At 71.0% G+C, this 55,045-nt stretch carries 55 protein-coding genes (2 of these 55 running past the window's edge); 34 read left to right on the forward strand and 21 right to left on the reverse strand.

Annotated features, from left to right (window positions below):
- A protein-coding gene (locus ACIRYZ_RS17625) for a TerD family protein (protein ID WP_402944936.1) crosses the window boundary here: on the forward strand, positions 1–265 show its 3' end. 314 nt of this gene lie to the left of the window's left edge; the window shows 265 of its 579 coding nt (coding positions 315–579); its start codon lies off the left edge, out of view; it ends in the stop codon at positions 263–265.
- A 189-nt stretch (positions 266–454) separates the two neighbouring features.
- Entirely contained in the window at positions 455–1,438 is a 984-nt protein-coding gene (locus ACIRYZ_RS17630) for a TerC family protein (RefSeq protein ID WP_402944939.1), read from the forward strand.
- An 83-nt stretch (positions 1,439–1,521) separates the two neighbouring features.
- Here ACIRYZ_RS17630 and ACIRYZ_RS17635 read toward each other — a convergent pair whose 3' ends face one another.
- Together ACIRYZ_RS17635 and ACIRYZ_RS17640 are read right to left on the reverse strand one after the other, a co-directional pair.
- A complete protein-coding gene (locus tag ACIRYZ_RS17635; protein ID WP_402944941.1) occupies positions 1,522–2,175 on the reverse strand; it encodes an MBL fold metallo-hydrolase in 654 nt (217 codons plus the stop codon).
- Between the two features lie 45 nt (positions 2,176–2,220).
- Positions 2,221–2,955: a maleylpyruvate isomerase family mycothiol-dependent enzyme gene (locus ACIRYZ_RS17640; RefSeq protein ID WP_402944944.1), complete on the reverse strand. Its 735-nt coding sequence runs from the start codon at positions 2,953–2,955 to the stop codon at positions 2,221–2,223.
- Positions 2,956–3,222: 267 nt separating this feature from the next.
- Between ACIRYZ_RS17640 and uvrA the strand changes: the two genes are divergently transcribed.
- The 11 genes from uvrA to ACIRYZ_RS17695 all read left to right on the forward strand — a co-directional run bounded on the left by uvrA (position 3,223) and on the right by ACIRYZ_RS17695 (position 16,191).
- On the forward strand, positions 3,223–6,132 hold the full coding sequence (gene uvrA, locus ACIRYZ_RS17645) for an excinuclease ABC subunit UvrA (protein ID WP_402944947.1): 2,910 nt from the start codon (positions 3,223–3,225) through the stop codon (positions 6,130–6,132).
- Positions 6,133–6,247: 115 nt separating this feature from the next.
- Positions 6,248–6,691 (forward strand): Rieske (2Fe-2S) protein, encoded by a 444-nt coding sequence (locus tag ACIRYZ_RS17650; RefSeq protein WP_402944949.1) that lies wholly within the window; start codon positions 6,248–6,250, stop codon positions 6,689–6,691.
- Between the two features lie 66 nt (positions 6,692–6,757).
- Entirely contained in the window at positions 6,758–8,797 is a 2,040-nt protein-coding gene (uvrC, locus tag ACIRYZ_RS17655; protein ID WP_402944952.1) for an excinuclease ABC subunit UvrC, read from the forward strand.
- Positions 8,798–8,915: 118 nt separating this feature from the next.
- Positions 8,916–9,800 (forward strand): RNase adapter RapZ, encoded by an 885-nt coding sequence (gene rapZ / locus ACIRYZ_RS17660; protein ID WP_396536306.1) that lies wholly within the window; start codon positions 8,916–8,918, stop codon positions 9,798–9,800.
- 64 nt (positions 9,801–9,864) lie between these two features.
- The gene (gene yvcK, locus ACIRYZ_RS17665; protein WP_393026337.1) at positions 9,865–10,950 is read left to right on the forward strand and encodes a uridine diphosphate-N-acetylglucosamine-binding protein YvcK; all 1,086 of its coding nucleotides are present in this window, start codon (positions 9,865–9,867) and stop codon (positions 10,948–10,950) included.
- Entirely contained in the window at positions 10,941–11,921 is a 981-nt protein-coding gene (gene whiA, locus ACIRYZ_RS17670; RefSeq protein ID WP_188308910.1) for a DNA-binding protein WhiA, read from the forward strand. Before yvcK ends, whiA begins: the two co-directional genes overlap by 10 nt.
- 299 nt (positions 11,922–12,220) lie before the next feature.
- Positions 12,221–13,228 carry a type I glyceraldehyde-3-phosphate dehydrogenase gene (gene gap / locus ACIRYZ_RS17675; RefSeq protein WP_393026142.1) on the forward strand — a complete coding sequence of 336 codons (1,008 nt, stop codon included), beginning with the start codon at positions 12,221–12,223 and terminating at the stop codon, positions 13,226–13,228.
- Positions 13,229–13,380: 152 nt separating this feature from the next.
- Positions 13,381–14,583 carry a phosphoglycerate kinase gene (locus ACIRYZ_RS17680; RefSeq protein ID WP_402944956.1) on the forward strand — a complete coding sequence of 401 codons (1,203 nt, stop codon included), beginning with the start codon at positions 13,381–13,383 and terminating at the stop codon, positions 14,581–14,583.
- 5 nt (positions 14,584–14,588) lie between these two features.
- The gene (gene tpiA, locus ACIRYZ_RS17685; protein WP_393026148.1) at positions 14,589–15,374 is read left to right on the forward strand and encodes a triose-phosphate isomerase; all 786 of its coding nucleotides are present in this window, start codon (positions 14,589–14,591) and stop codon (positions 15,372–15,374) included.
- An 87-nt stretch (positions 15,375–15,461) separates the two neighbouring features.
- Complete coding sequence (gene secG / locus ACIRYZ_RS17690; protein WP_393026151.1) at positions 15,462–15,698, forward strand: preprotein translocase subunit SecG; 237 nt, start codon at positions 15,462–15,464, stop codon at positions 15,696–15,698.
- 205 nt (positions 15,699–15,903) lie between these two features.
- The gene (locus tag ACIRYZ_RS17695) at positions 15,904–16,191 is read left to right on the forward strand and encodes an RNA polymerase-binding protein RbpA (RefSeq protein WP_030308030.1); all 288 of its coding nucleotides are present in this window, start codon (positions 15,904–15,906) and stop codon (positions 16,189–16,191) included.
- Between the two features lie 118 nt (positions 16,192–16,309).
- On the opposite strand, the gene pgl is transcribed toward ACIRYZ_RS17695, so the two are convergent.
- The 5 genes from pgl to tkt all read right to left on the reverse strand — a co-directional run bounded on the left by pgl (position 16,310) and on the right by tkt (position 23,195).
- Complete coding sequence (gene pgl, locus ACIRYZ_RS17700; protein ID WP_402944960.1) at positions 16,310–17,098, reverse strand: 6-phosphogluconolactonase; 789 nt, start codon at positions 17,096–17,098, stop codon at positions 16,310–16,312.
- Positions 17,095–18,171 carry a glucose-6-phosphate dehydrogenase assembly protein OpcA gene (gene opcA / locus ACIRYZ_RS17705; protein ID WP_402944962.1) on the reverse strand — a complete coding sequence of 359 codons (1,077 nt, stop codon included), beginning with the start codon at positions 18,169–18,171 and terminating at the stop codon, positions 17,095–17,097. The genes pgl and opcA overlap by 4 nt, the downstream gene beginning before the upstream one ends.
- Positions 18,168–19,724 (reverse strand): glucose-6-phosphate dehydrogenase, encoded by a 1,557-nt coding sequence (zwf, locus tag ACIRYZ_RS17710; RefSeq protein ID WP_402945244.1) that lies wholly within the window; start codon positions 19,722–19,724, stop codon positions 18,168–18,170. The genes opcA and zwf overlap by 4 nt, the downstream gene beginning before the upstream one ends.
- Before the next feature lie 63 nt (positions 19,725–19,787).
- Positions 19,788–20,930, reverse strand: coding sequence for a transaldolase (gene tal / locus ACIRYZ_RS17715; protein ID WP_402944964.1), 1,143 nt, complete (start codon positions 20,928–20,930; stop codon positions 19,788–19,790).
- A gap of 165 nt (positions 20,931–21,095) precedes the next feature.
- Positions 21,096–23,195, reverse strand: a complete 2,100-nt coding sequence (gene tkt, locus ACIRYZ_RS17720) for a transketolase (protein WP_402944967.1) — start codon at positions 23,193–23,195, stop codon at positions 21,096–21,098.
- Positions 23,196–23,659: 464 nt separating this feature from the next.
- Between tkt and ACIRYZ_RS17725 the strand changes: the two genes are divergently transcribed.
- Positions 23,660–24,610, forward strand: coding sequence for a heme o synthase (locus tag ACIRYZ_RS17725; RefSeq protein ID WP_387625165.1), 951 nt, complete (start codon positions 23,660–23,662; stop codon positions 24,608–24,610).
- A gap of 78 nt (positions 24,611–24,688) precedes the next feature.
- Here the strand turns inward: ACIRYZ_RS17725 and ACIRYZ_RS17730 are convergent, their stop codons facing one another.
- Positions 24,689–25,330 carry a DUF2461 domain-containing protein gene (locus tag ACIRYZ_RS17730; protein ID WP_402944970.1) on the reverse strand — a complete coding sequence of 214 codons (642 nt, stop codon included), beginning with the start codon at positions 25,328–25,330 and terminating at the stop codon, positions 24,689–24,691.
- A gap of 72 nt (positions 25,331–25,402) precedes the next feature.
- On the opposite strand from ACIRYZ_RS17730, the gene ACIRYZ_RS17735 reads away from it, so the two are divergent.
- The gene (locus tag ACIRYZ_RS17735) at positions 25,403–25,741 is read left to right on the forward strand and encodes a hypothetical protein (RefSeq protein ID WP_393026173.1); all 339 of its coding nucleotides are present in this window, start codon (positions 25,403–25,405) and stop codon (positions 25,739–25,741) included.
- A 74-nt stretch (positions 25,742–25,815) separates the two neighbouring features.
- Here the strand turns inward: ACIRYZ_RS17735 and tgmC are convergent, their stop codons facing one another.
- The 3 genes from tgmC to ACIRYZ_RS17750 form a co-directional block, all read right to left on the reverse strand.
- Positions 25,816–26,958 (reverse strand): ATP-grasp peptide maturase system methyltransferase, encoded by a 1,143-nt coding sequence (gene tgmC, locus ACIRYZ_RS17740; RefSeq protein ID WP_402944974.1) that lies wholly within the window; start codon positions 26,956–26,958, stop codon positions 25,816–25,818.
- A gap of 177 nt (positions 26,959–27,135) precedes the next feature.
- Positions 27,136–27,594 (reverse strand): NUDIX domain-containing protein, encoded by a 459-nt coding sequence (locus ACIRYZ_RS17745; protein WP_402944977.1) that lies wholly within the window; start codon positions 27,592–27,594, stop codon positions 27,136–27,138.
- A 6-nt stretch (positions 27,595–27,600) separates the two neighbouring features.
- On the reverse strand, positions 27,601–28,059 hold the full coding sequence (locus ACIRYZ_RS17750) for a hypothetical protein (RefSeq protein ID WP_402944980.1): 459 nt from the start codon (positions 28,057–28,059) through the stop codon (positions 27,601–27,603).
- Between the two features lie 133 nt (positions 28,060–28,192).
- On the opposite strand from ACIRYZ_RS17750, the gene ACIRYZ_RS17755 reads away from it, so the two are divergent.
- Both ACIRYZ_RS17755 and ACIRYZ_RS17760 read left to right on the forward strand, forming a co-directional pair.
- On the forward strand, positions 28,193–29,101 hold the full coding sequence (locus tag ACIRYZ_RS17755) for an XRE family transcriptional regulator (RefSeq protein ID WP_402944983.1): 909 nt from the start codon (positions 28,193–28,195) through the stop codon (positions 29,099–29,101).
- Positions 29,094–29,714, forward strand: coding sequence for a 2'-5' RNA ligase family protein (locus ACIRYZ_RS17760; protein WP_402944986.1), 621 nt, complete (start codon positions 29,094–29,096; stop codon positions 29,712–29,714). The genes ACIRYZ_RS17755 and ACIRYZ_RS17760 overlap by 8 nt, the downstream gene beginning before the upstream one ends.
- A gap of 112 nt (positions 29,715–29,826) precedes the next feature.
- Here the strand turns inward: ACIRYZ_RS17760 and ACIRYZ_RS17765 are convergent, their stop codons facing one another.
- A complete protein-coding gene (locus ACIRYZ_RS17765; RefSeq protein WP_402944988.1) occupies positions 29,827–30,801 on the reverse strand; it encodes a heme A synthase in 975 nt (324 codons plus the stop codon).
- A 442-nt stretch (positions 30,802–31,243) separates the two neighbouring features.
- Between ACIRYZ_RS17765 and ACIRYZ_RS17770 the strand changes: the two genes are divergently transcribed.
- Positions 31,244–31,936: an LAETG motif-containing sortase-dependent surface protein gene (locus ACIRYZ_RS17770; protein WP_402944991.1), complete on the forward strand. Its 693-nt coding sequence runs from the start codon at positions 31,244–31,246 to the stop codon at positions 31,934–31,936.
- Between the two features lie 75 nt (positions 31,937–32,011).
- Here the strand turns inward: ACIRYZ_RS17770 and ACIRYZ_RS17775 are convergent, their stop codons facing one another.
- Positions 32,012–32,731: an ABC transporter permease gene (locus tag ACIRYZ_RS17775; RefSeq protein ID WP_402945247.1), complete on the reverse strand. Its 720-nt coding sequence runs from the start codon at positions 32,729–32,731 to the stop codon at positions 32,012–32,014.
- Between the two features lie 47 nt (positions 32,732–32,778).
- A complete protein-coding gene (locus ACIRYZ_RS17780; RefSeq protein WP_402944992.1) occupies positions 32,779–33,705 on the reverse strand; it encodes an ABC transporter ATP-binding protein in 927 nt (308 codons plus the stop codon).
- Positions 33,706–33,860: 155 nt separating this feature from the next.
- On the opposite strand from ACIRYZ_RS17780, the gene ACIRYZ_RS17785 reads away from it, so the two are divergent.
- Genes ACIRYZ_RS17785 through ACIRYZ_RS17820 form a run of 8 tightly spaced genes read left to right on the forward strand, consistent with a single transcriptional unit; the run spans position 33,861 to position 40,656 of the window.
- Positions 33,861–34,712 carry a helix-turn-helix transcriptional regulator gene (locus ACIRYZ_RS17785; RefSeq protein WP_402944995.1) on the forward strand — a complete coding sequence of 284 codons (852 nt, stop codon included), beginning with the start codon at positions 33,861–33,863 and terminating at the stop codon, positions 34,710–34,712.
- A 9-nt stretch (positions 34,713–34,721) separates the two neighbouring features.
- The gene (gene sufB, locus ACIRYZ_RS17790; RefSeq protein ID WP_402944998.1) at positions 34,722–36,137 is read left to right on the forward strand and encodes a Fe-S cluster assembly protein SufB; all 1,416 of its coding nucleotides are present in this window, start codon (positions 34,722–34,724) and stop codon (positions 36,135–36,137) included.
- A 57-nt stretch (positions 36,138–36,194) separates the two neighbouring features.
- Complete coding sequence (gene sufD, locus ACIRYZ_RS17795) at positions 36,195–37,427, forward strand: Fe-S cluster assembly protein SufD (RefSeq protein ID WP_402945000.1); 1,233 nt, start codon at positions 36,195–36,197, stop codon at positions 37,425–37,427.
- A 5-nt stretch (positions 37,428–37,432) separates the two neighbouring features.
- On the forward strand, positions 37,433–37,750 hold the full coding sequence (locus tag ACIRYZ_RS17800; RefSeq protein WP_063349526.1) for a bifunctional 3-phenylpropionate/cinnamic acid dioxygenase ferredoxin subunit: 318 nt from the start codon (positions 37,433–37,435) through the stop codon (positions 37,748–37,750).
- A 6-nt stretch (positions 37,751–37,756) separates the two neighbouring features.
- A complete protein-coding gene (sufC, locus tag ACIRYZ_RS17805) occupies positions 37,757–38,521 on the forward strand; it encodes a Fe-S cluster assembly ATPase SufC (RefSeq protein WP_030290237.1) in 765 nt (254 codons plus the stop codon).
- On the forward strand, positions 38,518–39,777 hold the full coding sequence (locus tag ACIRYZ_RS17810) for a cysteine desulfurase (protein ID WP_402945004.1): 1,260 nt from the start codon (positions 38,518–38,520) through the stop codon (positions 39,775–39,777). Before sufC ends, ACIRYZ_RS17810 begins: the two co-directional genes overlap by 4 nt.
- 15 nt (positions 39,778–39,792) lie before the next feature.
- Positions 39,793–40,239, forward strand: a complete 447-nt coding sequence (gene sufU / locus ACIRYZ_RS17815) for a Fe-S cluster assembly sulfur transfer protein SufU (protein WP_380610990.1) — start codon at positions 39,793–39,795, stop codon at positions 40,237–40,239.
- 21 nt (positions 40,240–40,260) lie between these two features.
- Positions 40,261–40,656, forward strand: a complete 396-nt coding sequence (locus ACIRYZ_RS17820) for a metal-sulfur cluster assembly factor (protein WP_380610991.1) — start codon at positions 40,261–40,263, stop codon at positions 40,654–40,656.
- 141 nt (positions 40,657–40,797) lie between these two features.
- Here the strand turns inward: ACIRYZ_RS17820 and ACIRYZ_RS17825 are convergent, their stop codons facing one another.
- On the reverse strand, positions 40,798–41,301 hold the full coding sequence (locus ACIRYZ_RS17825; RefSeq protein WP_402945007.1) for a CAP domain-containing protein: 504 nt from the start codon (positions 41,299–41,301) through the stop codon (positions 40,798–40,800).
- 328 nt (positions 41,302–41,629) lie between these two features.
- Between ACIRYZ_RS17825 and ACIRYZ_RS17830 the strand changes: the two genes are divergently transcribed.
- Positions 41,630–42,370, forward strand: coding sequence for a BTAD domain-containing putative transcriptional regulator (locus tag ACIRYZ_RS17830; RefSeq protein WP_402945009.1), 741 nt, complete (start codon positions 41,630–41,632; stop codon positions 42,368–42,370).
- Here ACIRYZ_RS17830 and ACIRYZ_RS17835 read toward each other — a convergent pair.
- Positions 42,292–42,588 carry an SDR family NAD(P)-dependent oxidoreductase gene (locus ACIRYZ_RS17835; protein WP_402945250.1) on the reverse strand — a complete coding sequence of 99 codons (297 nt, stop codon included), beginning with the start codon at positions 42,586–42,588 and terminating at the stop codon, positions 42,292–42,294. The two genes, ACIRYZ_RS17830 and ACIRYZ_RS17835, sit on opposite strands and share 79 nt — an antisense overlap.
- A 36-nt stretch (positions 42,589–42,624) precedes the next feature.
- Entirely contained in the window at positions 42,625–42,837 is a 213-nt protein-coding gene (locus tag ACIRYZ_RS17840; protein WP_402945012.1) for a hypothetical protein, read from the reverse strand.
- A gap of 161 nt (positions 42,838–42,998) precedes the next feature.
- Here ACIRYZ_RS17840 and ACIRYZ_RS17845 point away from each other — a divergent pair, with 161 nt between their 5' ends.
- Positions 42,999–43,658, forward strand: coding sequence for a Uma2 family endonuclease (locus tag ACIRYZ_RS17845; RefSeq protein ID WP_402945014.1), 660 nt, complete (start codon positions 42,999–43,001; stop codon positions 43,656–43,658).
- Positions 43,659–43,729: 71 nt separating this feature from the next.
- On the opposite strand, the gene ACIRYZ_RS17850 is transcribed toward ACIRYZ_RS17845, so the two are convergent.
- Entirely contained in the window at positions 43,730–43,906 is a 177-nt protein-coding gene (locus tag ACIRYZ_RS17850; protein WP_402945016.1) for a hypothetical protein, read from the reverse strand.
- A 266-nt stretch (positions 43,907–44,172) separates the two neighbouring features.
- Here ACIRYZ_RS17850 and ACIRYZ_RS17855 point away from each other — a divergent pair, with 266 nt between their 5' ends.
- Positions 44,173–44,883 (forward strand): TNT domain-containing protein, encoded by a 711-nt coding sequence (locus ACIRYZ_RS17855; RefSeq protein ID WP_402945018.1) that lies wholly within the window; start codon positions 44,173–44,175, stop codon positions 44,881–44,883.
- Positions 44,884–45,050: 167 nt separating this feature from the next.
- Here ACIRYZ_RS17855 and ACIRYZ_RS17860 read toward each other — a convergent pair whose 3' ends face one another.
- Positions 45,051–46,382, reverse strand: a complete 1,332-nt coding sequence (locus ACIRYZ_RS17860; RefSeq protein ID WP_402945021.1) for an MFS transporter — start codon at positions 46,380–46,382, stop codon at positions 45,051–45,053.
- Positions 46,383–46,709: 327 nt separating this feature from the next.
- On the opposite strand from ACIRYZ_RS17860, the gene ACIRYZ_RS17865 reads away from it, so the two are divergent.
- Positions 46,710–48,329: a hypothetical protein gene (locus ACIRYZ_RS17865; RefSeq protein ID WP_402945024.1), complete on the forward strand. Its 1,620-nt coding sequence runs from the start codon at positions 46,710–46,712 to the stop codon at positions 48,327–48,329.
- A 12-nt stretch (positions 48,330–48,341) separates the two neighbouring features.
- Here ACIRYZ_RS17865 and ACIRYZ_RS17870 read toward each other — a convergent pair whose 3' ends face one another.
- Positions 48,342–48,797, reverse strand: coding sequence for a VOC family protein (locus ACIRYZ_RS17870; RefSeq protein ID WP_402945026.1), 456 nt, complete (start codon positions 48,795–48,797; stop codon positions 48,342–48,344).
- A 137-nt stretch (positions 48,798–48,934) separates the two neighbouring features.
- On the opposite strand from ACIRYZ_RS17870, the gene ACIRYZ_RS17875 reads away from it, so the two are divergent.
- Complete coding sequence (locus ACIRYZ_RS17875) at positions 48,935–50,116, forward strand: hypothetical protein (RefSeq protein ID WP_402945028.1); 1,182 nt, start codon at positions 48,935–48,937, stop codon at positions 50,114–50,116.
- Positions 50,117–50,152: 36 nt separating this feature from the next.
- Here ACIRYZ_RS17875 and ACIRYZ_RS17880 read toward each other — a convergent pair whose 3' ends face one another.
- Positions 50,153–51,754, reverse strand: coding sequence for a PucR family transcriptional regulator (locus tag ACIRYZ_RS17880; RefSeq protein ID WP_402945029.1), 1,602 nt, complete (start codon positions 51,752–51,754; stop codon positions 50,153–50,155).
- Positions 51,755–51,900: 146 nt separating this feature from the next.
- Here ACIRYZ_RS17880 and ACIRYZ_RS17885 point away from each other — a divergent pair, with 146 nt between their 5' ends.
- The 3 genes from ACIRYZ_RS17885 to pruA form a co-directional block, all read left to right on the forward strand.
- Complete coding sequence (locus ACIRYZ_RS17885) at positions 51,901–52,497, forward strand: PadR family transcriptional regulator (RefSeq protein ID WP_402945032.1); 597 nt, start codon at positions 51,901–51,903, stop codon at positions 52,495–52,497.
- Positions 52,494–53,747 carry an FAD-dependent oxidoreductase gene (locus ACIRYZ_RS17890; protein WP_402945035.1) on the forward strand — a complete coding sequence of 418 codons (1,254 nt, stop codon included), beginning with the start codon at positions 52,494–52,496 and terminating at the stop codon, positions 53,745–53,747. Before ACIRYZ_RS17885 ends, ACIRYZ_RS17890 begins: the two co-directional genes overlap by 4 nt.
- 177 nt (positions 53,748–53,924) lie before the next feature.
- Positions 53,925–55,045, forward strand: partial view of an L-glutamate gamma-semialdehyde dehydrogenase gene (gene pruA, locus ACIRYZ_RS17895; protein WP_393026240.1) — the 5' portion only. 508 nt of this gene lie beyond the right edge of the window; only the first 1,121 of its 1,629 coding nucleotides appear in the window; the start codon lies at positions 53,925–53,927; the stop codon falls past the right edge of the window.

The raw sequence follows: 55,045 nt of genomic DNA on the forward strand, positions 1-55,045 counted from the left end.
CATCACCCAGGTGGTGTTCACGGTCAGCTCGTACACCGGGCAGACCTTCGCCGAGGTGAGTCGGGCGCACTGCCGGCTGCTGGACGAGACCACCGGGGTGGAGCTGGCCCGGTACGAGCTGGCGGGCGGCGGGCCGCACACCGGGCAGATCATGGCGAAGGTGGTCCGGGACGGCAACGGCGGCTGGGAGATGCAGGCGATCGGCGCCCCGGCCAAGGGACGGACCTTCCAGGACCTGCTGCCGGCGGTCGAGCCGTTCCTCTGACGGTCCTTTACCTTCTTTACCTTTCCTTGCCTTCCCTGTTACTCTCGACGGCAGCGGAGGGGAGTATTCCTCGACAGCCGACCCCGTCATCACGGGTGCCCGTCGTGGCACCCCGGGGCGCTGGCCCGATGGGCGGAAGAGACCTCCGGCAGTGACGACCTGTCTCGCCTAGCTGCCGGAGGAGCAGTCATGGACGTTTCCGTAACCATGTGGGTCACCACGATCGGTGTGCTGATCGCACTGGTGGTGGCCGACTTCTTCATCGGGGGGCGCAAGCCGCACGAGGTCTCGATCAAGGAGGCCGGGATCTGGACGGCCGTCTGGGTCGCTCTGGCGGCGCTCTTCGGCGGGTTCCTCTGGTGGCACTCCGGCGGGCAGCCGGCGGGCGAGTTCTTCGCCGGCTACATCACCGAGAAGTCGCTCAGTGTCGACAACCTCTTCGTGTTCATCCTGATCATGGGCAAGTTCGCGGTGCCCAGGATCTACCAGCAGCGCGTGCTGATGTTCGGTGTGATCATCGCCCTGGTGCTCCGGGCGGTGTTCATCGCGGGCGGCGCGGCGCTGGTCTCCCAGTTCTCCTGGGTGTTCTTCGTCTTCGGCGCCTTCCTGATCTGGACGGCCTGGAAGCTGATCAAGGAGGCCCGGGCCGACGAGGAGGACGAGGAGTTCGAGGAGAACCGCCTGCTCAAGTCGATCACGCAGCGCTTCCCGTCGACCGACAAGTACCACGGTACGAAGCTCTTCATCCGGGAGAACGGCCGCCGGCTGATCACCCCGATGCTGATCGTCATGCTGGCGATCGGCACCACGGACGTGCTGTTCGCCCTGGACTCGATCCCGGCCATCTTCGGCCTCACCCAGGACCCGTACATCGTCTTCACCGCCAACGCCTTCGCCCTGATGGGCCTGCGCCAGCTGTACTTCCTGATCGGCGGCCTGCTGAAGAAGCTGGTCCACCTGAGCTACGGCCTGTCGGTGATCCTCGGCTTCATCGGCGTGAAGCTGGTCCTGCACGCCGCCCACGAGGCCGGCGCGAACGTCCCGGAGGTCGGCATCCCGTTCTCGCTGGGCTTCATCGTGGTGGTGCTGGTCGTGACGACGGTGACCAGCCTGATGGCCTCCAGGAAGCAGCATGAGCAGGCCGAGAAGGAGTCCGAGAAACTCGCCGCATGACCGGAAACCGAACATGCTTGAGCCCCGCCGCCGGATGGCGAATCCGGCGGCGGGGCTCAGTTCTGCGGGTGGCCCGGGTGGGGTCACCAGCCGCGCTCGCGCCATTCCTCCAGGTGCGGGCGCTCGGCGCCGAGGGTGGTGTCGTTGCCGTGGCCGGGGTAGATCCAGGCCTCGTCCGGGAGGACGTCGAAGATCTTCTCGTTGACGTCCCGGAAGAGGGTCTCGAAGGCCTCCGGGTCGCCCCAGGTGTTGCCGACGCCGCCCGGGAAGAGGCAGTCGCCGGTGAAGACGTGCGGGTGGCCCTGCGGGTCGTCGTAGATGAGCACGATCGCGCCCGGGGTGTGGCCGACCAGGTGCCGGACGGTCAGCTCGACGTCGCCGACCCGCAGCTTGTCGCCGTCGGCGAGCAGCAGCTCGGTGGGGACGTCGATGCCCTGGGCGTCGTGCTGGCCGGCGGCGGTGCGGGCGCCGGTGGTGGCGACCACCTCGGCGAGCGCGCCCCAGTGGTCGTGGTGCCGGTGGGTGGTGACCACCGTCTCCAGGTCGTCCCCGACGGTCTCCAGCAGCACCGGGGCGTCGGCGGCGGCGTCGATCAGCAGCTGCTCGTCGGTGGCCCGGCAGCGCAGCAGGTAGGCGTTGTTGTCGTACGGGCCGACGGCCACCTTGGTGATCATCAGGTGGGCCAGCTCCCGCACGTCCGGCGGCCCGCCGACCTTGACCGCTCCGTGGTACGTCATGCGTCCGCTCCTCGTTGTGTCGGTCCTGGGATCATCCTTGCGCGGTCAGCCCATGGGGGGAAGCTGGGGGAGCGCGGTGTCGGGCGTGCGGCGCAGGTCCGCGCCGTCGGAGCGGCCGGAGAGCCAGGCGAGCAGGGCGCGGTGCGGGCCCTCGACGGTCAGCGAGACGGGGCCCGAGCCGATCAGGCCGCGGTCCCCGGTGTCCTCGGCGACCAGCTCGACGGCGGGCAGCTCGTTGCCGTGCAGCTTGATCGCGAGCTTGTGGAACTCGATGACCGCGAACTCCTCCGGCCACTCGGCGGGGGAGTAGCCGCCGTCCAGGTCGACCAGGTGGTACTCCAGTTCGCCGAGGCGCTTCCAGACCAGGTCGCAGGCCGGGAAGACGGCGCCGGAGCGGTGGCGCACGTCGGCGGCCCAGTTCTCGTCGGTCATCAGCGCGGCGGCCGCGGCGAAGCGCTCGTGCGACTCGCGCAGGTCGGCGAGCTGGGTGTCCAGCGGGCGGCCGGCGCCGTCCTCGATCCCCTGGTCGCGGGCCTGCTCGCTGGCGTACTGCGGGATGTCGGTGCCGGTGCGGGCGCCGGCCAGCAGGTTGACCAGGGAGTCGGCGTTGCGGGCGATGTGGGCCAGCACGTGGCCGCGGGTCCAGCCGGGGAGCGCGGAGGGCTCGGTGACGGCCTCCGGCTTCAGCCCGGCGACGGTCTCCAGCATGCGCCGGGTGCTTGCCTCGACCAGGTTCAGTCGCTCGGTGGCTAGAGCGGCGGCGGAGTGCGAGTCGGACATCGAATCTGCCTTCTGTACGAGACGGCGCGTTGCCCGAGGAGGGCTTCGCTCGTTGACCAGGCGACGCTATCGCCGAATCCGCGCCCTGAGCAGGGCCTTTTTCGGTCCGGGTACGGACGGTCCCGAGGGTGGTCTCACTCGTTCGGGTGGACTCCGCTGGACAAAGTCGATATTCGAACGTCTGAGCTATAGGCTGGCTGCCGCATCCTGGAAGAAGACCGAATCTCACCGCAAGCCATCTCGCCCCGGAGAAAGGCGCCAGAAGCAGTGGCCGACCGCCTCATCGTCCGCGGTGCTCGCGAGCACAACCTCAAGAACGTCTCGCTCGACCTGCCCCGCGACTCCCTCATCGTCTTCACGGGCCTCTCCGGCTCCGGTAAGTCCTCGCTCGCCTTCGACACGATCTTCGCCGAGGGCCAGCGCCGCTACGTCGAGTCGCTGTCCTCGTACGCCCGCCAGTTCCTCGGGCAGATGGACAAGCCCGACGTGGACTTCATCGAGGGCCTCTCCCCGGCCGTCTCGATCGACCAGAAGTCCACCAACCGCAACCCCCGTTCGACCGTCGGCACCATCACCGAGGTCTACGACTACCTGCGCCTGCTGTTCGCCCGGATCGGCAAGCCGCACTGTCCGCACTGCGGCCGCCCGATCGCCAAGCAGTCGCCGCAGGCGATCGTGGACAAGGTGCTGGAGCTCGCCGAGGGCACCCGGTTCCAGGTGCTCAGCCCGGTGGTGCGCGAGCGCAAGGGCGAGTTCGTCGACCTCTTCGCCGACCTCCAGTCCAAGGGCTACTCCCGCGCCCGCGTCGACGGCGAGACGATCCAGCTCGCCGAGCCGCCGAAGCTCAAGAAGCAGGAGAAGCACACCGTCGAGGTGGTCGTCGACCGCCTGACCGTCAAGGAGAGCGCCAAGCGGCGCCTCACCGACTCGGTGGAGACGGCCCTGCGGCTGTCCGGCGGCATGGTCGTGCTCGATTTCGTCGACCTCCCGGAGGACGACCCGGAGCGCGAGCGGATGTACTCCGAGCACCTCTACTGCCCGTACGACGACGTGTCGTTCGAGGAGCTGGAGCCGCGCTCGTTCTCCTTCAACTCGCCGTTCGGCGCCTGCCCGGACTGCTCGGGCCTGGGCAACCGGATGGAGGTCGACCCGGAGCTGGTCGTGCCGGACCCGGAGCGCTCGCTGGACGAGGGCGCGATCCACCCGTGGTCGGCCGGGCACGCCAAGGAGTACTTCCAGCGCCTGATCGACGCCCTCGCCGAGGAGCTCGGCTTCCGCACCGACATCCCCTGGGCCGGGCTGCCCGCCCGCGCCAAGAAGGCGCTGCTGTACGGGCACAAGCACCAGGTGCAGGTCCGCTACCGCAACCGCTTCGGCCGCGAGCGCTCGTACAGCACCGGCTTCGAGGGCGCCGTCCCGTTCATCCAGCGCCGGCACACCGAGGCGGAGAGCGACAGCAGCCGCGAGCGCTTCGAGGGCTACATGCGCGAGGTGCCCTGCCCGACCTGCCAGGGCACCCGGCTCAAGCCGGTGGTGCTCGCGGTGACCGTCGAGGACAGGTCGATCGCCGACGTCTCGTCGATGTCGATCAGCGACTGCGCCGAGTTCCTGGGCGCGATGAAGCTCAACGACCGGGACAAGCAGATCGCCGAGCGGGTCCTCAAGGAGGTCAACGAGCGGCTGCGGTTCCTGGTCGACGTCGGCCTGGACTACCTCTCCCTGGACCGCGCGGCCGGCACCCTGTCCGGCGGCGAGGCCCAGCGCATCCGGCTGGCCACCCAGATCGGCTCCGGCCTGGTCGGCGTGCTGTACGTGCTGGACGAGCCGTCCATCGGTCTGCACCAGCGGGACAACCACCGGCTGATCGAGACGCTGGTGCGGCTGCGCGACATCGGCAACACCCTGATCGTGGTCGAGCACGACGAGGACACCATCAAGACCGCGGACTGGGTGGTGGACATCGGCCCGGGCGCCGGCGAGCACGGCGGCAAGGTGGTGCACTCCGGTTCGCTGAAGCAGCTGCTCTCCAACAAGGAGTCGCTGACCGGTCAGTACCTCTCCGGCAAGCGGTCCATCCCGATCCCGGCCGCCCGCCGCGACCGGGACCGGAAGCGCCAGCTGACCGTCCACGGCGCCCGCGAGCACAACCTCAAGGACGTCACGGTCGGCTTCCCGCTCGGCACCCTGACGGCGATCACCGGCGTCTCCGGCTCCGGCAAGTCGACGCTGGTCAACGACATCCTCTACACCCACCTCGCCCGGGAGCTGAACGGCGCCCGCAGCGTGCCCGGCCGGCACACCCGGATCACCGGCACCGACCTGGTGGACAAGGTGGTGCACGTCGACCAGTCGCCGATCGGCCGCACCCCGCGGTCCAACCCGGCCACCTACACCGGGGTGTTCGACCACGTCCGCCGGCTCTTCGCGGAGACCCAGGAGGCCAAGGTCCGCGGCTACCTGCCCGGCCGGTTCTCCTTCAACGTCAAGGGCGGCCGCTGCGAGAACTGCACCGGCGACGGCACCATCAAGATCGAGATGAACTTCCTGCCGGACGTCTACGTGCCGTGCGAGGTCTGCCACGGCGCCCGGTACAACCGGGAGACGCTGGAGGTGCACTACAAGGGCAAGTCCATCGCCGAGGTGCTGGACATGCCGATCGAGGACGCCCTGGGCTTCTTCGAGGCCGTCCCGGCGATCGCCCGCCACCTCCGGACGCTCAACGACGTCGGCCTCGGCTACGTCCGGCTCGGCCAGTCCGCGCCGACGCTCTCCGGCGGCGAGGCGCAGCGCGTCAAGCTCGCCTCGGAGCTGCAGAAGCGCTCCACCGGGCGGACGGTCTACGTGCTGGACGAGCCCACCACCGGCCTGCACTTCGAGGACATCAGCAAGCTGATCAAGGTGCTCAGCGGGCTGGTGGACAAGGGCAACACGGTGATCGTCATCGAGCACAACCTCGATGTGATCAAGACCGCCGACTGGATCGTCGACATGGGCCCCGAGGGCGGCTCCGGCGGCGGCACGGTGGTCGCCGAGGGCACCCCGGAGCAGATCGCGGCCGTCCCGGAGAGCCACACGGGCAAGTTCCTGCGGGACATCCTGCCGGGCGACTTCGCGGACGCCCCGGTCGCCGCCCCCGCCAAGAAGGCGCCGCGCAAGCGGGCCGCCGTCAAGAAGTAGCCGGATCGCGCTCCGCCGCTCCCACCCCGGGAGCGGCGGAGCGCGTGCCGCATAGACTTCCACGGGCCCACCGAGCCGTGGCCCGTCCCGCAGTCGAACCGCCAGGAGCGCACCGATGTCCGAGGCCCCCGAGACCAGCCCCGCCACCTCCCGTCGCACCCTGCTCTGCGGGGCCGCGGCCGTCCTGGCGGCCGGTGGCACCGTGGCGGTCACCGGCTGCAGCTCCTCCGCCGGCTCCTCCGCCCCCAGCAGCGCCCCCAAGGGCCCGGTGGACCTCGGCCCGGCCTCGGCGATCCCGGAGGGCGGCGGCAAGGTCTTCCGCGAGCAGAAGATCGTGGTCACCCAGCCGACGGCGGGCCAGTACAAGGCCTTCAGCGCCAAGTGCACCCACGCCGGCTGCATCGTGGACCAGGTCAAGAAGGAGCAGATCCAGTGCCCCTGCCACGGCAGCCGGTTCGGCATCGCCGACGGCGCGGTGCAGGACGGCCCGGCCCCCAGCCCGCTGCCCGCCTACACCGTCACGGTCGAGGGCGGGAACCTCAAGGTCACCCCGAGCTGAAGCAGTTGAGCGCCTCTCGATTGATCTTGCCCCCGCGGCCCCGACCGCACTCGGTACGGTGGACTCATGGCTGACCCGAGCACCTACCGCCCGGCGCCGGGCGCGATCCCGACCTCCCCGGGCGTCTACAAGTTCCGTGACGCCCACGGCCGGGTCATCTACGTCGGCAAGGCCAAGAGCCTGCGCCCGCGCCTGTCGTCCTACTTCCAGGACCTGGCCGGCCTGCACCCGCGCACCGCGACCATGGTCACCACTGCCGCCTCGGTGGAGTGGACCGTGGTCGGCACCGAGGTCGAGGCGCTCCAGCTGGAGTACTCCTGGATCAAGGAGTTCGACCCGCGGTTCAACGTCAAGTACCGAGACGACAAGAGCTATCCGGAACTCGCCGTCACCCTCAACGAGGAGTACCCGCGGGTCCAGGTGATGCGGGGGGCGCACAAGAAGGGCGTGCGCTACTTCGGCCCGTACGGGCACGCCTGGGCGATCCGCGAGACGGTCGACCTGCTGCTGCGCGTCTTCCCCGTCCGCACCTGCTCCAACGGCGTGTTCAAGCGCGCCCGACAGGTCGGCCGGCCCTGCCTGCTGGGCTACATCGGCAAGTGCGCCGCGCCCTGCGTCGGCAAGGTCTCGGCGGACGAACACCGGGCGCTGGCCGAGGACTTCTGCGACTTCATGGCCGGGCGCGCCGGCAACTACCTGCGCCGGCTGGAAGAGCAGATGCAGGAGGCCGCCGCGGAGATGGAGTACGAGAAGGCGGCCCGGCTGCGGGACGACATCGGCGCCCTCAAGCGCGCGATGGAGAAGAACGCCATCGTGCTCGCCGACGCCACCGACGCCGACCTGCTGGCCGTGGCCGAGGACGAACTCGAAGCCGCCGTGCAGATCTTCCACGTCCGCGGCGGCCGGGTGCGCGGCCAGCGCGGCTGGGTCACCGACAAGGTCGAGGACGTCGACACCGCCGGTCTGGTCGAGCACGCCCTCCAGCAGCTCTACGGCGGGGCCACTCCCGGCGAACGCAGCGAGACCGTCCCGCGCGAGGTGCTGGTCCCGGCCCTGCCCGAACCGGTCGCCCCGGTACGGGAGTGGCTCAGCAGCCTGCGCGGCAGCCAGGTCGACCTGCGCATCCCGCAGCGCGGCGACAAGAAGGACCTGATGGCCACCGTGCAGCGCAACGCCCAGCAGGCGCTGGCGCTGCACAAGACCAAGCGCGCCTCCGACCTCACCACCCGCAGCCGCGCCCTGCAGGAGATCGCCGACGCGCTGGAGCTGGACTCCGTCCCGCTGCGGATCGAGTGCTACGACATCTCCCACCTCCAGGGCGAGGACGTGGTCGCCTCGATGGTCGTCTTCGAGGACGGCCTGGCCCGCAAGAGCGAGTACCGGCGCTTCCAGATCAAGGGCTTCGAGGGCCAGGACGACGTCCGCTCGATGCACGAGGTGATCAGCCGCCGCTTCCGCCGCTACCTCCAGGAGCGCGAGCAGACCGGCGAGTGGGCCGTCCCCGAGGAGGAGCCCGAGGCCGGAACCGGCGCCCGGGACGAGGAGGGGCGCCCCAAGCGCTTCGCCTACCCGCCGCAGTTGCTGGTGGTCGACGGCGGCCAGCCGCAGGTCGCCGCCGCCAAGCGCGCCCTGGACGAACTCGGCATCGACGACGTCGCGCTGTGCGGCCTGGCCAAGCGACTGGAGGAGGTCTGGCTGCCCGGCGAGGACGACCCGGTCGTCCTGCCGCGCTCCAGCGAGGGCCTCTACCTGCTCCAGCGGGTCCGCGACGAGGCCCACCGCTTCGCGATCAGCTATCAGCGCAACAAGCGTTCCAAGCGACTCACCGCCGGGGAACTGGACTCCGTCCCGGGCCTCGGCGAGACTCGCCGCCAGGCGCTGCTCAAGCACTTCGGCTCGCTGAAGAGGCTCCGGGCCGCCACCCTCGACGAACTCTGCGCGGTACCCGGCATCGGACGCCGCACCGCGGAGACTGTTGCGGCGGCGTTGTCGTCCCGTACACCCGCCGCACCCGCGGTCAACACCGCGACCGGCGAGATCATCGAGGACCGGGCCGAGCCGGTGGCCGCAGCACCCCAGACCGCACCATCCCAGGAGACGCCATGACGGCCGACGCCGCCCGTCTGTCGGCGCGCCCCGACTCCGCCCGCCTGTCCGGGACGGGGAAGGGCGGCCGTGCCGTGCGCGTTCTCCCCAGCAGAAAGACCGAGAGCGGGGAACCGAAGTGACCGTGTCAGACGTGGCCGAGAACGCGCCGGAGCTGGTGATCATCTCCGGCATGTCCGGAGCCGGCCGCTCCACCGCCGCGAAGTGCCTGGAGGACCTCGGCTGGTTCGTGGTGGACAACCTGCCACCGGCCCTGATCCCCACCATGGTCGACCTGGGCGCCCGCTCCCAGGGCAACGTCGCCCGGATCGGCGTGGTCGTGGACGTCCGCGGCCGCCAGTTCTTCGACGACCTGCTCACCTCGCTGGACGAGCTGGAGAAGCGCGGCGTCCGCCTCCGGGTGGTCTTCCTGGACTCCTCCGACGAGGCGCTGGTGCGCCGCTTCGAGAGCGTGCGCCGCCCGCACCCGCTGCAGGCCGACGGCCGGATCGTCGACGGCATCGACCAGGAGCGCGACCTGCTGCGCGACCTGCGCGGCGAGGCCGACCTGGTGATCGACACCTCCAACCTCAACGTGCACCAGCTGCGCGCCAAGCTGGACGCCCAGTTCGCCGACCACGACGAGCCCGAGCTGCGCGCCACCGTGATGTCCTTCGGCTTCAAGTACGGCCTGCCGGTCGACGCCGACCTCGTGGTGGACTGCCGCTTCCTGCCCAACCCGCACTGGGTGCCCGAGCTGAGGGCCCGGACCGGCACCGACGCGGACGTCGCCGACTACGTGTTCCAGCAGCCCGGGGCCAACGAGTTCCTGAACGGCTACGCCGAGCTGTTGCGCATCGTGACCGAGGGGTACCGACGGGAGGGGAAGCGCTACATGACGCTTGCCGTAGGCTGCACCGGTGGCAAGCACCGTAGCGTCGCCATGTCCGAGCGTCTGACCAAGCGTCTCATCGCCGACGGAGTCGAGACGGTGCTCGTTCACCGTGACATGGGACGGGAGTAACCGCCGCCTTCCCTGCCGGGCCCCCGGCGGAGCCGGTGGCGGGGCCGAGGAACGCGAGGTGAGTGTGGCGGGATATGTGCCCGGGCGACAGCCGCAGAGCAGGACCGGCGAACGGGCGGGCAGCCCGGCGCCGGGCCGTCCGCGCAGTAGTCCCGCCCGGGCCAATCCGGCGCCTCGGATCACCGCGCTCGGCGGCGGCCAGGGCCTGTCGGCCTCGCTGTCCGCGCTGCGCCGGCTCACCAGCGACCTCACCGCCGTGGTCACCGTCGCCGACGACGGCGGCTCCAGCGGCCGGCTGCGCGAGGAGCTGGGGGTGCTGCCGCCCGGCGACCTGCGCAAGGCGCTGGCCGCGCTGTGCGGGGACGACGACTGGGGCCGCACCTGGTCCGAGGTGATCCAGCAGCGCTTCACCGGCAACGGCGAGCTGGGCGGGCACGCGGTCGGCAACCTGCTGATCGTGGCGCTCTGGGAGAAGCTCGGCGACCCGGTGGCGGCGCTGGACTGGGTCGGCCGGCTGCTGAACGTCCAGGGCCGGGTGCTGCCGATGTCGGCGGTGCCGCTGGACATCGAGGCGAGCGTGCGCGGGCACGACCCGGCCCGCCCCGCCGAGGTCTCGGCTGTCCGCGGCCAGGCCAATGTGGCCGTCACCCCCGGCACCGTGCAGTCGATCCGGCTGCTGCCGGACGAGCCGCCGGCCGTCCCGGAGGCGGTCACGGCGGTCCGCGAGGCGGACTGGGTGGTGCTCGGCCCCGGCTCCTGGTTCACCAGCGTGCTGCCGCACCTGCTGGTGCCCGAGCTGGCCAAGGCGCTGGTCGAGACCCGCGCCCGCCGACTGCTCACCCTCAACCTGGCCCCGCAGCCCGGGGAGACCGAGGGCTTCACCCCGCAGCGTCACCTGGAGGTCATCGCCGACCACGCTCCGGAGCTCGAAGTGGATGCGATCCTGGTGGACGAGCGCGCCGTCTCGGGCGGCGCCTTCGGCCAGGCCGACCTGGACGGTCTGGAGAAGGCCGCCGAACGGATGGGCGCCGCTCTGGTGCTCGGCACGGTGGCCCGCACCGACGGCACCCCGCGACACGACCCGGAGCTGTTGGCAGCCGCGTACGACCGGATTTTCCGGACACATGGAAGGATCGGGCCATGGCGATGACTCCAGCGGTGAAGGACGAGATCAGCCGGCTCCCGGTCACCCGGGCCTGCTGTCGCAAGGCGGAGGTGTCGGCGATCCTGCGGTTCGCGGGCGGACTGCACATCGTGAGCGGCCGCATCGTGATCGAGGCGGAGCTGGACACCGGGGCGGCGGCACGGCGGCTGCGCAAGGACCTGCTGGAGATCTTCGGCCACTCCTCCGACCTCGTGGTGATGGCCCCCGGCGGACTGCGGCGCGGCAGCCGCTTCGTGGTCCGGGTGGTCAAGGACGGCGAGCTGCTCGCCCGCCAGACCGGACTGGTGGACGGCCGCGGGCGCCCGATCCGTGGCCTGCCCCCGGCGGTCGTCTCCGGTGCCACCTGCGACGCCGAGGCGGCCTGGCGCGGGGCCTTCCTTGCGCACGGCTCGCTCACCGAGCCGGGCCGCTCCTCCTCGCTGGAGATCACCTGCCCCGGCTCCGAGGCCGCCCTCGCCCTGGTCGGCGCGGCCCGTCGGCTCGGCATCCCGGCCAAGGCCCGTGAGGTGCGCGGCGTGGACCGGGTGGTGATCCGCGACGGCGACGCGATCGGCGCGCTGCTGACCCGCCTCGGCGCGCACGAGTCGGTGCTCGCCTGGGAGGAGCGCCGGATGCGGCGCGAGGTCCGGGCCACCGCCAACCGCCTGGCCAACTTCGACGACGCCAACCTGCGCCGCTCGGCCCGCGCCGCGGTCGCGGCCGGCGCCCGGGTGCAGCGCGCGCTGGAGATCCTCGGCGAGGAGGTGCCCGAGCACCTGGCTGCGGCCGGCCAGCTGCGGATGCAGCACAAGCAGGCCTCGCTGGAGGAGCTGGGCGCGCTCGCCGACCCGCCGCTGACCAAGGACGCGGTGGCCGGCCGGATCCGCCGACTGCTGGCGATGGCCGACAAGCGCGCCGCCGAACTCGGCCTGCCGAGCACCGAGGCCAACCTGACCGACGAGATGGCGCTCAACTGACGATCACGCTCCGTGAATGCAACACGGCCGGTGTCCGGATGACGGGCACCGGCCGCAGTCGTTTCCGGGCCGGCCGGAACTCCCGAATTGGTAGAGACCACTGGCCCCGCGACCAACTGCCCGCCGGGCCAGGGCCGGACGGCCTGAAATCGGGTTTACGGTGCGCCACGCCAAGTCTCACGAGGTGGCGCGATGTGCCCTCGTCGCGTCGGGAGGGGTAGGGTCATAGGCGGTCGGGGACTTCCCAAATCTCATCCCCGTCGGCTTCGGGCCGGCGTACCTAACGAGGAGATCGGTTCGTGACGATCCGGGTAGGCATCAACGGCTTCGGCCGCATCGGCCGCAACTTCTTCCGCGCGGTCAAGGCCCAGGGCGCGGACATCGAGATCGTCGGTGTCAACGACCTCACCGACACGAAGACCCTGGCTCACCTGCTCAAGTACGACACCACCCTGGGCACCTTCCCGGGCGAGGTCTCGCACACCGAGGACAGCATCACCGTCGACGGCCACACCTTCAAGGTGACCGCCGAGCGTGACCCGGCCAACCTGCCGTGGGCCGCCCTGGGCGCCGACATCGTCGTCGAGTCCACCGGCATCTTCACCAAGGCCGAGGCCGCGAAGAAGCACATCACCGCCGGCGCCAAGAAGGTCATCATCTCGGCGCCCGCCACCGGCGAGGACATCACCGTCGTCCTGGGTGTCAACGACGACAAGTACGACGCCGCCGCGCACCACATCATCTCCAACGCCTCCTGCACCACCAACTGCGTGGCGCCGATGGCCAAGGTGCTGAACGAGAGCTTCGGCATCGTCAAGGGTCTGATGACCACCGTCCACGCGTTCACCAACGACCAGGTGACCCTGGACTTCCCGCACAAGGACCTGCGCCGTGCTCGTGCGGCCTCGCAGAACATCATCCCGACCTCGACCGGTGCCGCCAAGGCGACCGCCCTGGTCCTGCCGGAGCTGAAGGGCAAGCTGGACGGCACCTCGCTGCGCGTCCCGGTCCCGACCGGCTCCATCACCGACCTGGTCGTCACCCTGGAGCGCGAGGTCACCAAGGACGAGGTCAACGCCGCCTTCCAGAAGGCCGCGCAGGAGGGCCCGCTCAAGGGCATCCTGGCCTACACCGAGGACCCGATCGTCTCCTCGGACATCGTGAACGACCCGGCCTCCTGCATCTTCGACTCCCAGCTCACCATGGTCCAGGGCAACCAGGTCAAGGTGCTCGGCTGGTACGACAACGAGTGGGGCTACTCGAACCGCGTCGTGGACCTGGTCGCCCTCGTCGGTGAGCAGCTCTGACGCCGTGGGAGCTGACGTGATGTAGGGGCGAGGGCCCGGACGGCGATACTGAGCCGACCGGGCCCTCGCTCCGCGTACAAGGACTTCTCAGGCGGCCCCTGCGCCGTGCCGCCTCTGCGCATCAACCATCTCCCCGGGAGACCGAAGAACCAGTGAAGACCATCGAAGACCTGGACGTCGCCGGCAAGCGCGTCTTCGTGCGCGCCGACCTCAACGTCCCGCTGGACGGCGAGACCATCACCGACGACGGCCGGATCCGCGCCGTCGCGCCGACCATCGCCAAGCTCCTGGAGCGTGGCGCCAAGGTCGTCGTCGCCTCCCACCTCGGCCGTCCCAAGGGCGAGCCGGACCCGAAGTTCTCGCTCGCCCCGGTTGCCACGCGGCTCGGCGAGATCCTCGGCACGAGCGTCACCTTCGCCGCCGACACCGTGGGCGAGAGCGCCGGGGCCGCCGTTGCCGCGCTGGCCGGCGGCGAGGTCGTGCTGCTGGAGAACCTGCGCTTCAACGCCGGTGAGACCAGCAAGGACGACGCCGAGCGCAAGGCCTTCGCCGAGCAGCTGGCCGCCCTGGCCGACCTGTACGTGGGCGACGGCTTCGGCGCCGTGCACCGCAAGCACGCCTCGGTCTACGACCTGCCGAAGCTCCTGCCGCACGCCGCCGGCGACCTGATCGCCACCGAGGTCGGCGTGCTGAAGAAGCTCACCGAGGAGGTCAAGCGCCCCTACGTCGTCGTGCTCGGCGGCGCCAAGGTGTCCGACAAGCTCGGCGTGATCGACAACCTGCTGAAGAAGGCCGACCGGATCCTGATCGGCGGCGGCATGGCGTACACCTTCCTCAAGGCCAAGGGCCACGAGGTCGGCATCTCGCTGCTGCAGGAGGACCAGGTCCCGGTCTGCCTGGAGTACCTGGCCGAGGCCGAGAAGCGGGGCGTCGAGTTCGTCCTGCCCGTGGACGTCCTGGTCTCCGCCGACTTCCCGGACCTCAAGGGCAAGACCCCGGCCAACCCGGACCTGGTCGCCTCGGACGCGATCCCGGCCGACAAGGAGGGCCTGGACATCGGCCCGAAGACCCGCGAGCTGTACGCGGCGAAGCTGGCCGACGCCGGCACCGTGTTCTGGAACGGCCCGATGGGCGTCTTCGAGCACCCGGACTACGCGAACGGCACCAAGGCCGTCGCGCAGGCCCTGATCGACAGCAGCGCGTTCACCGTGGTCGGTGGCGGCGACTCCGCCGCGGCCGTCCGGATCCTGGGCTTCGACGAGAACGCGTTCGGACACATCTCGACCGGCGGCGGCGCGAGCCTCGAGTACCTGGAGGGCAAGACCCTCCCCGGTCTCGCCGCTCTGGAGGACTGAAAACCATGACTGAGCGTCTCCCGCTGATGGCGGGCAACTGGAAGATGAACCTCAACCACCTTGAGGCCATCCAGCACACCCAGAAGCTGGCGTTCGCGCTGGCCGACAAGGACTACGAGGCCGTCGAGGTCGCCGTCCTGGTGCCGTTCACCGACCTGCGCTCGGTGCAGACCCTGGTCTTCGGCGACAAGCTGAAGATCAAGTACGGCTCGCAGGACATCTCGCAGCACGACGGCGGCGCCTACACCGGCGAGGTCTCCGGTCCGATGCTGGCCAAGCTCCAGTGCACCTACGCGGTGATCGGCCACTCGGAGCGCCGCCAGTACCACGGCGAGAACGAGGAGATCGTCAACGCCAAGGTGAAGGCCGCCTACCGGGCCGGGGTCACCCCGATCCTGTGCATCGGCGAGCCGCTGGAGGTCCGCAAGGCGGGCACCCACGTCGAGTACACCCTGGCCCAGCTGGACGGCGCGCTGGAGGGCATCCCGGCCGGGCAGGCCGAGTCCCTCGTGGTCGCGTACGAGCCGGTCTGGGCGATCGGCACCGGCGAGGTGGCCACTCCGGAGGACGCGCAGGAGGTCTGCGCGGCCATCCGCCGGCGGATCGCCGAGCTGTACGACGCCGAGCTGGCCGACAAGGTCCGCGTGCTGTACGGCGGTTCGGTCAAGTCGTCGAGCGCGGCCGGTCTGATGGCCAAGCCCGACATCGACGGCGGCCTGATCGGCGGTGCCTCGCTGGACGCCGATGAGTTCGTCAAGATCGTGCGCTACCGTGAGCAGGCAGTAGGCTAACGCCGCCGCAGCAACGTAGGCTTTGGGGCCGGACCGCCGTACGCGGCCCGGCCCCTTCGCCGAAGATACGAGAGAGTTGGTCCCGTCGTGGTTCTCGGGTTCTCGATTGCCCTGATCATCTTCAGTCTGTTGATGGTCCTGCTGGTGCTGCTGCACAAGGGGAAGGGCGGCGGCCTGTCGGACATGTTCGGCGGCGGCGCGATGTCGACCGGCGGCGGTTCGGCGGTGGCCGAGCGTAACCTGGACCGCATCACCATCGTGGTCGGCCTCGGCTGGTTCGCCTGCATCATCGTGCTGGGCCTGGTCCTCAAGTACCAGAGCTGACGCAACCCTGACGTCCCGTCGCCCGAGCGCCTATCCTGGGACGGTCGGGGGCGGAGGCGATGGTGGCGGAAGCTTAAGTCCTGCTTACACTAGGACGACTTTCGCCACCGACGCGCACCGCGGCGGGTCGGCGCACCAGCACGCAGGGAGTCAGACCGTGGCAAGTGGCAACGCCATCCGTGGCAGCAGGGTCGGGGCCGGCCCGATGGGGGAGGCCGAGCGCGGCGAGTCCGCCCCGCGCAACCGGATCTCCTTCTGGTGCGCCAACAAGCACGAGACCCGCCCCAGCTTCGCCGCCGAGGCCGTCATCCCGGACACCTGGGACTGCCCGCGCTGCGGCTTCCCGGCCGGGCAGGACGAGCACAACCCGCCGGCGCCCTCGCGCAACGAGCCGTACAAGACCCACCTCGCCTACGTCCGTGAGCGGCGCACCGACGCCGACGGCGAGGCGATCCTCGCCGAGGCGCTGGCCAAGCTGCGCGGCGAGATCTGACGCGAAGTCCGGACCCGCGAGCGAGCCAACCCGCGAGCGGCCCAACCCGCGAGCGAGCCGAGCGCCAAAAAAGAGGGGCGCCACCGTCAACGACGGTGGCGCCCCTCTCGGTTGGCCGTTATGCCGAGGCCGGCGGGTACAGCTGCGGTGGGATCCGCTCCGCCGCGGCGCGGTCCAGCAGCCACAGGGTGCGGCTGCGGCCGTACGCGCCGGAGGCGGGCGCCTGGAGCTCGCCGGGGCCGGACAGGGCCAGCGCGACCGCGCCCGCCTTGTCCTCGCCGGCGGCCAGTAGCCAGACCTCGCGGGCCGCCCGGATCGCCGGGAGGGTGAGCGAGATCCGGGTCGGCGGGGGCTTGGGGGCCCCGCGCACGCCGATCACGGTCCGCTCGGTCTCCCGCACGCCCGGGTGCTCGGGGAAGAGCGAGGCGACGTGGGTGTCCGGGCCGACGCCGAGCAGCAGCACGTCGAAGGCCGGGACGCCGAGCCGGTCGCCCGGCCCGGCGGCCTTCGCCAGCTCCTCCGCGTAGCGGGCGGCGGCGGCCTCCACGTCCGAGCCGTCCACCCCGTCCGAGGCGGGCATCTCGTGCACCCGCGCCGGGTCGAGCGGGACGGCGTCCAGCAGCTCGGCGCGGGCCTGGACGGCGTTGCGGTCCGGGTCGGCGGCGGGCAGGAAGCGCTCGTCGCCCCACCAGAGGTCCAGCCGGCCCCAGTCGACCGCGTCGCGCGCCGGGGAGGAGGCGATCGCGGCCAGCAGGGCGTTGCCGTTGCGGCCGCCGGTGAGCACCACCGAGGCGGTGCCGCGGGCGGCCTGGGCGTCCACGATCCGGGTGATCAGCCGGGCCGCGGCCGCCTGGGCCATCAGCTCCTTGTCCCGGTGGACGACCAGCTGCGGGATGGCGTTGGTCATGCGCCTTCCTTGGCCGTGGTGCGCTTGCCGACGGCCTTCTTGGCGGAGGGCTTCTTCTCCGCGTCGGCCGTCACCCGGTCCGGGTTGGCCACCGAGGCCTCGACCGCGTGGGCGATCTCCTCGGCCGCCGCCGTCTCGGCGGTGGAGGGCTCGTGCAGCCGCTCGACGGGCGTGCGCACGGCCGTCGCGTAGATGTCGTCCGGGTCCAGTCGGCGCAGCTCCTCGGCGATCAGCTCCGAGGTCTCGCGCCGCTTGAGCGCCACCTGGCGGTCCGGCGAGCCGGGCATGGAGAGCGTGCCCATCAGGCCGTCCGGGCGGTCCAGGGTGATGTCCCCGTCCTTGGTGCGCAGGCGCACCGCGGTGATGCCCGGGCCGCCGGTGACGACCCGCTCGACCGGCACGTGCAGCCGGTTGGTGAGCCACAGGCCGAGCAGCTCGACGCTGGGGTTGTAGGACTCGCCCTCGACCACCGCGGAGGTGATCCGGGACGGCCGCTGGTCCAGCGCGGCGGCCAGCATCGAGCGCCAGCCGGTGATCCGGGTCCAGGCCAGGTCGGTGTCGCCCGGGGCGTAGCTCTCGGCCCGCTGGGCGAGCTGGCCGACCGGGGACTCGGCGGTGACCGCGTCGGTGATCCGGCGCTGGGCCAGCGCGCCCAGCGGGTCCTGCGCCGGGTGCAGCGGCGCGTTCTCCGGCCACCAGACGACGGTCGGGGCGTCCGGCAGCAGCAGCGGCAGGACCACCGACTGGGCGTGCGAGACGAGTTCGCCGTGCATGCGCAGGATGGCCGTCTCGCCGGAGCCGGCGTCGGAGCCGACCAGGATCTCGGCGTCCAGGCGGGTCTCGGCGCGGGCCCGGGGCGAGCGCCCGGCGCGCTTGATCACCGCGAGGGTGCGCATCGGGTGCTCGCGGGAGGCGTCGTTGGCGGCCTTGAGGGCGTCGTAGGCGCTGCCCTCGTCGGTCACGATCACCAGGGTGAGCACCATGCCGGCGGCGGTGGAGCCGCTGGCCCGGCGCGCCGACATCAGCGCGGCGTTGATCTTGCTGGACGTCGTGTTGGTCAGGTCGATCTTCATGGCCGGCGCCAGCTCCTGCCGTCTCGTGCGAGCATCTCGTCCGCCTCGGCGGGGCCCCAGGTGCCCGCCGCGTACTGGGCCGGCTTGCCGTGGGCGTCCCAGTACTTCTCGATCGGGTCGAGGATCTGCCAGGAGAGCTCGACCTCCTGGTGGCGCGGGAACAGGTTCGACTCGCCGAGCAGCACGTCGAGGATGAGCCGCTCGTACGCCTCCGGGCTGGACTCGGTGAAGGACTCGCCGTAGGCGAAGTCCATCGTGACGTCCCGGACCTCGAAGGAGGTGCCCGGCACCTTGGAGCCGAACCGCACCGTCACGCCCTCGTCCGGCTGGACCCGGATGACCAGGGCGTTCTGCCCCAGCTCCTCGGTCGCGTAGGAGTCGAACGGCAGGTACGGGGCGCGCTGGAAGACCACCGCGATCTCGGTGACCCGACGGCCCAGCCGCTTGCCGGTGCGCAGGTAGAACGGGACGCCCGCCCAGCGGCGGTTGTTGATCTCCAGCTTGATGGCCGCGTAGGTGTCGGTCTTGGACTCCGGGTCGATGCCGTCCTCGTCCAGGTAGCCGGGGACCTCCTCGCCGCCCTGCCAGCCGGGGGCGTACTGGGCGCGCACGGTGTGCTTGCCGAGGTCGGCCGGGAGCTTGACGGCGTTGAGCACCTTGAGCTTCTCGGCCACCAGCGCCTTCGGGTGGAAGGACGCCGGCTCCTCGATGGCGGTGAGCGCCATCAGCTGCAGCAGGTGGTTCTGGATGACGTCCCGGGCGGCGCCGATGCCGTCGTAGTAGCCGGCCCGGCCGCCGATGCCGATGTCCTCGGCCATGGTGATCTGCACGTGGTCGACGTACGACCGGTTCCAGATCGGCTCGAACATCTGGTTGGCGAAGCGCAGCGCCAGGATGTTCTGGACGGTCTCCTTGCCCAGGTAGTGGTCGATCCGGAAGACCTCGTCCCGGGGGAAGACCTCGTGGACGACCTTGTTGAGCTCCTGGGCGCTCTCCAGGTCGTGGCCGAAGGGCTTCTCGATGACGGCGCGGCGCCAGGAACCCTGCGGCGGGTCGGCCAGGCCGTGCTTCTTGAGCTGCTGGACGACGGTGGGGAAGAACTTCGGCGGGACGGACAGGTAGAAGGCGAAGTTGCCGCCGGTGCCCTGGGCCTTGTCCAGCTCCTCGATGGTCTCGCGGAGCTTGTCGAAGGCGTCGTCGTCGTCGAAGGTGCCGTGGATGAAGCGCATGCCCTTGGCGAGCTGCTGCCAGACCTCTTCCCGGAACGGGGTCCGGGCGTGCTCCTTGACCGCGTCGTGGACCTCCTTGGCGAAGTCCTCGTCGTCCCACTCGCGGCGGGCGAAGCCGACCAGGGAGAAGCCCGGCGGCAGCAGACCGCGGTTGGCCAGGTCGTAGATGGCCGGCATCAGCTTCTTGCGGGACAGGTCGCCGGTGACCCCGAAGATGACCAGGCCGGACGGCCCCGCGATGCGCGGGAGCCGCCGGTCGGAAGGGTCACGAAGCGGGTTGACGGGGGCGGGCGGGAGGTCGTCCGCGTCCGACTCCGGCGTCAACTCGGGGAAATCAGTGCTCACTTGGTGTGCTCCGCTTTCGTGCGCTGGCTGTGTGAGCGGGGGTCACTTCTCGCTGGCGAAGGAGGCCAGCGAGGCGGTGACGGTGTCGAGCAGCTCCTGCCAGGACTGCTCGAACTTCTGCACGCCCTCGTCCTCCAGGACCTGGACCACGTCGTCGTAGTCCACGCCGGCCGCCGCCACGGCGTCCAGGACGGCCTTGGCGTCGGCGTAGTTGGGGACGATGGTGTTGCCGGTGACCACGCCGTGGTCGCCGGTGGCGTCCAGGGTGGCCTCGGGCATGGTGTTCACGGTGCCGGGGGCGACCAGCTCGGTGACGTACAGGGTGTCCGGCAGGGCCGGGTCCTTGACACCGGTGGAGGCCCAGAGCGGACGCTGCGGCTTGGCGCCGGCGGCCTCCAGCGAGCGCCAACGGGCGCTGCCGGCGGTCTTGCCGTCGACCGAGCCGAAGACCTCCTCGTACGCCTGGTAGGCGAGGCGGGCGTTGGCCAGGGCGGCCTTGGAACGCAGGTTCCTGGCGTCGCCGCCGATCTTGTCCAGGCGCTTGTCGATCTCGGTGTCCACGCGGGACACGAAGAAGGAGGCGACCGACTCGATCTGGGAGAGGTCCAGGCCCTTGGCCTTCGCGGTCTCCAGGCCGGTCAGGAAGGCGTCCATGACGGCCTTGTAGCGGTCCAGGGAGAAGATCAGCGTGACGTTGACGCTGATGCCCAGACCGATGACCTCGCTGATGGCGGGCAGGCCGGCCTTGGTGGCGGGGATCTTGATGAAGACGTTCGGGCGGTCGACCAGCCACCACAGCTGCTTGGCCTCGGCCACGGTCGGGGCGGTCTCGTGGGCCAGGCGCGGGTCGACCTCGATGGAGACCCGGCCGTCGCGGCCGTTGGAGGCGTCGTAGACCGGGCGCAGCACGTCGGCGGCATCGCGCACGTCCGAGGTGGTGATCATGCGGATCGCCTCGTCGGTGGTGACCTTGCGGACGGCGAGGTCGCGCAGCTGGCCGTCGTAGGAGCTGTCGCCGCTGCCGGCGATGGCCTTCTGGAAGATGGTCGGGTTGGTGGTGACGCCCACCACGTGCTTGTTCTGCACCAGCTCGGCCAGGTTGCCGGAGTTCAGCCGGCTGCGGCTGAGGTCGTCCAGCCAGATCGCAACGCCTTCGTCGCTGAGGCGCTTCAGTGCGTCAGTCATGGTGCTTCAGTCCTTCGTCTTCTGCTTCGTGGGGTAGTCAGAGGGGGCCGGGCCGTCGACGTGCGGGTCTCGGGCCCGGCCGTTATTCCGCACTCGGCACCAGGGGGGCTCGTACGGGTGGAGTTCCGCACTCGCGACCAGGGTGGCTCGTACGGGTGGGTACTACTAGCGGTTGACGGCTTCGAGGGAGCGCAGCGCGTTGTGGGCCTCGGCCACCACGCGCTCGGCGGTCAGGCCGAACTCCTCGAACAGAACCTTGTAGTCGGCGGAGGCACCGAAGTGCTCCAGCGAGACGATCCGGCCGTGGTCGCCGACCAGCTCGCGCCAGCCCTGGGCGATGCCGGCCTCGACCGAGACGCGGGCCTTGACGGACGGCGGCAGCACGCTGTCGCGGTAGGCCTGGTCCTGCTCCTGGAACCACTCGAAGGACGGGACCGAGACCACGCGGGTGGCGATGCCCTCGGCCTCCAGGACCTCGCGGGCCTGGACGGCCAGCTGGACCTCGGAGCCGGTGCCCAGCAGGATCACCTGCGGGTCGCCGTTGGAGGCCTCGGCCAGGATGTAGCCGCCCTTCGCGGTGCCCTCGGCGGAGGCGTAGACCTCGCGGTCGAAGGTCGGGACGTTCTGGCGGGTGAGCGCCAGGCCGACCGGGCCGGGGTGGGTGGTCTGGCGCTCGATGACGGTGCGCCAGGCGACGGCGGTCTCGTTGGCGTCGGCCGGGCGGACCATGGCCAGGCCCGGGATGGCGCGCAGCGAGGCCATGTGCTCGACCGGCTGGTGGGTCGGGCCGTCCTCGCCGAGGCCGATCGAGTCGTGCGTCCAGACGTAGGTGACCGGCAGCTTCATCAGCGCGGCCAGGCGGACGGCCGGGCGCATGTAGTCGGCGAAGACCAGGAAGGTGCCGCCGTAGACACGGGTCTTGCCGTGCAGCGCGATGCCGTTCATGGTCGAGCCCATGGCGTGCTCGCGGATGCCGAAGTGGATCGTCCGGCCGTACGGGCTGGCGGACTTCAGCGGGTTGCCCTCGGGGAGGAAGGAGCTGTCCTCGTCGATGGTGGTGAGGTTGGACTCCGCGAGGTCGGCCGAACCGCCCCACAGCTCCGGGATCACCGCGCCGAGCGCCTGCAGGGTCTCGCCAGAGGCCTTGCGGGTGGCGACGTCCTTGCCGGCCGGGAAGGAGGGGACGGCCTTCTTCCAGCCCTCGGGCAGCTCGCCGGCCTGGATGCGGTCGAAGTCGGCGCCGCGCTGCGGGTTGGCGGCGTGCCAGGCCTCGAAGGACTGCTGCCACTGGTCGCGGGCGGCCTTGCCACGCTTGATGACCAGGCGGGCGTGCTCGATGACCTGGTCGCTGACCTCGAAGGTCTTCTCCGGGTCGAAGCCCAGGACCTTCTTGGTGGCGGCGATCTCGGCGGCGCCGAGCGCGGAGCCGTGCGCCTTGGCGGTGTCCTGGGCGTTCGGGGCCGGCCAGGCGATGATGGTGCGCATCGCGATGATCGACGGGCGGGAGGTCTCGGCCTTGGCGGTGGCCAGCGCCTCGGCGAGGGCCTCGACGTCGATGTCGCCGTTGGCCTTCGGGGTCACCCGCTGCACGTGCCAGCCGTAGGCCTCGTAGCGCTTGAGGACGTCCTCGGAGAAGGCGGTCTCGGTGTCGCCCTCGATCGAGATGTGGTTGTCGTCGTACAGGGCGACCAGGTTGCCCAGCTTCTGGTGGCCGGCCAGCGAGGAGGCCTCGGCGGAGATGCCCTCCTCCAGGTCGCCGTCGGAGACGATGGCCCAGATGGTGTGGTCGAAGGGGGACTCGCCGGCCGGGGCCTCCGGGTCGAACAGACCGCGCTCGTAGCGGGCGGCCATCGCCATGCCGACCGCGTTGGCGATGCCCTGGCCGAGCGGGCCGGTGGTGGTCTCGACACCGGCCGTGTGGCCGTGCTCGGGGTGGCCGGGGGTGCGGCTGCCGGCGACGCGGAAGGCCTTCAGGTCGTCCAGCTCCAGGCCGTAGCCGGAGAGGTAGAGCTGGGTGTAGAGGGTCAGGCTGGTGTGCCCGGGGGAGAGGACGAAGCGGTCGCGGCCGACCCAGGCCGGGTCGGTCGGGTCGTGGCGCAGGAAGCGCTGGAAGATCAGGTACGCCGCGGGGGCCAGCGACATGGCCGTCCCGGGGTGTCCGTTGCCGACCTTCTGTACAGCGTCCATGGCCAGGACGCGCGCCGTGTCAACCGTGCGCTCGTCCAGTTCGGTCCACTCGAATGCGTTCGTCGGCGCAGTGCTCACCCTGTCTCAGGGCTCCTTCCATTGTGAAGAGTGACCCCGTGAAATGGGACCGGGTCGGCCACGGCGCTGTGGTCCCGACTGTGGGTGGTGCCGGTCACGGAGGGTAGATCCCGCTTCTGCGTGCGAGCCTACCGTCCGGCCCGGGGCTCACCCTCCGTGCCGGGACAACCGGGATTTCCGCATGGTGATTCCCACTAGGGCGTTCTGACTGATTTTGTCCCAGCCTTCCCCGGTTTGCCGCCCCGCGCCGCTCGGGCGGTCACGGCGGGTCGCGGGGGCGCGCCGGAAGCGGTTCGTGGCTTCACCCAGTCGGTTTACTCGGGAGCGCGCCATCCGCCCCGCCGGGGGACCCCGGAGCCGGATGGGATGTATGGAGCGTCTATGGTGTCGTGGTACGCGCAGAGCGGACGATTTCGGGACCCTTCGTTCCTGTGGACGCCTGCGAGGATTCATCTTCAGTTGGGGTGTTAGTGACCGCCGTCGAAACCCGTCCCGCCGGGGTCACCGGGGCGACGCCTGCGCATCACCGGCCGATCGGGGCCCGGGTCGGCGCCTTCGTCGCACTGACCAAGCCTCGGATCATCGAGCTGCTGCTGATGAGCACCGTGCCGGTGATGTTCCTGGCGCAACAGGGCGTGCCGAACATGCTGCTGGTGCTGAAGGTCGTGGTCGGCGGCTACCTCTCGGCGGGCGGCGCGAACGCCCTCAACATGTACATCGACCGCGACATCGACGCGCTGATGTCCCGCACCGAGCGGCGGCCGATCGTCACCGGGATGGTGTCGCCGCGCGAGGCGCTGGTGTTCGGCATCGTGCTGGCGGTCGTCTCGACCCTGCTGCTGGGCTTCGGCGTCAACTGGCTCTCGTCCGGGCTGGCGCTGGGCGCGCTGCTGTTCTACGTGTTCGTCTACACGCTGGGGCTCAAGCGGCGCACCTCGCAGAACATCGTCTGGGGCGGCATCGCGGGCTGCATGCCGGTGCTGGTCGGCTGGTCCTCGGTCACCAACTCGGTGTCCTGGGCGGCGGTCGCGCTGTTCCTGGTGGTGTTCTTCTGGACCCCGCCGCACACCTGGGTGCTGTCGATGAAGGTGCGCGACGACTACCTGCGCGCGGGCGTGCCGATGCTGCCGGTGATCAAGGGCAACGTCGCGGTCGGCAAGCAGGTCGTCGCCTACTCCTGGGTGATGGTGGCGACCTCGCTGGCGGTGTGGCCGCTGGGGCACATGAGCTGGCTGTACCCGGTCGCCGCGGTGGTGCTGGGCGCGGCCTGGCTGCGCGAGGCGCACGCGCTGTACGCGCGGGCCAAGGCCGGGGTCGTGGGCGCCAAGCTGAAGGAGATGCGGCTGTTCCACTGGTCGATCACCTACCTGTCGCTGCTGTTCGTGGTGTGCGCGATCGACCCGTTCGTGAAGTAGAGGCTGACGCGAGGGAGCCCCGGTCCGGTGGACCGGGGCTCCCTCGCGTTCGGGGCACTTTCGAGTTCTTGAACCGTCTCAGCGGGCGGGAAGTTCGGAGGGGCCGACATGGCCGTCCAGCCAGTCCTTCAGCGGCTGGGAGGCGCGCAGGAAGCCGGTGATCCGGGTGTAGGCCGTCCGGGTGCCCAGCCACGTCGCGGGCTCCCACTCCTGCCAGGCCACCAGGCCCTTGTGGCGCAGCAGCTCGATCCTCGGGTGGTCCTTGGGGCAGCCGCGCGGGGCGGACTTGAGGGAGTCCCGGCCGACCACCTGGGGCCCGTCCTTCTCCACCGCGGCGATCACCCGCTCCAGCTCGGCGCCGCTGACGTCCTCGGCGACGGCGGCGCGGTAGCGCTCCAGCTGATCCGGGGCGAGCCGGTACATGCCGTTGCCGCAGGAAAGTCCGTCGGCGGAGAGCTGGATGTAGCCGCCGGTCTCCAGGTGCGCGCCGATGTGCGTCTTGTACGGGGACTTGTCGGCGCTGAAGCGGATGTCGCGGTTCGGGCGGAAGATCTTCCCCGGCCCGAACTCCGGCTCCAGATCGGCGAGCAGCAGCTCCATCGGGGCCCGTACGGCGTCGTCGTACTGTTTCTTGTGGTCCTGCCAGAAGGTCTTCGAATTGTCGGCCTCCAGGTGCTCGTAGAAGTCGAGCGCCTCGGCCGGCCAGCCTTGGAACGTCACGTCTCCAGTATGTGGCCCGGTGCACAGGCCGCTTCCGTCGCCAGGGCGTCTACCGGTGGGTAGCATGCGGGCATGAGCAGCGCAGAGACCGCCACCGCCACCGCGCCGGACGCACGTACCGAGCGCCGCGCCAAGCGCATCGCCAAGCACCTGACCAGCTTCGCCCAGCAGCACGGCGGCAGCGCCGACGCGGTCGTCGAGTACGTCGGCGCCGCGGCCACCCGGATCGTGGTGGTCGGCGCGGACGGCGCCTGGGGCGACCAGGTGGCCCCGAGCTACGCCGTCGGCCGGCGGGCCGCCGAGCTGGCCGGGCTGACCCTGCACGACGACTTCGAGGGCGAGCTGGGTCTCAAGGTCAAGACCGGCGCGTACGAGTGGAAGCGGATGGCCGGGATCCAGCTCGGCGGCTGAGGCCCGTAGCGACCACGACGGCCCGGCTCCTCCGAAACGGAGGAGCCGGGCCGTTGCCGTGGGCTCGGGGCGGGTCAGATGGGCAGGTCCCAGCCTGGCCCGTCCTCGTGTCCGATCCACACGCGTTGCCCCGAGGTCGAGACGGTGATCCCGAACCCCTCCTGGTGCGGTTCGCCCGCCTCCTGCCAGGCTTCGACGGCGCTTTCCACCTGGTCCCAGAGCCGGAGCGGACCGCGCTGAACCACGGTCCACCCGCCTTCGGGGTTGGGCATGGTCCGGGCCTGCGATCCGGTGGCCACGTCCGAGAGGATCTGTTGTCCGCCGACTCCCATCCGCTCGGCGGAGGGCGCCGCGAGCTGCGCGACCCAGCTGCCCGTCCACGTGCCGATGATCTCGGGGTCGATCCGGGTCGGACGTTCGTCTCCGGGGAGCAGCGAGAGGCCTTGGCGGGGCGGCCGGTCGTGGGGGCGGGCGATCATGAAGCTGGTGTAGCCGGGCAGGAACCGGCCGGTCGCCTGTCCGGGGCCGGTGACGACCAGCAGTGCGAGACCGAAGCCGTAGCCCCAGCCGGACAGCGTGACCAGGATCCGGCCGCCGGGCTTCACCTGGTGCAGCCACGGAAGCGGGACGTAGCGGACCGAACAGGTGGCGATGAGCCGGTCGTACGGGCCTCCGTCCGGGTCGCCGAGCAGCCCGTCGCCGATGATCAGACGAGGGGAGTAGCCGGCCGCCTTGATGGCGGCGGCGGCAGCCTCGCCCACCTGCGGGTCGTATTCGATGCTGGTGAGGTGGGAGTCGCCGAGTCGGTGCGCGCCGAGGGCGGTCGAGTAGCCGGTTCCGGTGCCGATCTCCAGGACCCGGTGCCCGGTCTCGGTGCCGAGCTGGTGCCACATGCGCAGGACCAGGGACGGCAGGGTGGACGACGAAGACGGGGCCCCGGTCGCGGTGCCGCCGGTCACGTCCTCGGGGCGCGTGCGCCCGTCGAGTTGGGTGATGAGGGTCTCGTTCGAGTAGACGTGCTCCAGCCATCCGGGCTCGCCCCGGAACACGGGCCGGTAGGCGGTCGGGTTGCTTCCCGGGAGCGGTAGGAAGAAGGACCCCGTGAACAGTTCCCGGGGGACCGCTCTGGCGGCGCGCTCCCATTCCGGATCGGTGATCTCGTCGTCCCCGGTGAACGCGTCCACCATGGCGGCACGGAGCTGTTCCGATGTGCTCATGTATCGGTGCCTTTCGCTAGCTGGTCGGCGATGGCGTGGGCGATCGCCCTGGTGGTCTCGGCCGGCTGCCAGGCCCATTGGCGTTCGGGTTGCACTCTAGGAAGTACCAGTCCCCGGCGGGGGTCACGGCGAAGTCGAACGCGCCGTACACCGGGTTTCGGGCCGCGCACCGGTGGATCAGCTGGTGGGCCAGTTGTGATGGGTCACGCCACCAGGGTGGTGAAGGGCACCGTGGAGGCCGGCGGCCGGGTACGGGATCAGGTCCTCGGGCAGGTCGTCGGTGCCGAACCAACGCAGGTCGAGGCACTTTTCCGGTTCGCGGTTCTCCGGTTCTCCCTCCCAGCGGGTGGTGTCGTAGAAGAAGCCGATACGGTCGGGGGCGCCGTCGCCCTGGTGGTGGAGGACGGTGTGCACGTGGGTGAGAGCGTCGGGGGCGACGCGCAGGCCGGCTTCCTCCCAGAGTTCGCGGGCTGCGGCTGCGGTCAGGGTCTCGCCAGGGTCGAGTTTGCCGCTGGGGGCGTGCCACTGGCCGTAGCCGTAGGGGCCGCCGCGCTGGGAAAGCAGGATCTTCCCCTCGGGGGTGCGGACGATGATGTGCACGTCGATAACTGGGATCTGCGGAGTGCTGTTGCTCATGTCTCTCTAACTGCCTTGCTGTGTTTTGGTGTTGGCGGTGCGCTTCGGGATCGCATCCAGGATGCGTCGGGCGGCTTCCTCGGGGGTGAGGTGGGTGGTGTCGATGGTGTGGAGCGGGTAGCCGAGCTGAGTGAGGACGGGCACCGCCTCGGTGTAGAGCCGGAGTTCGCGGGCCGTGTCGGCGGCGTCGAGCTCGAATCGGTGCCGGGTGCCGCGGTGGGCAAGGCGACGCTGGACGGTGTCCGGGTCGGCGGTGAGGATGACTGCGAGGTCTGGGACGTCGGCTCCTTCGTTGACGGCGAGGAGGAATCCGGTGTCGACGCCGTCGGCACGCTGGAGGACGAAGGTTGAGGGCAGGTAGCGGTCGCACAGGACGGTGTGGCCGATGGCGCGGTGCGGACGGATCTCGCTGTCGCGCTGGTGGAGACGGTCGGCTCCGTCGGCATCGCCGGCGGCCCCACTCACCGGCGCCGAACTCGTCCAAGCCGCCGCCCAGGAATCCGCGCAGTGGGCGCAATGGGCGGAGGTCACCAACTGCGGCCCTGTCGCGCTCGAACAGTTCACCGCCGATACCCAGTACCTCGCCGCTGCGTATCTGATGGCTGACGACCCACTACGGATCTTTCAGCAGACCAAGCTCCAGCTCAACCGCGTCTGGGACTTGCTCTACGGACACCAACGCCCGCAGCAGCGCCGCGAACTGTTCACCACTGCCGGCTACCTCTTCGCGATGCTCGCCTGGATGACCAGCGACCTTGGGCACCGTGCTCAGGCCGAGACCCACGCGCGCGCCGCTCTGCTGTGTGCCGACAACGCCGACGACCCGGGACTGCACGCCTGGGTCTGCTCCACCCGCAGCAAACTAGCCTTCTGGGACGGCCAGTTCCGTCAGGCCATCCAGCACGCCCAGCACGGTGCCGCTTACCAGGCCCCCGGGACCGTCGCGGTCCTCCTCCACTGCCAGCTCGCCGATGCCTGGGCCGAGGCCGGCGCCCGCGCCCAGGCGTTGATCGCCATCGGCCAGGCCGAGGACGCCGCTGCCCTAGACCGCTCCAGCACGCTCCACGACCAGGTCGGCGGGCTTTTCAGCTGCCAGACCGGGCGTCATGCGAACTACAGCGCGGCGGTCCACCTCCGCACCGGATCAGCAAGCAACGCCCTCTCCCATGCCGACCGTGGGCTGGCCGCCCTTCAGCAGCAGCGCGTGCGTGCCTACGGCACCGAGGCGCAACTGCACATCACCCGCGCCGGCGCTCAGCTGCTCGCCCGGGACCCGGAGGGCGTCCTCGACGCCATTGCCCCCGTTCTCGCCCTGCCGACCGAACACCGCACGGCCCCCGTCCGCCGACGCCTGCGCGACCTCGCACGCGATACCGCTGCGTCCCCCATGGGAGACAGCGCCGCTGGCCTGCGCCTCCAGGACGCCGTCGAGACCGCCGTCCGCGAAGCTGCGCGCGCCCTCTCCCCAGGGATCGCGACCAGTGCTTGGATCAACGACCATGACTGACACCCCCGCACGGATGGCAGACCACTGGTGGTGGCGGCCCGGCTGGGCCGAAGGCCGCCGCTTCTACACCTGGCACCTCACCTTCGACGGTGCCAGCGACCTCCACCACCTCGCCGCCGACTACCGTCACGCCTTGGCGGACGTGCCCGGCCTCGACCTGGTCCCCGACCGCTGGCTCCACCTCACCATGCAAGGCCTCGGCTTTGTCGACGAGGTGGACAGGAACGACGCCCGCGCCATCGCCGACGCCGCCGGCCGCCACCTCGCGAAGATCCCTGCCTTCGACCTCGCCCTCGGTCCCGCGATCGTCACCCCTGAGGCGTTGCTGCTCACCGTCGCCCCGGCCGACCCGGTCCACGCTGTCCGTTCGGCCATCCGCGCCGCAATCGCGGACGCCTGGCCGCAGGTCCCCGAGGCGGCGGAGGGGTTCCGGCCGCACGTCTCCGTCGCCTACTCGAACTCCACCGGCCCCGCTCAGCCCGCCACCGATGCCCTGGCGAGTGTTTCGTCCTGTCCGGCGACCGCCCGCGTCACGTCCGCCGAGCTGATCGTCCTCGGCCGAGACGAGCGGATGTACGAGTGGCAGTCATTTGCCCAAGTGCCACTCGGATGAGTTCAGGTGCTGGGCTGCTCCGGCCTGCGTGACCCTCTGGGGGTTGTGCCGGGATATGTCGAAGGCCCCCATCCTGTGCGATGGGGGCCTTCGACATACCTGGGGCTGACGCTCAGACGGTGGCGGTCTCAGGTGTCCGTGAGACCGGGGCATCAGCGAGGGCGGCAGCGTCTTCGCGGGTGCGGAGGGCGAGGGGGATGCGCAGGGCGGCGATCCACGTGAGCGTGGCGCCGAGCATGTGGAGGCCGACCATGAGCTCGGGGGCATCCGTGAAGTACTGGATGAAGCCGAGGACGCCCTGCAGCAGCAGCACCGCGAGCAGTTCCTTGGTGCGGGACTTGGCCGCCTGCGGGGCCTTGATCGCCGCGAAGACGAAGATCAGCGCGATGGTCAGGCCGACCGACACGAACGCGAAGTCGGCGTGGAACTGGGCCAGCCTGTCGTAGTCGATCGGGATGCGCGGGACGATCTTGTTGTCCTGGGGGGTGCCCGGGTGGTGGCCGGCGCCCGTCACCAGCGTGCCGGCCGCGACGAGCAGGCCGACGACGGTGACCAACACGTACGACAGCTGGTGGATCGGGCGGGCCACCGAGAGCTTTGCCGGGCCGTCGCCCTCCTTGCTGCGCTCCCACATCAGCAGCGCGACCCAGGCCAGGGCCATCGCGGCGATCATGTGCGCCGCGACGGTGTACGGGTTGAGGCCGGTCAGCACGGTGATGCCGCCGAGCACGGCGTTGCTCATCACCAGCCAGAACTGCGCCCAGCCGAGCTTGGTCAGGCTGCGCCGCCAAGGCCGGTGGCAGCGGGCGGCGAGGATCGCCCAGCCGACTGCGGCGCTCAGCACGTAGGTGAGCATCCGGTTGGTGAACTCGACGATGCCGTGGAAACCCATCTCGGCCGTCGGGGTCAGGCTGTCGGGGGTGCAACGGGGCCAGGTCGAGCAGCCGAGGCCGGAGGCGGTGAGCCGGACGGCGCCGCCGGTGACGACGATCACCACGCTCATCACCAGCGCGGCGAACGTGGCACGCCGGACCATGGCGGCGGACGGCTGCCAGCGGTCGGCGAGCAGGGAGAAGGGGGTACGCACGGCATTAATCGTAGGCGGCCTTACAGGCGATCTTGGGGCGGGGCGCGGGCGGGGTGACCGGGAGCGCAAGGTGCTCGCCGCCGGTGGTGGGATCGTGCTGGCCTCCCGGCCCAAGGCGGCCAAGAAGGTCTGAAGGATCGAGAAGCACTACTGACTGAAGCGGCGCCCCTCGGCGATTGAACCTGATCGCCGGGGGCGCCGTTCTGTCCGGAAGGTGACGAAGTTCATTCAAGTTTGCCGAATCCGCGTTCTGCGAGGTGGCGGCTGTGATGGGCTGGTCAAGCACATCCGGGAACGGACGGACAGACGAAATCCGGTCGTACGGCGGGGTGTGGTGAGGTGCGGGAGTGCCGGTAGAGTCCCCCGGACACGTCGTGGCGGGCCTCCGCGAACCACCCACAACATGCCTGCTGCGCAAGACCGTTCGGAGGGGAACAGGGTAATGGCGCGACAGCAGCGGCACGTTCGGATGGGCGCGGCGGCACTCGCCGGTACGGCGGCGGCCGGTTTTCTCCTGCCCCTGGCGTTGGCCACCAATGCCTCGGCGCACGTACCGACCTGGTCGGTGACCTGCGACAACATCGTGATCGATCTGATCAAATACAGCCCCAAGCCTGACGTGAAGAACACCGTCAGCCTCACCATCGGTGACGAGAAGGTCCTGGACGCCAAGGAGTTCCCCGACCAGTTCCACGGCAACTTCCCGGTGAAGGACCACGACGCCCCGCTCACGGCGCACCTGGTGGTCAAGACCACGGAGACCCCGGCCGAGAAGGGCTGGAGCATCGACGAGACCAAGACCATCGCGCCGTGCCACACGCCGACTCCGACCCCCACTCCCACCCAGACCCCCACGCCCACCCCCACTCAGACGCCGACCCAGACACCGACCCCGGCCCCGACGCCGAGCACCACCCCGTCGGGCACCTCCTCGGCCACCCCGACCCCGTCCGTCACCCCCACCCCGAGCAGGACCCCGGCCGCCCCGGCGCCCGCCACCAGCGCCCCGGCGCTCGCCCAGACCGGTAGCAGCGATGCCACGCCGATGATCGCGGCGGTCGGCGGCGGTGTGCTGCTGGTCGGCGGCGCGCTCGTGCTGCTCGCCCGCAAGCGCCGCGGCGGCAGCCAGGGCTGACGCATCGCCGGCTGAAATCGCCAACGCCCCCCGGCCTCAAGTGGCCGGGGGGCGTTGTGCGTTGGCTGGCGCGGGCTATTCCCAGCGGAAGAACCTGGCGGCCGCGGCCAGGCCGAGGACGGCCCAGCCGGCCAGGATGCCGAGGTCCGACCAGGGCACCCCGGCGCCGTGCTGCAGCACCGACCGCAGGCCGTCCGAGAGCGCCGAGATCGGCAGCAGCTCCAGCACCGACCGCACGGCCCCGGGGAACTTGCTGAGCGGCACGATCACCCCGCCGGCCAGCAGCAGCAGGATGAACACAAGGTTGGCGCCGGCCAGCGTGGCCTCGGCCTTCAGGGTGCCGGCCATCAGCAGGCCGAGCCCGGAGAAGGCGGCGGTGCCGAGGACCAGCAGCGCGGCGACGGCCAGCGGGTTGCCCTGCGGGGACCAGCCGAGCGCCAGCGCGATCACCGACAGCAGGGCGACCTGCAGCACCTCGGTGACCAGCACGCAGCCGGTCTTGGCGGTCAGCAGCGTCCAGCGCGGCAGCGGGCTGGCGCCGAGTCGCTTGAGCACGCCGTAGCGACGCTCGAAGCCGGTGGCGATGGCCTGCCCGGTGAAGGCGGTGGACATCACGGCGAGCGCGAGCAGGCCGGGCGCCAGGAAGTCGACCCGCTTGCCGGGGCCCTCCACCGCGACGATGTCGACGGCGGAGAACAGCACCAGCAGCACGGTCGGGATGACCACGGTGAGCAGCAGCTGCTCACCGTTGCGCAGCAGCATCTTCGTCTCGAAGGCGGTCTGCGCGAGCAGCATCCGGCCGACGGGCGCGGCGCCGGGCCTGGGGGAGTAGTCCGTGGTCGTCACGAGCGGAGCTCCCGTCCGGTCAGGTCGAGGAAGACGTCTTCGAGGCTGCGGCGCTGCACGGACAGCCGCTCGGGCAGGACGCCGGAGGCCGCGCACCAGCCGGTGACGGTGGCGACCAGCGCCGGGTCCACCGGCGCCTCGACGCGGTAGCCGCCGGGGGCGGTCTCGACGGCGGTGGCGCCCGCGGGCAGCTCCTTGAGCAGCGGGCCGAGGTCGAGTCCGGGCGGGCCGTCGAAGCGCAGGGCGTTCTCGGCGCCGCCGCGGCACAGCTCCTCGGTGGTGCCGTCGGCGATCACCTTGCCGCGGTCGACGATGGCGACGCGGTCGGCGAGCTGCTCGGCCTCGTCCATGTGGTGGGTGGTGACCACCACGGTGACGCCGTCCCGGCGCAGGTCGCGGACCAGCTCCCAGGTGGCGCGGCGGGCCTGCGGGTCGAGGCCGGCGGTGGGCTCGTCCAGGAAGACCAGCTCGGGGCGGCCGACCACGGCCATCGCCAGGGCGAGCCGCTGCTGCTGGCCGCCGGAGAGCCTGCGGTAGGTGGTGCGGCCGCAGGAGCCGAGGCCGAGGCGCTCGACCAGGGCGTTTACGTCCAGCGGGTGGGCGTGCAGCTTGGCGGTGTGCCGCAGCATCTCGACGGCGCGGGCGCCCGCGTACACGCCGCCGGACTGCAGCATGACGCCGATCCGGGGGCGCAGCTGGGCGTTCCGGCCGACCGGGTCGAGGCCGAGGACGCGGACGGTGCCGGCGTCGGGGCGGCGGTAGCCCTCGCAGGTCTCGATGGTGGTGGTCTTGCCGGCGCCGTTGGGGCCGAGGACGGCGGTGATCGCGCCGGCCGGGATGGTGAGGTCGAGGCCGTCCACCGCGACCTTGTCGCCGTAGCGCTTGACCAGCCCGGCGATCTGGACCGCGGGTTCGGAGTGCATACCGGCGAGTCTAAGAGGACCGAACGGACCCGCCGTCCGGCGACCTGGATGATCTATCACGCAGGTCAGGTAAGCCTTACCTGCGTGATAGATGACACCGGTGAGGCCTGGATCACGGCTTGTCCCGGCGCGAGTAATTACGCAACACTGGTGTTGTGAAAAACACGCGCGAGCACGCCACGCAGCGGGAGGCCGAGTCGGCCCCCGACTGTGACGTGCCCGTGACGGCGGCCGAGGTGCTGCTGGAGGGCCACCGCGCCACCCGTGACCGGGTCGCCCGCTCGATCCTGGACCACGGCCCCTCCTCCGCCGCCGACCTGGCGAACCGGCTCGGCCTCACCGCCGCGGCCGTCCGCCGTCACCTCGACGGGCTGGCCGCCACCGGCCTGGTCGAGTCCCGCGAACAGCGGGTCTACGGCAGCCGGGGCCGCGGCCGTCCGGCCAAGGTCTTCGCCCTCACCGACGCCGGCCGGGACGCCTTCTACCAGGCCTACGACCAGCTCGCGGCCGACGCGCTGCGCTGGATCTCGGACGCGGTCGGCGGCGGCAAGGCGGGCGAGGAGGCGGTCGCCGCCTTCGCTCGCGCCCGGTTCGGCAAACAGGGCGAGAAGTACCAGGAGACCCTGGCCCGGGCCGAGGCGCAGGAGCGCCCCGAGGCCCTTGCCCAGGCGCTGAGCGCGGACGGGTACGCTGCCACGGTGCGGCGTGTCCCGTCGGCCGTGGCCAAGGCCCCGGCGGGCGCCCAGCTCTGCCAGCACCACTGCCCGGTCGCGCACATCGCCGAGCAGTTCCCGCAGCTCTGCGAGGCGGAGACCGAGGTCTTCTCCCAGCTCCTGGGCACTCATGTGCAACGGCTGGCCACCATCGCCCACGGCGACGGGGTCTGCACCACCTATGTGCCGGCACCCGGTGCCGCATCGTCGCCTGCCCAGCCCCCGGCGGGCCGCGGCTCCGATGCAGCGCCGACTGCCGGTACGTCCACCGAAGATTCAGCGTCCGCGCGTTAGGAAGCTCGCATGACTGACACCGTTTCGCACCCCGAGCTCGAGGGCCTGGGCAATTACGAGTACGGCTGGGCCGACCCGGACACCGCCGGTGCCGCGGCGAAGCGCGGGCTCAGCGAGGACGTCGTCCGCGACATCTCCGCGAAGAAGAACGAGTCCGAGTGGATGCTGAACCTGCGTCTCAAGGGCCTGAAGCTCTTCGGTAAGAAGCCCATGCCGACCTGGGGCTCCGACCTCTCCGGCATCGACTTCGACAACATCAAGTACTTCGTCCGCTCCACCGAGAAGCAGGCCGAGTCCTGGGAGGACCTGCCCGCGGACATCAAGGCCACCTACGACAAGCTCGGCATCCCGGAGGCGGAGAAGCAGCGCCTGGTCGCCGGTGTCGCCGCCCAGTACGAGTCCGAGGTCGTCTACCACCAGATCCGCGAGGACCTGGAGGAGCAGGGCGTCATCTTCCTGGACACCGACACCGCGCTGCGTGAGCACCCGGAGCTGTTCAAGGAGTACTTCGGCACCGTCATCCCGGCCGGCGACAACAAGTTCGCCGCGCTGAACACGGCCGTGTGGTCCGGCGGCTCGTTCATCTACGTGCCGAAGGGCGTGCACGTCGACATCCCGCTGCAGGCCTACTTCCGGATCAACACCGAGAACATGGGCCAGTTCGAGCGGACGCTGATCATCGTCGACGAGGACGCCTACGTCCACTACGTCGAGGGCTGCACCGCGCCGATCTACTCCTCCGACTCGCTGCACTCGGCGGTCGTGGAGATCATCGTCAAGAAGGGCGGCCGCTGCCGCTACACGACCATCCAGAACTGGTCGAACAACGTCTACAACCTGGTCACCAAGCGCGCCGTGGCGTACGAGGGCGCGACCATGGAGTGGGTCGACGGCAACATCGGCTCCAAGGTCACCATGAAGTACCCGGCCGTCTACCTGATGGGTGAGCACGCCAACGGCGAGACCCTGTCGATCGCCTTCGCGGGCGAGGGCCAGCACCAGGACGCCGGCGCCAAGATGGTCCACATGGCGCCGAACACCTCCTCGCACATCGTCTCCAAGTCGGTGGCGCGCGGCGGCGGCCGGACCTCCTACCGCGGTCTGATCGAGATCGGCGAGGGCTCGCACGGCGCCAAGTCCAACGTGCTGTGCGACGCGCTGCTGGTCGACACCATCTCCCGCTCGGACACCTACCCGTACGTGGACGTCCGCGAGGACGACGTGTCCATGGGCCACGAGGCGACCGTCTCCAAGGTCAGCGAGGACCAGCTGTTCTACCTGATGAGCCGCGGTCTGACCGAGACCGAGGCGATGGCGATGATCGTCCGCGGCTTCGTCGAGCCGATCGCGCGTGAGCTGCCGATGGAGTACGCGCTGGAGCTCAACCGGCTGATCGAGCTGCAGATGGAGGGCGCCGTCGGCTGACGTCCAGCCGCACGCGACCCCGTCCGACTTTTGAGGAAGAGAGCACAACGAACAGCCATGGCTGAGGTTCAGAACACCACCGGCTCCACCACCGCCGGTTCGATCGAGGTCGGCACCGCCGGCGCGGGCGCGCAGCTCGCCGGCCCCGGCACCGGCCGGACCGGGGTCCAGCAGCCGATCGACGCGCGCGTCGCGGTCAAGCCCTCGTACGACGTGAACGACTTCCCGGTGCCGCACGGCCGCGAGGAGGACTGGCGGTTCACCCCGCTGCACCGCCTCGGCGGGCTGCACGACGGGACCGCCGCCTCCGCCGAGCGCGGCGAGGACAAGGTCGAGTTCACGCTGCCGGACGGCGTCACCGCCGAGACCGTCGGCCGGGACGACGCCCGCCTGGGCAAGGCGGGCAAGCCGGTCGACCGGGTGGCCGCGCAGGCCTTCAGCGCCTTCGAGCAGGCGCTCGTCGTCACCGTCCCCAAGGACGCGGTGCTGACGGAGCCGGTCAAGATCGACGTGCGCGCCGAGGGCGGGGTCCGCTTCGCCCACGTGGTGATCGACGTCAAGCCGTTCGCCGAGGCCGTCGTGGTGCTCAACCACGCGGGCACCGGGACCCGGGCCGCCAACGTCGAGCTGCTGGTCGGCGACGGCGCCAAGCTCACCTTCGTCTCCGTCCAGGACTGGGACCGGGACGCCGTGCACGTCGCGCAGCACAACGCGCTGGTCGGCCGGGACGCCTCGTTCAAGTCCGTCGTCGTCACCTTCGGCGGCGACCTGGTGCGCCTGCACCCGCGGGTCAACTACGCGGGCCCCGGCGGCGAGGCCGAGCTGTTCGGCCTGTACTTCGCCGACGCCGGCCAGCACCTGGAGCACCGCCTGGTCATCGACCACGACACGCCGCACTGCCGGTCGAACGTGGCGTACAAGGGCGCGCTGCAGGGCCAGGACGCCCACGCGGTCTGGGTCGGCGACGTGCTGATCCGCGCCGCCGCGCTCGGCACCGACACCTACGAGCTCAACCGGAACCTGGTGCTCACGGACGGTGCCCGGGTCGACTCGATCCCGAACCTGGAGATCGAGACCGGCGAGATCGTCGGCGCCGGCCACGCCTCGGCGACCGGCCGCTTCGACGACGAGCAGCTGTTCTACCTGATGGCGCGCGGCATCCCGGCCGACGAAGCCCGCCGCCTGGTGGTCCGCGGCTTCTTCGCCGAGCTGCTGCAGCAGATCGGCGTGGCCGAGGTGCAGGACCAGCTCATGGAGAAGATCGAGGCCGAGCTGGAAGCGGCGGTCTGACCACGATGACCTTCCTCCGTGCCTGTGCGCTGAGCGACCTCCAGGAGGACGTGCCCAAGCGCGTGGACCTCAACGGCGTGCCGGTCTCGGTCGTCCGCACCGACGAGGGGGTGTTCGCGATCAACGACACCTGCTCGCACGCGAACGTCTCGCTCTCCGAGGGCGAGGTCGAGGACTGCATGATCGAGTGCTGGCTGCACGGCTCCAGCTTCGACCTGCGCACCGGCAAGCCCTCCGGCCTGCCCGCCACCAAGCCGGTCGCTGTCTACCCCGTAAAGATCGAAGGGGACGATGTGCTCGTCTCCGTCAACCAGGAGTCCTGAGTACACATGGCAACCCTTGAAATCCGCGACCTGCACGTCTCCGTCGAGGCCGAGAACGGCCCGCGCGAGATCCTGAAGGGCGTCGACCTGACCGTGAAGCAGGGCGAGACCCACGCCATCATGGGTCCGAACGGCTCCGGCAAGTCCACCCTGGCCTACTCGCTGGCCGGGCACCCCAAGTACACCGTCACCGGCGGCTCGGTGCTGCTGGACGGTGAGGACGTCCTGGAGATGTCCGTCGACGAGCGTGCCAAGGCCGGCGTGTTCCTGGCCATGCAGTACCCGGTCGAGGTCCCCGGCGTCTCGGTCAGCAACTTCCTGCGCACCGCCGCCACCGCCGTGCGCGGCGAGGCCCCGAAGCTGCGGCTGTGGGTGAAGGAGGTCAAGGAGGCGATGGCCGCCCTCCAGATGGACCCGGCCTTCGCCGAGCGCAACGTCAACGAGGGCTTCTCCGGCGGCGAGAAGAAGCGCCACGAGATCCTCCAGCTGGAGCTGCTCAAGCCGAAGATCGCGATCCTCGACGAGACCGACTCCGGCCTGGACGTCGACGCGCTGCGGATCGTCTCCGAGGGCATCAACCGGGTCCGCTCGACCGGCGAGGTCGGCACCCTGCTGGTGACCCACTACACCCGCATCCTGCGGTACATCAAGCCCGACTACGTCCACGTCTTCGCGGGCGGCCGCATCGTCGAGTCCGGCGGCGCCGAGCTGGCCGACAAGCTGGAGAACGAGGGCTACGAGGCGTATGTGAAGGGCGGCGCATCCGAGTGACGCATCCGTTGACCGGTCTGCTCGACACCGACGCGATCCGCAAGGACTTCCCGGTCCTGCAGCGTGTGCTGCACGACGAGAAGCCGCTGGTCTACCTGGACAACGCGGCGACCTCGCAGAAGCCGCGCCAGGTGCTGGAGGCCCTGAACGCCTACTACGAGCGGCACAACGCCAACGTCCACCGCGGCGTGCACGTGCTCGCCGAGGAGGCCACGGCGATGTACGAGGGCGCCCGCGACAAGGTCGCGGCGTTCATCAACGCGCCGAGCCGCAACGAGGTGATCTTCACCAAGAACGCCTCGGAGTCGCTCAACCTCGTGGCCAACATGCTCGGTTGGGCCGACGAGCCGTACCGGGTGGACGCCGACTCCGAGATCGTGATCACGGAGATGGAGCACCACTCCAACATCGTCCCGTGGCAGCTGCTCTCGCAGCGCACCGGTGCGAAGCTCAAGTGGTTCGGGCTGACCGACGAGGGCCGGCTCGACCTGTCGAACATCGACGAGCTGATCACCGAGAAGACCAAGGTGGTCTCCTTCACCCTGGTCTCCAACCTGCTGGGCACGATCAACCCGGTCGAGACGATCGTCCGCAAGGCCCAGTCGGTCGGCGCGCTGGTCGTCATCGACGCCTCGCAGGCCGCGCCGCACATGGTGCTGGACGTGCAGGCGCTGGAGGCCGACTTCGTCGCCTTCACCGGCCACAAGATGCTGGCCCCGACCGGCATCGGCGTGCTGTGGGGCCGCCAGGAGCTGCTGGAGGACCTCCCGCCGTTCCTGGGCGGCGGCGAGATGATCGAGACCGTCACCATGGGCTCGTCCACCTACGCCCCGGCGCCGCACAAGTTCGAGGCCGGCACCCCGCCGATCGCCCAGGCGGTCGGGCTGGGCGCGGCCATCGACTACCTCCAGGGCATCGGCATGGAGAAGATCGCGGCGCACGAGCACGCGATCACCGAGTACGCGGTCGAGCGCCTGCTGGAGGTGCCGGAGCTGCGGATCATCGGCCCGCGCACGGCCGTGGACCGCGGCGCCGCGATCTCCTTCACCCTCGGCGACATCCACCCGCACGACGTGGGCCAGGTGCTGGACGAGCAGGGCATCGCCGTGCGCGTCGGGCACCACTGCGCGCGGCCGGTCTGCCTGCGGTACGGAATTCCGGCGACCACGCGGGCGTCGTTCTACCTGTACTCGACGCCGGGCGAGGTCGACGCGCTGATCGACGGCCTGCACCACGTCCGGAACTTCTTCGGCTGACGGGACCCGCAGGACATGAAGCTCGACTCGATGTACCAGGACATCATCCTGGACCACTACCGCAATCCCCACGGCAAGGGGCTGCGGGACGGCGACGCCGAAGTGCACCACGTCAACCCGACGTGCGGCGACGAGATCACCCTGCGGGTGAAGCTCGACGGCGCGACGGTCGCCGACGTCTCGTACGAGTCCCAGGGCTGTTCGATCAGCCAGGCCAGCGCCTCGGTGCTGAACGACCTGGTGGTCGGCAAGACCGTCGGTGAGGCGCAGGCGGTCCAGGAGGCCTTCCTGGAGCTGATGCAGAGCAAGGGCCAGGGCGAGGGCGACGAGGAGGTGCTGGAGGACGCGGTCGCGTTCGCCGGTGTCTCCAAGTACCCGGCCCGGGTCAAGTGCGCCCTGCTCAGCTGGATGGCCTGGAAGGACGCCACCGCCCAGGCCCTCGCCCACCCCGCCAACGACTGACCCCGCGAAGGAGGACAGACCATGAGTGACGAGAACACCACCACCGACGCCCAGGCCTCCACTGCGGAGGAGCAGCCGAACGGCGTCATCGTCGGCACCACTGCCGGCACCGTGTCGGTCGAGGACCTGACCGAGGCCCTGATGGACGTCGTCGACCCCGAACTGGGCATCGACGTCGTCAACCTGGGCCTGATCTACGGCATCCACATCGACGAGTCCGACGTGGCCACCATCGACATGACGCTCACCTCGGCGGCCTGCCCGCTGACCGACGTCATCGAGGACCAGGCCAAGACCGCCACCGACGGCCTGGTGCAGGACCTGCGGATCAACTGGGTCTGGATGCCGCCGTGGGGCCCGGACAAGATCACCGACGACGGCCGCGAGCAGCTCCGCGCGCTCGGCTTCAACGTCTGAGGTCTTTTCTGTACTGAGTTCTGTTTTCTGTACTGAGTTCTGTACGAACGCCGCTGCCCGGGACGGGTTCTCCGTCCCGGGCAGCGGCGTTCTACGTTTCGTAGGAGACGTGGCGGAGGCGGCGCGGGAGGTTCCGGGCGGTCACTGGGGTGTGCCGAAGACCTGGGTCCAGTAGCCGTTCGTGTCGGCGATGCCGGTGTCCTTGTAGGTGCAGTTGAGGATGTTGGCCTTGTGGCCCGAGCTGTTCATCCAGCCATCGAAGGTGGCCTTCGCACTGCCGTAGCCCTGGGCTATGTTCTCGGCGTAGGCGCTCCACTTGAAACCGGCTTTGGTGATGCGGTCACCGGCGCTGGATCCGTCGGAGCCGGTGTGGGACAGGTTCCCGGTCTTCGCCATGTCGTTGCTGTGGGCCTGGGCCGCCTGGACGAGCTGGGAGTTCACGGTGAGGGCCGGACAGCCCGCGGTGGCCCGTGCCTCGTTGACCAGGTTCAGCACGGTGCCCGTGTCTCCCTGGGTGGGGGCGAGGGTGGGTGCGACGGTCGCCGTGCCGGCAACCGCCACGGAGAGCGGTCCTCCGGTGAGCACCAGCACGGGGACGGCGAGGAGGGCCGACAGGCGCCGCGCGGTGCGGATGTTGATATGCATCGTGGTCCCTTTCTCGGGCTTGCTCGGGCTTGCTCGGGACTGTGGAGGGCGCGGGCATGCCCCTCGTGTCGCCACCCGTGGCGGGGGTGCGGGCGCTCTCGGCACCGTCTGCTCCACTGCGATGAGTCGTGCGCCCAGCGGATCCGTCCGCCCGTCCGCCCTCGTACCTGCGATCTTTCCGATGGGGGCGTGACGCAGCCGTGACGCCGACGGGGATCAACGGGCTGGACCTGGCCGCCGAGCACGTGGCGTCTGCGGTCGACAGTGCAGAACGGGCGGCGCAGCATGGAAAAGGGGCGGATCTTGTGCACGAAGAGATGGCGATGCGATGGCCAGCGACGATCGGCGCTCCACGGCTCCCGGGCCAGGCGTACGGCTCGCTCTGCTCGGCGGCTTCGACCTCTCGGTCGGTGACGCGTCGGTGGCCCTGTCCGCGGGGGCGGAGCGCTTACTCGCCTTCGTGGCGCTGTGTTGCAACGGGAAGGTGCCGCGCGCGCTGGTGGCCGGGACACTCTGGCCGGACGCCGCGGAGCGCTGCGCGTATGCGAGCCTGCGCTCGGCGCTGTCCCGGCTCCCGGCGGCGGGCCGGGAGGCACTGGAGGTCGGCCCGACCGAGCTGAGGCTGGCCGACGGCGTCGGCGTGGACATCCGCGAGGCGAGGACGCTGGCCCACCGGATCCTGGCGCCCGGTGCGGGCCCCGCCCGGGCGGGCCTCGGGCTGGCGGCCGTCGAGGACCTCTCGGCGGACCTGCTGCCGGGCTGGTACGAGGACTGGACGCTGCTGGAGGCCGACAACTGGCGGCGCCTGCGGGTCCACGCCCTTGAGGCCCTGGCCCGCGCCTTCGTCAGCGCCCGTCGTTTCCCCGAGGCGGTGGCCGCCGCCGGCGCCGCCGTCCGCGCCGACCCGTTGCGCGAGAGCAGTCAGGCCTCGCTGATCCGGGCCCACCTCGCCGAGGGCAACCCCGGCGAGGCTCTGCAGGATGTCGAACGCTACGAGCGGCGCCTGCGGGCGGAGCTGGGGTTGCCGGCTCCGGCGCGGTTGCGGCAGCTGGTCGCCGGCGCGCGGTAGTCGGGCCGCGAGGGCAGTGGCGCAGGGCGACCGACGCGGGCGTTGACGCTGCCGATGTTGACGATCCGTCCCCATCGACGCTCGGCCATGTCGGGGGTAATGGCCCGACAAGTACGGTAGTGGATAGTCAGGTTGGACTCGATGGCGCGTGCCCACTCGTCCTCGCCGAGCTCGTCCCACGGGATGCGGGGGTAGGCGCCGGCGTTGTTGACGAGGATGTCGACCGGGCCGAGTTCGGGACTCGACCTGGCTGGTCAATGCGGCGACGGCGTTCGGGTCGGTGAGGTCGGCGCTGATCTCGATGCCGTGCAGGCTCTCGCGCCGCACGCCTGCGTCGCGGCCCTCCACGCCCGGTCCATGGCGAGCTGGTGCTCCTGGGCGAGCTGCGGGGCGGTCGTTTCGACCAGGTGCAGCGTGCGGACCTGCAGCACCTGGACGGGACTCGGCAGGTGGGTTGAGCTCGTCATAGCGGGGGTTCCTTCGGTCTGTGTTCCTGGCGCGAGCAGAGGAGCCGAGAGTCAACCTGCTGCCGCGCAAACCTCTCCTTCGAGGGAATTGTTTGTGCGGCAGTGGTATATCTGCGATCGGGCGGCCAGGCTGGAGCCGCGACCTCGGAGGGAGCGAATTCATGTCGGTAGTTGCGTTCGCGCAGTTGCTTCTGCCTGACTCGCCGTACGCCATGTGGGTCCGGGGGGAACTGGAGGAGTACCTCCGGCTGCCGGACGACGGCACGCGGGTGGAAGTGGTCGGAGGGGAGATCGTCGTGTCACCGGCGCCAGCCGTTACCCATGCGGTGTTCCTCGCGCACATCGAGCGGGCGATCGATCGCGCCGGCGTCCCAGACCCGGCCTTTCCTTGGCGGGCGTTGCAGATGGTCAATCTGGACCTGGTGGGAGTCGGGGACGGCTACATCCCGGACATCGTTGTTGTGGATGCTGAAGTGGAAGAGCGTGCGCTGGCCAGTACTGTCGTTCGCCTCTACCCGCACGAAATCGGAATGGCGATCGAGGTGACTTCGGAGTCCAACGCTCGCCACGATCGGCGCCCGATGTTCGGTCGGCAGGTAAAGCCCACCAAGTGGAGCGGTTACGCACGTACGGGAATCCCGTACTACCTGTTGGTGGACCGCGACCCGCGGCAGCCCGGTGTCACCCTGTTCGGCGAGCCGAACAAGGCTGAGGGGACGTACGAGGTGCTGGGGGAGTGGAAGTTCGGCGAGACCGTTCGACTTCCGGAGCCGTTCGATGTCGAGATCAGCGCTGAGAAGTGGAAGTCATGGGACGCATAGCTTCGAGGTGAAACGCCGCTGCTCGGGACCTCTTCGGAGGTCCCGAGCAGCGGCGTTCTTCGTGCGTGTGGTCAGCCCTGCTTGGGCTTGCGGGCGACGGCGACGGCCAGGGTGGCGAAGCCGCTGATGGCGGGGAGGAGGCCGTAGGCCTGGACCAGGGCGCCGACGGCGATGATGGGGGCGGAGCTGCCGAGGTAGACGGTGATCCACAGGGAGCTCAGTTCGGAGCCCCGGCGTTCCGGGTTCATCGTGGCGACGGCGGTGTGGTGGCGCTGCCCGTGCTCGCCTTCTGTGTGATCACCCCGGGCAGCCCCTGAGGCCGAGCCCAACCAGACGGACGGGTTTCCGGCTTCTTCCCACTGACTTCCCGTCGTCCCTCAGCGGGTCGCGTTGACCTTCTCTCCCCCGGCGCGGTTTCGTGGGGGACACCAAATGACTACGTAGAGTAGTTGCTTGGACTCGCTGCGCCATGTTGCTCGCGCGGCATGACGCCCGTTCCTTACGAGGGAGCAGTGTGAAGATCCGTCACCTCCTCGCCGCCCTTACCACCACCGCGGTCCTGTTCGCGGGCTCGCCGGCCTCTGCCCAGGTGGTGATGTCCCATGACAGAGCCGGTACGGTGCAGGGCCGACCCGGTCCTGACGCCGAGCGGTCGTTGACCGAATGCTCAGCGGAGTACCTCAACGGGGACAAGCGGCTGGGGCCCCTGCGCCTGCCCGTCCTCGGGCTCGCCGGCAAGGAGCTCACGGGCTACCAGCCCACCAACGATCTGGGCCCCCAGCGGTTCCTGGACCTGTACTGGAAGGACGGGGGCTGGGTCTACCCGGCGCAGAACGGGTACATCGTCAATCCGGACGGGACCCCGCAGCGAGCCCTCCTCACCTTTCAGGTCGGCCAGGACATCGACCGGTACGGGGGTGAACTGCACGGTGCCTTCCTCGCCCCCGAGGGGACGCCGTACGCGCAGCGGGCGATCCCGCCGATGAACCTCGACGGCGATCCGGCGGCCGGTTGCAACTACTACGACTACCGGGTGATCAAGGAGTTCACCGTCTACTCGGGGACCGTCGCTCCCTGGTTCGCGCAGCCCGGACTCGGCACCCAGTACGAACTGGACTACACCCTCATCCCCGGCGCTCCCACTCCGGACCAGGGCTTCGGCGTCAAATGGCTGGTCGACAACCACTACCTGGAGCGGATCATCTCGCCGACGTCGCCTCACTGAGCACCGCATACGAGGTGCGGGGGAGTGGAAGTTCGGCGAATCGGTCCGGCTTCCGAAACCGTTGGATTTCGAGATCAGCACCGAGAGGCGGACACCCTGGCCAGGGTGGAACGCCGCTGCCCGGGACTTCGGAGGAAGTCCCGGGCAGCGGCGTTTCGTGCGTGTGGTCAGGCCTGCTTGGGCTTGCGGGCGACGGCGACCGCGAGGGCGGCGCAGAGGAGGGCCGCCAGGGTGGCGAAGCCGCTGACGGCGGGGAGGAGGCCGTAGGCCTGGACCAGGGCGCCGACGATGACGATGGGCAGGGAGCTGCCGAGGTAGACGATGATCCAGAGGGCGGAGAGCTCGGAGCCCCGACGTTCCGGGTTCATCGCGGCGACGGCAGTGGTGAAGAGGGAGCGGAAGGCGACGCCCTGGCAGGCGCCGCCGAGGACGCTGCCGATGAAGAGCAGTGCCGGGGTGCCGGTGTAGCCGGCGGCGACGACCAGGGCGAGCCCGGTGGCCAGGCCGGCCATGCCGAGGGCGATCACCAGGCGGTCCGAGGTAGGCGGGACGATCAGCTGGGCGGCGGCCGAGGAGCCGAGCAGCAGGGCGGCCACGATCGCGCCGGCCAGGTGCGAGGGGGTGTGCAGCAGCTTGGCGGCGAAGGACGGGGCCAGGCTGAGGTAGACGCCGAAGACCGCGTACGAGATGAAGCCGGCCGAGGCCGCGAGCAGGAACTCGCGGCGCCCGGTGCGCGGCAGCCGCAGGCGCTGCGGGCGCAGGTGGGCCGGGGTGGTGATACGCGGCGGAGAGGACGGCGGACGGTTGCGGCCGGGCATCCGCGGGTGGACGAGCGCCAGCGGCACGCAGAGTGCGAGCAGGGCGATGGCGTGCAGCAGGAAGGGCGTCAGCAGCGGATCCGAGCCGCCGGCCAGCAGGGCGCCGACCACCGGGCCGAGCGCGACACCGCCTGCGGAACAGGCCAGGGTGAGCTTGGCGGCCAGGGTCGGGTGGTCGGGCAGCAGGTCGCCGAGGGCGGCCCCGGCGGCGCCGGTGGACAGACCCACGGCGATGCCCTGGACGGCCCGGCCGATCGCCAGCTGCCAGAAGCTTCCGGCGGTCGCGAACACCACGTCGCCTGCGGCGGCCAGCGCGACGGCGGGCAGGATCAGGGCGCGGCGGCCGAGGTGGTCGGACCAGTGGCCGACGATGGCCAGCACCGGGACCAGCGCGAACACGTAGATCGTGAACAGGATCGTGGTGTCGAGCGCACCCAGGCCGAGGCGCTGCTGGATCATCGGGTAGATCGGCGTCGCCAGGTTGGCGCCGATCAGCATCAGCAGCAGGGCGGCCGAGACCAGGCCGACGCGGATGCCGCGCATCGCGTTCCAGCGGCTGATCGCGGAGAGCTGGAGCTGGGCGCGCGGCGCGAGTTCCAGGGGGAGCAGGGCCTCCGACAGTCGGCGTCCGTCGAGCTGCGCGGTGCGCAGGCCGGAGCCGGCGGGGGAGAGGTCCGCCATATGAGGGGTCTCCTGTGGCAGGGCACCACCGGGGTCGGCGGGGTGTGCCGGCGCGCCCGTCCTGAGGCGCTGTGGTGGTGGCCGCGGTGCGGGGCTCCCTGGTGGAGCGGATGAGCTGAGAGAGGAGGGCTTCGTTGCCCGACGGCCCGCGCGGGGTTGTGCGTGGTACCACTGCGAAGGATAAGGGGTGGGCGCACGGTTGCGGCGCGCGCCCCTGCGCGCGCCCTAGAGGCCGGGCATCGGGGGTGTCCGGCCTATACGCTGAGGTGGTAGACGGGTACGCGGAGCTGTTTGGGCTGACCGCTGGCTGAGGGAGAGCACACGACGATGGCCGGACGACGTCGGAAGAACGCAGGGGCTTCGGCGGGAGAGGGCGCGGCCGAGGCCGTCCTGCCCGCCGACATGGAGCTCCAGGACCTCTACGGGGCGTTCGCCGCGCACGGCCTGGACGACGAGGATCTGGACGACGCCGCCGTCCTGGTGCCGCCGGTGAAGCTCCCCGCCGAGCGGGAGCTGGCCGAGCACGCGAAGGCCGTGCCGATGTTCGGCTACGCCCTGGCGCTGGCCCGCTGGGCCGCCCCGCACCGGGCGGTGGACGAGTTCGGCGACCTGGTCGAGGAGGACCGGGCGCCCGCGACGCGGCTGCTGGGCCTGGCCCCGGCCGAGGGCGAGGTGCCCGAGGAGGCCGAGGTCGAGGCGCTGCGGGCCTGGTCGCTGGCCTGCGACCTGGATCTGGTGGAGCTGGGGACGACCGCCGCCGGGGAGCACGTCGCCGTGCCCGGGCCGGATCTGGAGCCCGCCGAGCAGGGGGACCCGGACACCGTCCTGGAGCTGTGGCTGACCGCCGCCGGGATCGTCCGGGAGCTGGCGGTGGAGGCGGATTCGCTGCCGGAGGAAGAGGGAGAGGGCGAGGCGGGGGAAGGCGCGGCGGAGGAGGACGAGGACGGACTGAACGAGGTCGAGGAGGCCCGGGACGCCGCCGCCGAGCTGCTCGACGAGGCGCTGCAGGTGCTGTACGAGACCACCGCCTTCGCCGAGCCCGGCAACGAGACGGTGCCGCTGGGCGTGCTGGCCGCGCTGCTGGTGGTGCCGGAGGGCGAGGAACCGAGCGAGGAGCTGCTCGGCGACATCACCGATGTGATGGTCGCCCTGGACCCGATGCTGGGCGACCTCGCCGAGTTGGGCCTGCTGGACTACCGCCCGATCGACCCGGAGCTGTTCGACGAGGAGGAGGGCGAGGAGCCCGCCGTCGTCGGCGAGGCGCCGCTGGACGAGGAGGAGTCGGCCCGCTTCGGGCTGGTCCGGCTCACCCCGCTGGGCCAGTACGGCATCCGGCAGTGGCTGCTGGAGGACGGCTACGACGCGCCGCTGGTCGGCGAGCTGGCCCAGGGGGACGCGGCGGAGCTGCTGCGCGGGGTGTGCGAGTCGGCCAACGTGCTGCCGGAGGAGGAGCTGAAGGTCTGGGTGGCGGGCCGGGAGCCGGTCGCGGCGGCCCGCGAGCTGCTGGCGGCGGCCCGCGGCGCCGACGGGTACGCGCCGCTGCGCCGGATGCTGTCCGTCGCGGCGCTCGACCTGCTGGGGCCGGGTGCCGAGCCCGCCGTCCGGGAGGTGCTGGACGACCCGGAGCTGGGCGGCGCGGCGCGGGCCTGGCTGGCCGCGCAGGGCGCCTCGGACGTGCCGGTGCCGGACCGGGCGATGGCGCTGTGGACGGTGGTCGACACCTTCGCCGCCCAGCTGCTGGACACCGGCGGTGACACCGAGCTGCTGCGCGAGCTGATCACCGACCTGCCGGTGAACGGCGATCCGGCGGCGTGGTTCGGCGAGCTGTGGCGGGTCGACCACCCGTACACGGCGGACGTCCTGGAGGCGATCGGCGAGCTGCACCCGGACCGGGCGCTGGCCAAGGAGGCGCGCAAGGCGGCCTTCAAGGCGCGCTCCCGGAACTAGGGCTTTCCTCTCCTACGGGAGGTCCAGCGAGCCGTCCTCGGTGAAGGGGAAGAACGGGTTGTGGGCCAGCTCCCACAGGTGGCCGTCCGGGTCCTCGAAGTAGCCGGAGTAGCCGCCCCAGCTGGTCGGGACCGGCGGCTTGACGACCACGGCGCCGGCCTGGACCGCCGTCCGCAGTGCGGCGTCGACCAGCGCGGGGGACTCCAGGTTCACCGCGAGGGTGACGCCGCGGAAGGAGGGCTCGCCGGTCGCGGGCACGCCCGCGTCGGCGGCCAGCTCCTCGCTGGGGAAGAGGCCGAGCACCGAGTCGGCGGTGCGGAACCAGACGATCTCCGGGCTGGAGGCGGTGGAGCGCTTCCAGCCGAGGTCCTCGTAGAAGCGGGCGCTGCGGTCGAGGTCGGAGACCCCGAGGGTGACGATGCTGATCCGGGCGGGGAAGCCGTGCTCCGGCGTGCTCTGTGCGGTCATGCGGCCAGCGTAGGGAGGGCGGCTGACAACCGGGCCCTGTGACACGGCCACCGGCCGTGCCCGGCGGCCGAGCTGATGACCCGGCAGCTCCGGGCACGTAAGGTGGCGTCAGCGGTGCGGGCGCGAGGGACTCGGGGGTGCGGCACAGGATGATGCGGGAGAGCGGCGGAAGGCCCCAGGAGCGCAACGACGGAGGGCCTGGCCCGACCCGGCTGGGTGGGCAGGATCGTTTCGCCGACCAAGAGGATTTCCCCCGCCGGACCCTGGCCGCGCTCGACTTCCCGGTGTACGGCGTGGCCGCCGGACCGGCCCGCCGCGGCGAGGCGCTGGCCGCTTTCGAGACCTGCGGCAGCGAGCTGCGCTGGGTCGAGGTGCAGTGCGGCGACTGGACCTCCGCGGCCGGACCGTACGTGACCGTGCGCACCTACCGGCCGGGCGCCGAGCGGGTCGAGCGGCTGCCCGAGCTGGAGGACGTGGTCGAGGACGAACGGGACCGCGTCTACGAGCAGTTGGGCATCGACGAGGGCGACGGTCCGGGCCGGGTGCGGGCGCTGCGCGAGTGGATCACCGTGGACGGCGAGCCCTGCGCGGTGGAGGTGCACGAGGACCGGCCGATGGCCCCGGGCGGAGCCCAGCCAGGTGGAGCGCAGTCGGCCGGGCCGGTCTGGGCCGGGCGGCTGCGGGTCGGCGGGCTGACCGTCACGGTGTGCGGGCGCGGGGTCGACCCCGGTGGCGTGGAGCTCGGCGAGATCGGCGACTTCGAGCGCTACCTGCGTGGGCGCAGCGACCTGCTGCGCGACCTCGCCTCCCGGCGGGCCCGGTGGGTGCCGGTCGAGGAACGCGAACTGCCGCCCGTGACGGGGCTGGAGGCGCACCGGGAGCTGATCGCGCAGGGCATCGCGGAGAGCGCCGCGATGGAGGCGCAGGTGCGGGTCGGGCGCACGCCGAGGCTGCCGCGCGCACTGCGCGGGGACGCCTGCGCGGTCCGCTGGGAGATGGCGGTGCGCCAGCAGATGCGGCTCGCCACCGAGACCCGGGAGGAGGCCGTGGCGGCGGTGACCTCGATGGTCAACCACCTCAACCGACTGTCCCAGCAGACGCATTGGCTGATCGGCACACCGGCGGGCGAGGCGGCCGTGGAGGAGGTCGTGCGGTACACGGTGTTCGCCAGCGAGGTGGCCAGCCTGTCGGCGCAGCGGGCCTGGGAGCAGCTGTGGCGGGAGCGGCCGGGCGGCGGGGCCGACGTCTGGGAGGAGCACCTGCTGGCCGAGCAGCTGTGGCTGTCGGCCTGGGAGCAGTGGCGGGCGGGGCGCCGGTGACGTCCTGACGGACCGGCCGAACCGGCGGCCGGCGGGCTACTCGTCGGCGGGCAGCCGCAGTTGCAGCATCGCCAGCAGTCGCTGCTGCGGCTGGGCGAGGTCGATGCCGGTCAACTGCTCGGCGCGGCGCACCCGGTAGCGCAGGGTGTTGGGGTGGATGTGCAGGGCGTCGGCGGCCACCCGGACCTCGCCGAGCGCGTCCAGCCAGGCGAGCACCGACTCGGCGAGCCGGGTGTTGTGCCGGCGGTCGTACTCGGTGAGCGCGGTCAGCCGGGGGTCGCGCAGGCCGGTGCGGTCCTGGAGCAGCGCCAGCATCTCGCTGACCAGCACCTCGGCCTGGACGTCGATCAGTGCCGCGACGTCGAGGTCCACCCCGCCGCGACCCATCGCGTCCAGGATCCGGTCCGCCTGGGCGCGGGAGTCGGGCACCTGGGACAGGCCGTCGACGGTGGAGCCGATCGCGGCGCGCAGCGGGACGCCGAGGTGCTCCCGGGCGGCCGTGACCACCTCGGCCGCCCAGCCGCGCACGGTCGCCATCGGCAGGCCGGGCGGGAGTTCGGGCAGCAGCACGTAGACCCGGGACTCGATCGGGGCGAGCAGTGCGGTGCGGTGCCGGGCGGCGGTGTGCACCGAGATCAGGCCGGTGACGTCGGAGCGGTGCAGCGCCTCGGTGGTGTGGGCGCCGTAGGCCAGCACGGTGGCCGGGCGGCGCAGGTCCAGGCCCAGGTGGGTGGCCAGCGACTGAGGGCCGGTGGAGCCCTCCAGCAGGCCAGTCAGCAGGGTCTGGGTGAGCCGGACGTCGGCGGACAACTCGCGTCGGCGGCGCACCAGTTGGGCGGCGGCCACCCGGGCGGCGCCGACCAGGGCCTGTTCCGCGAGCGGGGCCAGCGGCTGGGCGCCTTCCTGGACCCAGATGGTGCCGAGCGGCTGCGCCCCGGCCCGGATGCCGACCGCGAGCCGGCGGCGCAGGCCGAGCTCGGGGTGCGGCTCGACCGCGATCGGGGCGTCCGAGCTGCGCAGGTGCTGGAAGATGCCCCACTCGCGCAGTTTGGACAGGTACGGCTCCGGGCCCTGCCAGCCGAGGATGGACAGCCGGCGCAGGTCGTCGACCTCGTCGGAGTCGGAGGAGCGGGAGTAGGCGAGCACCCGGCTGGAGGTGTCCTCGATCGAGACGATGCCGTTGGTGAGGACGGCGACGGTCTGGGCGAGGGAGAAGAGGTCGCCCGCGTTGGGCTCGGGGGCGCCGGGCGCGTCCGGGGCGTCCGGGCCGGCGATGATCGCGCGGGCGAGCGAGTCGAGGTGCTCCCAGCGGGTCTCCCGGCGGACCGACAGCAGGGCGACGCCGGCGTCGGTGGCGGCCTCGCGCAGGGCGTCGGCCTGGCCGGGGCCGTCCAGCTTGACCGCGACGGCGGCGGCACCGGCCCGGCCGGCGGCGCGCAGGGCGGGGAGGGCCGCGCGGCCGCGGGCGCCGATCGCGAGGACGAGTTCGCCGGGGGCGGCGGTGGGCGGGTCCTCCGGGTCGAGGATCGCGACGTCGCGGACGGGGACGTCCAACCCCTTTGGGGCGGCCTGGAGTTCGACCAGCGGTTCGCCCAGGGACATCAGCAGCCGGCGGAGCGGGAGGCCGGGGGTGGTCACTCCGGGCCTCCTTCATCCGCTCGGACAACGGTGTGTGGTTGATTTTAGCCGGACGGACAGAGTTCTGGTACGTCACTCCTGAATAGTTGACTCTGACTATTTGAGAATGGATAGTCAGTACTGACCAAGTGATGAGGAACGTTCTCATGGCGAAGCGACGCAAGGTCTCGAACCCGCTGGCCCTCGCGGTCCTGGCCGAACTCGGAGCCGAACCGATGCACCCGTACGAGATGGGTCGTCGGCTCAAGGAGCACGGCAAGGACCGCAACATCAAGTACAACCGCAGCTCGCTCTACATGGTCGTGGAGCAGCTGCGGAAGGCCGGGTTCGTCGCCGAGCAGGAGACCGTCCGCGACACCCAGCGACCGGAACGCACCGTCTACGCCCTCACGCCCGAGGGCCAGGCGGAGCTCCTCGACTGGATGCGCGAGTGGATCGCCGAACCGCAGGAGGAGTACCCGGCCTTCGGGGTCGCACTCTGCCTGCTCGTGGTGCTTCCGACCGAAGAGTCGGCCGACCTGCTCGGCCGTCGGCTGGAGGCGCTGGACGCGCGGATCGACGCCTCGCGCGCCATGCTGCGCAAGGCCGGCGACATGGACGTCCACCCGATGTTCGTCGTCGAGGAGGAGTACGCCCTCGCGCTGCTGGAGGCCGAGCGCCGTTACACGGAGAACCTCATCCGACAGATCGGGGAGCCGGAGTTCAACCGGACCCTGCAGGAGTTCATGAGGAGCCTGGAATGAGCACCACGCGTACGTCGAAGAAGAAGGCCCTGATCATCGGCGGCGGCATCGCCGGTCCGGTGATGGCGCTGGCGCTGCGTAGGGCCGGCTTGGAGGCGGAGATCTTCGAGGCCTACGAGACCTCCGCCGAGGGCATCGGCGGAACCTTCATGATCGCCCCCAACGGGCTCGGCGCCCTGGCCGTCGTCGGGCTGGAGGCGGAGGTCGGCCGGATCGGGCAGCCGGTCGGGCCGATGGTGATCGAGGACGGCAAGGGCGGGGCGCTGGCCGAGTTCGCCGGCCTCCCCGACCTGCCGCGCGGACGGCTGATGCGCCGCGCCGAGATGTACGAGGTGCTGCAGCGGCGGCTGCGCGAGACCGGCCTCGACGTGCGCTACGGCAAACGGCTGGTGGGTGCCGAGGAGACCGCCGACGGCGTCACCGCGCACTTCGCCGACGGCACCAGCGCCACCGGCGACCTGCTGATCGGCACCGACGGCACCGGATCGACCGTCCGCGCCCTGATCGACCCGGCCGCGCCCGCCGCCCGGTACACCGGCCTGTTCGGCGTCGGCGGCTACAGCCCGTACCGGCTGCCCGGCCGGGCCGGACGCGGCGAGACCGTGCACTTCGCCAACGGCGCCCGGGCCTTCTTCGGCTACTGGGGCCTGGCCGACGGCAGCGGCACCGCCTGGTTCAGCAACATCCCGCAGCCCGAGCAGCTGAGCCAGGAGCAGGCCCGCGCGGTCAGCCGGGAGGACTGGCTGCGTCGGTGCCGCGAGCTGCACGCCGACGACCTGCCTGCCCGCGAGGTGCTGCGGGTCGCCGACGCCGCGACGATCGAGACCTTCCCCCGGCTGGAGATCATGCCGTCCGTCCCGCACTGGTACCGCGGCCGGATGGTGCTGGTCGGCGACTCGGTGCACGCGCCGTCCAACAGCTCCGGACAGGGCGTCTCGCTGGCCGTCGAGAGCGCCGTCGAACTCGCCCGCTGCCTGCGCGACCTGCCCGACCACACCGCCGCCTTCGCCGCGTACGAGGCGATGCGCCGCCCCCGGGTGGAGAAGATCGCCGCCGACGCCGAGCGCACCAACAACCAGAAGGCCTCCGGGGCGGTGGGGCGGATGGTGTTCCGGCTGGTCGCGCCGATCATGATGCGGACCTTCATGAGCCCGGAGAAGATGCTCCGTCCGGTGCACGGCTACCGCATCGACTGGGAGCGGCGGGTGGTGCCGGTGGCGCCGGTGAGGCGCGCGGGGCGGGCCGCCTGACGGGCGGTCGTGACCGTCGCGTGACCGGTTTCGTCGGGCCGGACAACGCCGTACGGGGGAATTTAGCCGCCCGGCCAATCATGTGGCCGGGCGGGCAGGAATAGCGTTCGTGCTGTGGCCGGCGTGCGACCCGCGCCGGCAATCCCCCCGCACTGAACGAAGGAGAGCGTGCGCCTCATGGACGCTGTGACCCAGGTCCCCGCGCCGGTGAACGAGCCGGTCCACAGCTACGCCCCCGGCAGCCCGGAACGGGCCCGTCTGGAGGCCAAGCTGAAGGAGCTGGGCGGCCAGGAGCCGGTCCAGCTGACCATGACGATCAACGGTGAGCGCCGGATGGGCGGCGGCACCGAGATCCACGTCGTCCAGCCGCACAACCACGCGGCTCGGCTCGGTACCCTGCGCAACGCCACCCAGGCCGACGCGCAGGACGCCATCGACGCTGCCCTGGCCGCGGCCCCGGCCTGGCAGGCGCTCTCCTTCGACTCCCGTGCCGCGATCTTCCTCAAGGCCGCCGACCTGCTGGCCGGCCCCTGGCGCGAGACCCTGGCCGCCGCCACCATGCTCGGCCAGTCCAAGACCGCCCAGCAGGCCGAGATCGACACCCCCTGCGAGCTGGTCGACTTCCTGCGCTTCAACGTGCACTTCGCCCGCCAGATCATGGCCGAGCAGCCGATCTCCTCGGACGGCGTGTGGAACCGCAGCGACCACCGCCCGCTGGAGGGCTTCGTCTACGCGATCACCCCGTTCAACTTCACCGCGATCGCCGGCAACCTGCCGACCGCACCCGCGCTGATGGGCAACGTGGTGCTGTGGAAGCCGTCCCCGACCCAGCAGTTCTCCGCGCACCTGCTGATGCAGCTGCTGGAGGAGGCCGGCCTGCCCAAGGGCGTCATCAACATGGTGACCGGCGACGGCCTGGACGTCTCCGCCGTGGCGCTCAAGCACCCGGCGCTGGCCGGCATCCACTTCACCGGCTCCACCGCCACCTTCCAGCACCTGTGGCGTTCCGTGGGCGAGAACATCGCCGGCTACCGCACCTACCCGCGGATCGTCGGCGAGACCGGCGGCAAGGACTTCCTGGTCGCCCACCCGTCCGCCGACCCCAAGGTCCTGAAGACCGCGATGACCCGCGGCGCCTTCGAGTTCCAGGGCCAGAAGTGCTCGGCGCTGTCCCGCGCCTACGTCCCGGCCTCGCTGTGGGCCGGCCTGAAGGACGAGTTCGCCGCCGAGGTCGACGGCCTCACCATGGGCGACGTCACCGACCTGTCCAACTTCATGTCGGCGGTCATCGACGAGCG

Origin of the sequence: Kitasatospora sp. NPDC101155 (assembly GCF_044768305.1) — a bacterium.
GTDB lineage: Bacteria > Actinomycetota > Actinomycetes > Streptomycetales > Streptomycetaceae > Kitasatospora.

What these genes read in the sequence shown, in the direction of transcription:
- tgmC (WP_402944974.1), bottom strand. Translation starts at nt 26,958, where the DNA reads ATGAGCACATCGGAACAGCTCCGTGCCGCCATGGTGGACGCGTTCACC.
- sufD (WP_402945000.1), top strand. Translation starts at nt 36,195, where the DNA reads ATGGCTGAGGTTCAGAACACCACCGGCTCCACCACCGCCGGTTCGATC.
- sufU (WP_380610990.1), top strand. Translation starts at nt 39,793, where the DNA reads ATGAAGCTCGACTCGATGTACCAGGACATCATCCTGGACCACTACCGC.
- ACIRYZ_RS17825 (WP_402945007.1), bottom strand. Translation starts at nt 41,301, where the DNA reads ATGCATATCAACATCCGCACCGCGCGGCGCCTGTCGGCCCTCCTCGCC.
- ACIRYZ_RS17820 (WP_380610991.1), top strand. Translation starts at nt 40,261, where the DNA reads ATGAGTGACGAGAACACCACCACCGACGCCCAGGCCTCCACTGCGGAG.
- ACIRYZ_RS17845 (WP_402945014.1), top strand. Translation starts at nt 42,999, where the DNA reads ATGTCGGTAGTTGCGTTCGCGCAGTTGCTTCTGCCTGACTCGCCGTAC.
- sufB (WP_402944998.1), top strand. Translation starts at nt 34,722, where the DNA reads ATGACTGACACCGTTTCGCACCCCGAGCTCGAGGGCCTGGGCAATTAC.
- ACIRYZ_RS17770 (WP_402944991.1), top strand. Translation starts at nt 31,244, where the DNA reads ATGGCGCGACAGCAGCGGCACGTTCGGATGGGCGCGGCGGCACTCGCC.
- ACIRYZ_RS17635 (WP_402944941.1), bottom strand. Translation starts at nt 2,175, where the DNA reads ATGACGTACCACGGAGCGGTCAAGGTCGGCGGGCCGCCGGACGTGCGG.
- ACIRYZ_RS17865 (WP_402945024.1), top strand. Translation starts at nt 46,710, where the DNA reads ATGGCCGGACGACGTCGGAAGAACGCAGGGGCTTCGGCGGGAGAGGGC.
- ACIRYZ_RS17640 (WP_402944944.1), bottom strand. Translation starts at nt 2,955, where the DNA reads ATGTCCGACTCGCACTCCGCCGCCGCTCTAGCCACCGAGCGACTGAAC.
- ACIRYZ_RS17800 (WP_063349526.1), top strand. Translation starts at nt 37,433, where the DNA reads ATGACCTTCCTCCGTGCCTGTGCGCTGAGCGACCTCCAGGAGGACGTG.
- sufC (WP_030290237.1), top strand. Translation starts at nt 37,757, where the DNA reads ATGGCAACCCTTGAAATCCGCGACCTGCACGTCTCCGTCGAGGCCGAG.
- ACIRYZ_RS17745 (WP_402944977.1), bottom strand. Translation starts at nt 27,594, where the DNA reads ATGAGCAACAGCACTCCGCAGATCCCAGTTATCGACGTGCACATCATC.
- ACIRYZ_RS17695 (WP_030308030.1), top strand. Translation starts at nt 15,904, where the DNA reads ATGGGGGAGGCCGAGCGCGGCGAGTCCGCCCCGCGCAACCGGATCTCC.
- tpiA (WP_393026148.1), top strand. Translation starts at nt 14,589, where the DNA reads ATGACTGAGCGTCTCCCGCTGATGGCGGGCAACTGGAAGATGAACCTC.
- ACIRYZ_RS17870 (WP_402945026.1), bottom strand. Translation starts at nt 48,797, where the DNA reads ATGACCGCACAGAGCACGCCGGAGCACGGCTTCCCCGCCCGGATCAGC.
- pgl (WP_402944960.1), bottom strand. Translation starts at nt 17,098, where the DNA reads ATGACCAACGCCATCCCGCAGCTGGTCGTCCACCGGGACAAGGAGCTG.
- ACIRYZ_RS17885 (WP_402945032.1), top strand. Translation starts at nt 51,901, where the DNA reads ATGGCGAAGCGACGCAAGGTCTCGAACCCGCTGGCCCTCGCGGTCCTG.
- ACIRYZ_RS17890 (WP_402945035.1), top strand. Translation starts at nt 52,494, where the DNA reads ATGAGCACCACGCGTACGTCGAAGAAGAAGGCCCTGATCATCGGCGGC.
- ACIRYZ_RS17630 (WP_402944939.1), top strand. Translation starts at nt 455, where the DNA reads ATGGACGTTTCCGTAACCATGTGGGTCACCACGATCGGTGTGCTGATC.
- ACIRYZ_RS17860 (WP_402945021.1), bottom strand. Translation starts at nt 46,382, where the DNA reads ATGGCGGACCTCTCCCCCGCCGGCTCCGGCCTGCGCACCGCGCAGCTC.
- whiA (WP_188308910.1), top strand. Translation starts at nt 10,941, where the DNA reads ATGGCGATGACTCCAGCGGTGAAGGACGAGATCAGCCGGCTCCCGGTC.
- ACIRYZ_RS17760 (WP_402944986.1), top strand. Translation starts at nt 29,094, where the DNA reads ATGACTGACACCCCCGCACGGATGGCAGACCACTGGTGGTGGCGGCCC.
- ACIRYZ_RS17735 (WP_393026173.1), top strand. Translation starts at nt 25,403, where the DNA reads ATGAGCAGCGCAGAGACCGCCACCGCCACCGCGCCGGACGCACGTACC.
- ACIRYZ_RS17650 (WP_402944949.1), top strand. Translation starts at nt 6,248, where the DNA reads ATGTCCGAGGCCCCCGAGACCAGCCCCGCCACCTCCCGTCGCACCCTG.
- uvrC (WP_402944952.1), top strand. Translation starts at nt 6,758, where the DNA reads ATGGCTGACCCGAGCACCTACCGCCCGGCGCCGGGCGCGATCCCGACC.
- ACIRYZ_RS17755 (WP_402944983.1), top strand. Translation starts at nt 28,193, where the DNA reads ATGGCTGACGACCCACTACGGATCTTTCAGCAGACCAAGCTCCAGCTC.
- opcA (WP_402944962.1), bottom strand. Translation starts at nt 18,171, where the DNA reads ATGAAGATCGACCTGACCAACACGACGTCCAGCAAGATCAACGCCGCG.
- ACIRYZ_RS17830 (WP_402945009.1), top strand. Translation starts at nt 41,630, where the DNA reads ATGGCCAGCGACGATCGGCGCTCCACGGCTCCCGGGCCAGGCGTACGG.
- ACIRYZ_RS17840 (WP_402945012.1), bottom strand. Translation starts at nt 42,837, where the DNA reads ATGACGAGCTCAACCCACCTGCCGAGTCCCGTCCAGGTGCTGCAGGTC.
- ACIRYZ_RS17850 (WP_402945016.1), bottom strand. Translation starts at nt 43,906, where the DNA reads ATGAACCCGGAACGCCGGGGCTCCGAACTGAGCTCCCTGTGGATCACC.
- ACIRYZ_RS17775 (WP_402945247.1), bottom strand. Translation starts at nt 32,731, where the DNA reads ATGCTGCTCGCGCAGACCGCCTTCGAGACGAAGATGCTGCTGCGCAAC.
- ACIRYZ_RS17780 (WP_402944992.1), bottom strand. Translation starts at nt 33,705, where the DNA reads ATGCACTCCGAACCCGCGGTCCAGATCGCCGGGCTGGTCAAGCGCTAC.
- tal (WP_402944964.1), bottom strand. Translation starts at nt 20,930, where the DNA reads ATGACTGACGCACTGAAGCGCCTCAGCGACGAAGGCGTTGCGATCTGG.